Source organism: Streptomyces caeni, assembly GCF_042678285.1.
Classification (GTDB): domain Bacteria; phylum Actinomycetota; class Actinomycetes; order Streptomycetales; family Streptomycetaceae; genus Streptomyces; species Streptomyces caeni.
This window is the reverse complement of sequence record NZ_JBHUDX010000004.1, coordinates 1-57,465: the sequence shown is the minus strand read 5'-3', so window position 1 is coordinate 57,465 and position 57,465 is coordinate 1. Positions and strand designations below refer to the sequence as shown.

The 57,465-nt window shown below is 71.1% G+C and carries 44 protein-coding genes, 2 tRNA genes and 1 pseudogene; 10 read left to right on the top strand and 37 right to left on the bottom strand.

Annotated features, from left to right (window positions below):
• Positions 1 to 154 precede the first annotated feature (154 nt).
• Together ACFSL4_RS01430 and ACFSL4_RS01425 are read left to right on the top strand one after the other, a co-directional pair.
• Positions 155 to 655, top strand: coding sequence for a hypothetical protein (locus ACFSL4_RS01430; protein WP_381077260.1), 501 nt, complete (start codon positions 155 to 157; stop codon positions 653 to 655).
• 151 nt (positions 656 to 806) lie between these two features.
• Positions 807 to 1,664: a hypothetical protein gene (locus ACFSL4_RS01425; protein ID WP_381077257.1), complete on the top strand. Its 858-nt coding sequence runs from the start codon at positions 807 to 809 to the stop codon at positions 1,662 to 1,664.
• Here the strand turns inward: ACFSL4_RS01425 and ACFSL4_RS01420 are convergent.
• The 6 genes and pseudogenes from ACFSL4_RS01420 to leuS form a co-directional block, all read right to left on the bottom strand.
• On the bottom strand, positions 1,650 to 2,624 hold the full coding sequence (locus ACFSL4_RS01420) for a recombinase family protein (RefSeq protein WP_381077710.1): 975 nt from the start codon (positions 2,622 to 2,624) through the stop codon (positions 1,650 to 1,652). The two genes, ACFSL4_RS01425 and ACFSL4_RS01420, sit on opposite strands and share 15 nt — an antisense overlap.
• 114 nt (positions 2,625 to 2,738) lie before the next feature.
• A pseudogene (locus ACFSL4_RS01415) lies at positions 2,739 to 5,765 on the bottom strand (ComEC/Rec2 family competence protein); the annotation flags it as partial.
• Positions 5,762 to 6,544: a ComEA family DNA-binding protein gene (locus tag ACFSL4_RS01410; protein ID WP_381077707.1), complete on the bottom strand. Its 783-nt coding sequence runs from the start codon at positions 6,542 to 6,544 to the stop codon at positions 5,762 to 5,764. The gene ACFSL4_RS01410 and the pseudogene ACFSL4_RS01415, both read right to left, overlap by 4 nt.
• Positions 6,545 to 7,252: 708 nt before the next feature.
• Positions 7,253 to 8,098, bottom strand: a complete 846-nt coding sequence (locus tag ACFSL4_RS01405) for a DegV family protein (RefSeq protein WP_381077254.1) — start codon at positions 8,096 to 8,098, stop codon at positions 7,253 to 7,255.
• Positions 8,099 to 8,170: 72 nt separating this feature from the next.
• On the bottom strand, positions 8,171 to 8,908 hold the full coding sequence (locus ACFSL4_RS01400) for a hypothetical protein (protein WP_381077252.1): 738 nt from the start codon (positions 8,906 to 8,908) through the stop codon (positions 8,171 to 8,173).
• Positions 8,909 to 9,086: 178 nt separating this feature from the next.
• Positions 9,087 to 11,969 (bottom strand): leucine--tRNA ligase, encoded by a 2,883-nt coding sequence (gene leuS / locus ACFSL4_RS01395; RefSeq protein WP_381077250.1) that lies wholly within the window; start codon positions 11,967 to 11,969, stop codon positions 9,087 to 9,089.
• Positions 11,970 to 12,429: 460 nt separating this feature from the next.
• Here leuS and ACFSL4_RS01390 point away from each other — a divergent pair, with 460 nt between their 5' ends.
• Together ACFSL4_RS01390 and ACFSL4_RS01385 are read left to right on the top strand one after the other, a co-directional pair.
• Positions 12,430 to 13,734, top strand: coding sequence for a cytochrome b/b6 domain-containing protein (locus ACFSL4_RS01390; RefSeq protein ID WP_381077248.1), 1,305 nt, complete (start codon positions 12,430 to 12,432; stop codon positions 13,732 to 13,734).
• Positions 13,731 to 15,347 (top strand): NADH-ubiquinone oxidoreductase-F iron-sulfur binding region domain-containing protein, encoded by a 1,617-nt coding sequence (locus tag ACFSL4_RS01385; protein WP_381077246.1) that lies wholly within the window; start codon positions 13,731 to 13,733, stop codon positions 15,345 to 15,347. Before ACFSL4_RS01390 ends, ACFSL4_RS01385 begins: the two co-directional genes overlap by 4 nt.
• Positions 15,348 to 15,484: 137 nt before the next feature.
• On the opposite strand, the gene ACFSL4_RS01380 is transcribed toward ACFSL4_RS01385, so the two are convergent.
• From ACFSL4_RS01380 to ACFSL4_RS01365, 4 genes are all read right to left on the bottom strand, one after another.
• Positions 15,485 to 15,557: transfer RNA gene (locus tag ACFSL4_RS01380), tRNA-Ala, on the bottom strand.
• A gap of 140 nt (positions 15,558 to 15,697) precedes the next feature.
• Positions 15,698 to 15,931 carry a hypothetical protein gene (locus ACFSL4_RS01375; RefSeq protein WP_016643127.1) on the bottom strand — a complete coding sequence of 78 codons (234 nt, stop codon included), beginning with the start codon at positions 15,929 to 15,931 and terminating at the stop codon, positions 15,698 to 15,700.
• Between the two features lie 3 nt (positions 15,932 to 15,934).
• Entirely contained in the window at positions 15,935 to 16,108 is a 174-nt protein-coding gene (locus ACFSL4_RS01370; protein ID WP_381077242.1) for a hypothetical protein, read from the bottom strand.
• Between the two features lie 69 nt (positions 16,109 to 16,177).
• Positions 16,178 to 17,542, bottom strand: coding sequence for an MFS transporter (locus ACFSL4_RS01365; RefSeq protein ID WP_381077705.1), 1,365 nt, complete (start codon positions 17,540 to 17,542; stop codon positions 16,178 to 16,180).
• Positions 17,543 to 17,766: 224 nt separating this feature from the next.
• On the opposite strand from ACFSL4_RS01365, the gene ACFSL4_RS01360 reads away from it, so the two are divergent.
• Positions 17,767 to 18,645: a helix-turn-helix transcriptional regulator gene (locus ACFSL4_RS01360; protein ID WP_381077240.1), complete on the top strand. Its 879-nt coding sequence runs from the start codon at positions 17,767 to 17,769 to the stop codon at positions 18,643 to 18,645.
• A gap of 84 nt (positions 18,646 to 18,729) precedes the next feature.
• On the opposite strand, the gene ACFSL4_RS01355 is transcribed toward ACFSL4_RS01360, so the two are convergent.
• The 7 genes from ACFSL4_RS01355 to ACFSL4_RS01325 all read right to left on the bottom strand — a co-directional run bounded on the left by ACFSL4_RS01355 (position 18,730) and on the right by ACFSL4_RS01325 (position 23,120).
• A tRNA-Ala gene (locus ACFSL4_RS01355) sits at positions 18,730 to 18,802 on the bottom strand.
• 119 nt (positions 18,803 to 18,921) lie between these two features.
• Positions 18,922 to 19,584 (bottom strand): histidine phosphatase family protein, encoded by a 663-nt coding sequence (locus ACFSL4_RS01350; RefSeq protein ID WP_381077238.1) that lies wholly within the window; start codon positions 19,582 to 19,584, stop codon positions 18,922 to 18,924.
• Entirely contained in the window at positions 19,581 to 20,027 is a 447-nt protein-coding gene (rsfS, locus tag ACFSL4_RS01345; protein WP_381077235.1) for a ribosome silencing factor, read from the bottom strand. The genes ACFSL4_RS01350 and rsfS overlap by 4 nt, the downstream gene beginning before the upstream one ends.
• Positions 20,028 to 20,137: 110 nt before the next feature.
• On the bottom strand, positions 20,138 to 21,907 hold the full coding sequence (locus tag ACFSL4_RS01340; protein WP_381077233.1) for a LytR C-terminal domain-containing protein: 1,770 nt from the start codon (positions 21,905 to 21,907) through the stop codon (positions 20,138 to 20,140).
• Between the two features lie 17 nt (positions 21,908 to 21,924).
• A complete protein-coding gene (gene nadD, locus ACFSL4_RS01335; protein ID WP_381077230.1) occupies positions 21,925 to 22,587 on the bottom strand; it encodes a nicotinate-nucleotide adenylyltransferase in 663 nt (220 codons plus the stop codon).
• 82 nt (positions 22,588 to 22,669) lie between these two features.
• Positions 22,670 to 22,819: a hypothetical protein gene (locus ACFSL4_RS01330; RefSeq protein WP_381077228.1), complete on the bottom strand. Its 150-nt coding sequence runs from the start codon at positions 22,817 to 22,819 to the stop codon at positions 22,670 to 22,672.
• A gap of 142 nt (positions 22,820 to 22,961) precedes the next feature.
• Positions 22,962 to 23,120, bottom strand: coding sequence for a hypothetical protein (locus tag ACFSL4_RS01325; protein ID WP_381077225.1), 159 nt, complete (start codon positions 23,118 to 23,120; stop codon positions 22,962 to 22,964).
• Positions 23,121 to 23,285: 165 nt separating this feature from the next.
• On the opposite strand from ACFSL4_RS01325, the gene ACFSL4_RS01320 reads away from it, so the two are divergent.
• Positions 23,286 to 24,437, top strand: coding sequence for a M48 family metallopeptidase (locus ACFSL4_RS01320; protein WP_381077703.1), 1,152 nt, complete (start codon positions 23,286 to 23,288; stop codon positions 24,435 to 24,437).
• 121 nt (positions 24,438 to 24,558) lie between these two features.
• On the opposite strand, the gene ACFSL4_RS01315 is transcribed toward ACFSL4_RS01320, so the two are convergent.
• The 13 genes from ACFSL4_RS01315 to ACFSL4_RS01255 all read right to left on the bottom strand — a co-directional run bounded on the left by ACFSL4_RS01315 (position 24,559) and on the right by ACFSL4_RS01255 (position 38,983).
• On the bottom strand, positions 24,559 to 25,632 hold the full coding sequence (locus tag ACFSL4_RS01315) for an SCO2583 family membrane protein (protein WP_381077223.1): 1,074 nt from the start codon (positions 25,630 to 25,632) through the stop codon (positions 24,559 to 24,561).
• A 126-nt stretch (positions 25,633 to 25,758) separates the two neighbouring features.
• A complete protein-coding gene (locus tag ACFSL4_RS01310) occupies positions 25,759 to 26,388 on the bottom strand; it encodes an SCO2584 family spore wall biosynthesis protein (RefSeq protein WP_465269746.1) in 630 nt (209 codons plus the stop codon).
• 150 nt (positions 26,389 to 26,538) lie between these two features.
• Complete coding sequence (locus ACFSL4_RS01305; RefSeq protein ID WP_381077219.1) at positions 26,539 to 27,825, bottom strand: glutamate-5-semialdehyde dehydrogenase; 1,287 nt, start codon at positions 27,823 to 27,825, stop codon at positions 26,539 to 26,541.
• A gap of 82 nt (positions 27,826 to 27,907) precedes the next feature.
• Positions 27,908 to 28,384: a hypothetical protein gene (locus ACFSL4_RS01300; protein WP_381077700.1), complete on the bottom strand. Its 477-nt coding sequence runs from the start codon at positions 28,382 to 28,384 to the stop codon at positions 27,908 to 27,910.
• A 183-nt stretch (positions 28,385 to 28,567) separates the two neighbouring features.
• Positions 28,568 to 29,683 (bottom strand): glutamate 5-kinase, encoded by a 1,116-nt coding sequence (proB, locus tag ACFSL4_RS01295; RefSeq protein ID WP_381077216.1) that lies wholly within the window; start codon positions 29,681 to 29,683, stop codon positions 28,568 to 28,570.
• Between the two features lie 217 nt (positions 29,684 to 29,900).
• A complete protein-coding gene (locus ACFSL4_RS01290) occupies positions 29,901 to 31,118 on the bottom strand; it encodes a glycosyltransferase family 2 protein (protein ID WP_381077213.1) in 1,218 nt (405 codons plus the stop codon).
• 254 nt (positions 31,119 to 31,372) lie between these two features.
• Entirely contained in the window at positions 31,373 to 33,529 is a 2,157-nt protein-coding gene (locus ACFSL4_RS01285; protein WP_381077210.1) for a hypothetical protein, read from the bottom strand.
• Between the two features lie 185 nt (positions 33,530 to 33,714).
• Positions 33,715 to 35,214, bottom strand: coding sequence for a D-ribitol-5-phosphate cytidylyltransferase (locus ACFSL4_RS01280; protein WP_381077208.1), 1,500 nt, complete (start codon positions 35,212 to 35,214; stop codon positions 33,715 to 33,717).
• Between the two features lie 692 nt (positions 35,215 to 35,906).
• Positions 35,907 to 37,343, bottom strand: coding sequence for a GTPase ObgE (gene obgE, locus ACFSL4_RS01275; protein WP_381077206.1), 1,437 nt, complete (start codon positions 37,341 to 37,343; stop codon positions 35,907 to 35,909).
• A 177-nt stretch (positions 37,344 to 37,520) separates the two neighbouring features.
• Positions 37,521 to 37,775, bottom strand: a complete 255-nt coding sequence (gene rpmA / locus ACFSL4_RS01270; RefSeq protein ID WP_053761072.1) for a 50S ribosomal protein L27 — start codon at positions 37,773 to 37,775, stop codon at positions 37,521 to 37,523.
• Positions 37,776 to 37,789: 14 nt separating this feature from the next.
• The gene (gene rplU, locus ACFSL4_RS01265) at positions 37,790 to 38,110 is read right to left on the bottom strand and encodes a 50S ribosomal protein L21 (protein ID WP_055489989.1); all 321 of its coding nucleotides are present in this window, start codon (positions 38,108 to 38,110) and stop codon (positions 37,790 to 37,792) included.
• Positions 38,111 to 38,289: 179 nt separating this feature from the next.
• A complete protein-coding gene (locus ACFSL4_RS01260; protein ID WP_381077203.1) occupies positions 38,290 to 38,451 on the bottom strand; it encodes a hypothetical protein in 162 nt (53 codons plus the stop codon).
• 145 nt (positions 38,452 to 38,596) lie between these two features.
• On the bottom strand, positions 38,597 to 38,983 hold the full coding sequence (locus ACFSL4_RS01255) for a hypothetical protein (RefSeq protein ID WP_381077201.1): 387 nt from the start codon (positions 38,981 to 38,983) through the stop codon (positions 38,597 to 38,599).
• A gap of 190 nt (positions 38,984 to 39,173) precedes the next feature.
• On the opposite strand from ACFSL4_RS01255, the gene ACFSL4_RS01250 reads away from it, so the two are divergent.
• Positions 39,174 to 39,776 (top strand): acyltransferase, encoded by a 603-nt coding sequence (locus ACFSL4_RS01250; RefSeq protein WP_381077199.1) that lies wholly within the window; start codon positions 39,174 to 39,176, stop codon positions 39,774 to 39,776.
• A gap of 77 nt (positions 39,777 to 39,853) precedes the next feature.
• Here the strand turns inward: ACFSL4_RS01250 and ACFSL4_RS01245 are convergent, their stop codons facing one another.
• On the bottom strand, positions 39,854 to 41,995 hold the full coding sequence (locus tag ACFSL4_RS01245; protein WP_381077197.1) for a glycosyltransferase: 2,142 nt from the start codon (positions 41,993 to 41,995) through the stop codon (positions 39,854 to 39,856).
• 115 nt (positions 41,996 to 42,110) lie between these two features.
• Complete coding sequence (locus ACFSL4_RS01240) at positions 42,111 to 43,748, bottom strand: glycosyltransferase family 4 protein (RefSeq protein WP_381077195.1); 1,638 nt, start codon at positions 43,746 to 43,748, stop codon at positions 42,111 to 42,113.
• Positions 43,749 to 44,085: 337 nt separating this feature from the next.
• On the opposite strand from ACFSL4_RS01240, the gene wecB reads away from it, so the two are divergent.
• The 3 genes from wecB (at position 44,086) to ACFSL4_RS01225 (ending at position 47,870) form a co-directional block, all read left to right on the top strand.
• Entirely contained in the window at positions 44,086 to 45,162 is a 1,077-nt protein-coding gene (wecB, locus tag ACFSL4_RS01235; protein WP_381077193.1) for a non-hydrolyzing UDP-N-acetylglucosamine 2-epimerase, read from the top strand.
• A gap of 208 nt (positions 45,163 to 45,370) precedes the next feature.
• A complete protein-coding gene (locus tag ACFSL4_RS01230; protein WP_381077697.1) occupies positions 45,371 to 46,642 on the top strand; it encodes a glycosyltransferase in 1,272 nt (423 codons plus the stop codon).
• Positions 46,643 to 46,751: 109 nt separating this feature from the next.
• Entirely contained in the window at positions 46,752 to 47,870 is a 1,119-nt protein-coding gene (locus tag ACFSL4_RS01225; protein ID WP_381077191.1) for an acyltransferase family protein, read from the top strand.
• Positions 47,871 to 47,951: 81 nt separating this feature from the next.
• On the opposite strand, the gene ACFSL4_RS01220 is transcribed toward ACFSL4_RS01225, so the two are convergent.
• The 5 genes from ACFSL4_RS01220 to ACFSL4_RS01200 all read right to left on the bottom strand — a co-directional run.
• Positions 47,952 to 49,235 carry a nucleotide sugar dehydrogenase gene (locus tag ACFSL4_RS01220; protein WP_381077188.1) on the bottom strand — a complete coding sequence of 428 codons (1,284 nt, stop codon included), beginning with the start codon at positions 49,233 to 49,235 and terminating at the stop codon, positions 47,952 to 47,954.
• Between the two features lie 9 nt (positions 49,236 to 49,244).
• A complete protein-coding gene (locus ACFSL4_RS01215) occupies positions 49,245 to 50,945 on the bottom strand; it encodes a glycosyltransferase family 2 protein (RefSeq protein WP_381077185.1) in 1,701 nt (566 codons plus the stop codon).
• A complete protein-coding gene (locus ACFSL4_RS01210) occupies positions 50,935 to 51,960 on the bottom strand; it encodes a Gfo/Idh/MocA family protein (RefSeq protein ID WP_381077183.1) in 1,026 nt (341 codons plus the stop codon). The genes ACFSL4_RS01215 and ACFSL4_RS01210 overlap by 11 nt, the downstream gene beginning before the upstream one ends.
• A complete protein-coding gene (locus ACFSL4_RS01205; protein ID WP_381077180.1) occupies positions 51,957 to 53,072 on the bottom strand; it encodes a DegT/DnrJ/EryC1/StrS family aminotransferase in 1,116 nt (371 codons plus the stop codon). Before ACFSL4_RS01205 ends, ACFSL4_RS01210 begins: the two co-directional genes overlap by 4 nt.
• A 463-nt stretch (positions 53,073 to 53,535) precedes the next feature.
• On the bottom strand, positions 53,536 to 57,465 hold a 3,930-nt coding region (locus ACFSL4_RS01200; RefSeq protein WP_381077178.1), incomplete at its 5' end, for an Rne/Rng family ribonuclease.

Genomic DNA, 57,465 nt, shown 5'->3' with positions numbered 1-57,465 from the left:
TTCATGCGATCGACAGTACTGCCGTCCACTAGTTTCCACAAGTGGCGAGTCTCGTAATCTGCCGCAGCTTGTGAAGGACTCGTGCACGCCCTCGCGTGGCCTGCTGTCCTTCAATAAAGTTCGAGAAAGTACAAGTGACCGCGAGGGGGAAGTGATGGTGACAGCAGAGCAGGACCACGGGCCGCCCTCCTATGCGACGCTCATCCGCCGCGCCCGCGAAGCCCAGGGCATGAGCCCCGAGACGGCGGCCAGCCATATGCCCTTCAAGTTCTCCGGCTCCAGCTGGCGTCAGATCGAAGCCGGCTACCGGGGGAGCGGAACGAACCGCAAGCCGGTCAGCACCAAGCCGTCCACGCTGGCGGCCATGGCGCACACGGTCGGCATCACCGCCGACCGGCTACAGGAGCATCACGCCGAGGCGGCGGCAATCTTGCGAGAGAGGGAACTCCAGCAGGCACAGCAGGCGCCGGCCATGCAGGAGACGCTGCGCAGGCTCTCGGACAAGGAGCGGCGCATCATCCTGGCCGCGCTGGAGGACGTGGACCTCGAGGATCAGCCCGCGCTCCTGCGCGAGCTGGCCGATGACATCGAAGCGCTGCGCAAACGGCGGGCGCGGCGGGCGGGCCGATCCCAAGATCCGCGTCGCGCTGGGTAGTTGCTATGGCCAGAACTTCATAACGCTTGCGTCACGGTCTCTGCATATATGCGCACTGGTGTCTCAAAACGAGCGCACGATGCATGCCTCATGCACACGCCGACGTGCATGAGGTCCGAGACGCACGCATATGTGGGGAAGGGAAATGGCCATGGTCATTTTCGCGAGCGGTCTCGGCGTCATCATCATCACTGAGGGTCTGTTCTTGCGGCGTCTCCTCGGCGAACTGGCCGAGCTGAGACGGCAGATCACAGGGATCGAACGCACGATGCGCGCCGATCGAGCCCATGTGAAAGCTCTGAGACAACTACTGGCAGAAGACGACGAAGAAGACGAGCCGCCGCTGGTTGCCGCAGTCATCGGCAACGGCGGCAGCCCACCACCCGACATCGGACTCCCGATCAGGCACCTGCCCGGCCTGCTCGCGACCCGGAAACACCTGTCGGTCCTCAAGGGCGGCGGAATCTGCGCCGTCCTCACCATCGCGGCCGACGCCCTGCGGGCCGGCCGCGGACACATCACCGGTGCCCTGGCGGGATCGGCGGTCACAGCAACCACGGTCACCCTGCTGACCGTCACGCCATGGGCCACCGGCGCAGGCCACCAGACGCCGCCCGCCGCGCCCGCGCCGCCGCCGTCCGCACTGTCGCCCGGCTCGCACCCGCCGCAACTCGTGCGCAGCCAGACGACACCGGTGGCCGCCACATCGCCGGCCCCGCCGGAGCCCTCACCGTCCGCGAGCAGCACGCCGAGCCCGACGCCGCTGCCCGACACCGAGCCGGACGCCTCCGAGGCCATGCTCGCCGACGAGCAGCCGGCAGAGGACGGCAGCCCCCAGCCGGCGGACGATGCCACCGCCACGGCATCCAAGTCCCCACCCGGCGCGAGCCACACGACGGGACCCCCGGCAACGCGTCCCCCACGGGCACCGGGCGGGCCTGGGCGAGCCAGGGGCCGCTCTCGCGGGTGCTCCGCGGCCGGGGTGCACGGCTGCTCAGCCCGCGGGTAGCGGCCGCTGCTGGCGCAGGCTGATCCGCTCAGCCACCGGGAGGGGCTTCCTGCCGGGCGAGGGCTTGATCCGCACCTCGCCCAGCAAATCAGGCGTGAGAAGCAGCGCGGCGATCGCCCGCTGCTTCTCGACGCCTGCCGTCTTCCACCAGCGCACGACATCGGTGATCGGCTCGTCGCCGAGCAGCTGGGCGAGCGGCGCCGGGGTGAGCAACTTCGACAGCTTCGCCTCCAGTTCGGCCAGGTCCGTCTCCAGCTCCTCCATGTCCTCGGTCCGCTGGATCCTCGCCCGCGCCGTCTTCGGCTTCGGGGCGGCCCTCAACTCGTCCAGCTCGCCGTTCAGCCGCTCTATCTCGGCGCGCAGGTCCGCCTCTTCCGGGCCTGCGTCGGGCCGGTGCCGCAGCGCCGCGTGACGGTCCGGGCCGGCCAGGTAGGCGAGGACCACGCCCAGCTGCGGCTCCAGGCGCTCGCCGGTGTCCGGGTCGAACCGGTCCAGGTCCCCGATGATGATCCGGTCCGTCTCCTCCTTGTCCACCCACACGTGCCCCTTGGGGTGGCACTGGTAGCCAAGGCCGGCCTTCCGGCCGTTCTTCCTGCGGGCCATGACCGCCATGTACCCGCCGCAGACGTCGCATCTCATCGTCATGGTCAGCACATGCTTGATGTGCGCTCCGGTGTAGGTGCGCCGCGAAGGATCGGCGAGGACGGTCTGCACGCGGTCGAACAGCTCGCGGGGAACAATGGGCGTCCAGCCCTCCCACTGCTCGGGAACCAGCATCCCGTTGTGCTTGCGCAGCCCTGCAAACGCCGGGCGCAGCAGCATCGATCGGAGGTTCTGAGGCGTGAACGGCCGGCCGTCCTTGCGGGTCACGCCGCGCTTCGTCCAGTCCTTGGCGATGGAGTAGATGGGCTCCGGCAGCGTGTCCGTGCTGCCCGCGACGCGTTTGAACAGCTCCAGCACGAGCGGGCCCTCGACCGGGTCGGGATACTGCGCCACGGGCCGGGGGCGGCCGTCGATCACCTCGTAGTCCCGGCGGTAGCCGTACGGCACCTGCCCCTGGGGGCGTCCCTCGCGGGCGGCGGAGTTCAGGCCGCGCAGCGTGCGGGCGGACAGGCGGCGCGCCTCTCGCTCGGCGTCGGCGATGCCGGAGATCAGCTCGTGCCGGTCGTTGTAGTTGCGCGGGTTGTACGGGGGCCGTTCGTGACTGGTGACGTGGATCAGATAGCCGTGCTCCTCGCACAGGTCGATGATCTCCACACCTCGGCCGGTCTCGCGGGCGAGCCTGGAGATCTCCCACAGCACCAGCACATCGCCGGGCTGTCCGAATGCTCCCGTGCGCAGGTCGGTCACGAGCTTCTCGAAGTCGTCGCGGGCCTTGCGCGCGAACTTGGAGGCCGACTCGGCGTCCTTGTACGGTTCGCCCCACGTCCAAGGGCCATAGTCCTGCTCGGACTCCAGGTTGTCCTTGTGCTGGTCCCGGATACTGCGTGCAACGCGGTTCTTGCCCTTGGACACGCGCAGGTACTCGCGAGCCGTGCGGGTGACGGCCTGGCCCGGCGCGGCTTCAACTGCCGTCAGTACGGCCATGTTTCCCCTCCCTGCCGAAACTGGAGCCAGATTACCAATGATTGACGCCGACCCGTGGTGGGCGACCTTGAGGACATCCACCGGTCCCAGCCCGGCTCCGGCCGGCGACCGCAGCAGCGCCTGCTGGGACGGGGGTTCGAGATCACCGAGCAGCAACAGGGTCAGGCCCGCCGACCGCACGAGCAGGGCGACGCTCGCGTCGTTCGGACCGTCCGGGAACGGGGTCGGCAGCGTCGGGGGTACCTCCCCGCCCATCGGCGTCCCCCCGCTCGAACGAAGCCGGGCGTGGGGCAGAACCGGAGAGCTGGAGGGAGGCCACACCACCCGCCAGTCGAGCGCTCCGGTGCGGCGGTGCTCCCCGGCCGCGGCGCGCGTGACGGGGATGTGCCGGGCCGCCGCCTGAGCGTGCACAAACGCGGCCTGCTCCGGTGGTTCCTCGAACCAGGTGGTCTCGATCGCCCCCACCGAGCGCCCGCGCAGCACTCCGGGCAGCCCCGTCACATGGTCGGCGTGGAAGTGGGTCAGCACGACCAGCGGGACACGGGTGATGCCGAGCGCGGCCAGACACCGGTCGACCAGCGCGGGATCGGGTCCCGCGTCCACGACCACGCCCGTGGCGTGGCCCGCGGCGAGCACGGTGGCGTCCCCTTGGCCCACGTCGCACATCGCGAACCGCCAGCCCGGTGGCGGCCACCCGGTGATCACCCGGGTCAGGGGCGGGGGCCGCACCACCACGAGCAGCATCACCGCGGCACAGAGGACGGCCAGCCAGGGACGGCTCAGCAGCCTCCGGCCCACGAGCACCACGACCGAGGTCACCGCCGCGAGCAGCAGCGCCCCTGCCCAGCTGCCCGGCCAGTCCACTCCCCCGCCCGGCAGCGCCGCCCCGGTGCGCGCGATACCGGCGATCCACCCGGCGGGCAGGCCCGCGCACCACGCGAGCACCTTGGCTGCGGGCATGGCCATCGGCGCCGCCCCCAGCGCGGCGAAACCCAGCACCGTCGCCGGCGCCACCGCCAACTCCGCAAGCAGGTTGCACGGCACCGCGACCAGGCTCACCCGCGCCGACAGCAGCGCGACGACCGGTGCGCACAGCGCCTGTGCGGCCGCGGCGGCGGCCAGTGCCTCAGCCGCGCGCGACGGCACCCCGCGCCGTCGCAGCGCCGCACTCCAGCGGGGAGCGAGGGTGAGCAGCGCGCCGGTCGCCAGCACGGAGAGCAGGAAGCCGTAGCTGCGGGCGAGCCAGGGGTCGTAGAGCACCAGCAGCAGGACCGCCGTGGCCAGCGCGGGGATCAGGGATCTGCGGCGCCCGGTCGCGAGGGCCAGCAGCGCGATCGCCCCGCAGGCCGCGGCCCGCAGCACACTCGGATCGGGCCGGCACACGATCACGAACCCGAGGATGAGCGTGCCGCCGAGCAGCGCGGTTCCCCTCAACGGGATACCGAGCCGGGGCGCCAGCCCCCGCCGCTCCGCGCGCTGGGCCAGTCCGGCCGGGCCGATGAACAGGGCCAGCAGGAGGGTGAAGTTGCCCCCGCTGACGGCCAGCAGGTGGGCGAGGTCCGTCTTCTTGAAGGCGTCGTCCAGATCGGGGGTGACCCGTGAGGTGTCCCCCACGACCAACCCGGGCAGCAGTGCCCGCGCATCCGGATCCAGACCGTCGGTGGCCTCCCGCAGCCCGGCGCGCAACGCCCCCGCCCACCGCTGCGCACGGGACGGCTCCCCCACCACGTCGAGCGGTTCCCCGGCCCGTACGCGCAGCACGGCGGCGTGATGCCCCGCGGCCGAAGAGGGCGCCAACCGCGCGGCCACCCGTACCCGGGTGGAGGGCAGCAGGGCCTGCCAGGGCGAGCGTCCGGGTCCGTCCCCGAGGCTGGGCGAGCCGGTCGTCACTGCCACCCGGGACTTCATGTCGACAATCACCAGCACCGGTGTCCGTGTGGCCGTCACGGTCCCGTCCGCTCTCCTCAGACGCCGGACCACGGCGTCGAACAGCACGGCGGTCGGCGTCGCGTGGTCGCCCTCGATCCTGGGCCGGCTCAGCCGTGGATCAGAGGAGACCTCGACCTCAGCGGTCACCTTGGCGTAGGTGCGCGCGAGGGCGGGGACGGGGCCCCGCCGCAGGTCCGCACCGTGCAGCCCGGCGGACTGCAGCGCGGCGGCGGCACAGAGCAGCACGGCGGCGACGGACACCGCCGACCGGGAACCCGGTGCCCTGCGACGGCCCTCGGTACCGCCCGGCGCTCCGGCCCGCGCACCGCCTCGCGCGCCCGATCGCCACACGGTCAGCAACCCGCCTGCCGCCGGCAGGCAGACGGCCACCACACCGGTGACCCACACGGCCGGGGCATCCAGCGCCCAGGCGGCGGCCGCCCACGCCGCAAGCGCGGGTGCGACCAGCCGCAGGTCCGCCGGTCCTTCCGGCCGGGCGTCCTGGTCTCCGGGCCCGACACCGCTGCCGGTGATGCGTGCCGGCGTCCGCGCCCCGCCCGCGGCGTCCGCGTTCGGCGCCCTCATGGCCGTACGAGATTCCGGAGATCGGCGAAGCGGCGTTCACCGATGCCGTTGACGTCGCGGAGCTCGTCGACCGAGCGGAAGCCGCCGTGCCGGGCGCGGTAGTCGACGATGTGCCGGGCGAGGACGGGACCCACCCCCGGCAGCGCGTCGAGCTGGTCCACCGTCGCCGCGCTCAGCGAGACCGGGGTGGCGGGAACCGCGCCGGCAACGGATCCGCCGGTGACCGGGCCCACCGGGTTCCCGCCCGTCACGGGTGCCGGACCACCGACCACGATCTGCTCGCCGTCCACCAGCAGGCGGGCGCGGTTGAGGGCGTCGGTGTCCGTGCCCGGGCGCACTCCGCCCGCCGCACGCAGGGCGTCGGCCACCCGGGACCCGGCCGGAAGCCTGAGCAGGCCGGGCCTGCGCACCTTGCCGCTGACGTCCACGACGACCGCGGCACCCGTCCCCGGCCCCGCTCCGGGACCGGTGCCCGGCCCGTCCCCCGGTTGCGGTCCGGCCGGCGCGCCCGGCTCGACCGACCGCTCGCCCCGCTTCGCGCCCGGCGCCCCGTACGGCGCCGCGGCGCGCACCACCTCGGGCGCCCGCACCTGCCGGGTCCTGCCGGCCCAGAAGTGCTGTGCGGCGAGGACCGCGGCCACGACGAGCAGCACGCTCAGCGCGGCGACGCTCTTGCGCTCCAGTCCGCACCTCGACTGCAGCCACAGCGGCATCCGCTCCCGCACGGCCGGCCCCCACCGCTCCCGCCACATGCGCAGGCCGCCCGTGGCGCCGTGCACGGGTGTGCCGGCCCCACCGGCCGCCGGGGCGACCGGTGGGGCCGGGTCGGCCGCCTCGCCCGTCTCGGACTCGACCGGCTCGACCGGCTCGACCGGGTCCGCCGACACCGGTCCGGAAAGCCCGGCCGGCCGGACCGGCACGGAAAGCCCGGTCGGCACGATGGGTCCAACCGGCACGGCCCGCCCATTCGACTTGACCGACCCGGCCGGCCCGACCGGTTCAGCCGACGCGGCCGCCTCCACGGCGGTCGGCGCCCGGAAGCCACAGGTCCCCCTCCCCGTCGCCGTGCTCCCCCGTGGCTGCCGCCTGTCCCCGGCGGCTCCCGGCGGATCGTTGCCGAACTCCTGCCGCTCGCCCGTCCCTTCCGTGAAGAGCGCCTCCGCGCGCAGGCGCAGTGTGTCGGCGGCCGGCGTCCGGCGATGTCGTCGGGCATGCGGCCGGACGCGCTCGGGGGCATGTCCCGGGGAGTGCCGTGGGAGATGGCGGGTGCGGCCGTCGGAGCCCGGGCCGCGGCCCGGACCGCTCGTGGGAGTCGCTGTACGTGAACGTGATCGAAGTGCCATGCGCCGAGGATCGGGCACACCGCCGAAATCGCGATGATCTTGGTCGATTCCCGGGGATTACTGCCCAGTTGTGGATAACTCCGTCACCCATCCGAGCAGTGGTCACGCCCCGGCCGCCCTGGCGAGCGAGCGGGCACCGCCGCGTCACCGAGGCGAGACAACGGCCCCCAGCAGCCCGGGGCCGGTGTGGGCCCCGATCACCGCGCCGACCTCGCTCACATGCAGTTCGGCCAGCCCGGGCACCCTTCCGCGCAGGCGGTCGGCCAGGGCCGATGCCCGTTCCGGGGCCGCGAGGTGGTGGACCGCGATGTCGACCTGCGCGCTGCCCGCCCGCTCGACCACGATCTCCTCCAGACGGGCGATCGCTCTGGACGCCGTGCGCACCTTCTCCAGCAACTCGATACGGCCGCCGTCCAGCTGCAGCAGGGGCTTCACCGCGAGCGCCGAGCCCAGCAGTGCCTGAGCGGCGCCGATCCGGCCGCCCCGCCGCAGGTAGTCGAGGGTGTCGACGTAGAAGTACGCGGAGGTGCCGGCGGCCCGCTTCTCGGCGGCAGTGACCGCCTCGTCGAGGGTTCCGCCCGCCTCCGCGGCCTCCGCGGCGGCGAGGGCGCAGAAGCCGAGGGCCATCGCGACCATGCCGGTGTCGACGACGCGCACCGGCACGGGAGACCGGCGCCCGGCGAGCACCGCGGCGTCGTACGTGCCCGAGAACTCCGAGGAGAGATGCAGCGAGACGATGCCGCTCGCGCCCGACTCGGCGACCCTGCGGTAGGTCTCGGCGAAGAGCTCGGGGCTGGGCCGGGACGTGGTGACGGGCCGTCGCTTCTGCAACGCCTCGGCCAGGGAACGGGCTGAGATCTCGGTGCCCTCTTCGAGCGCCCGGTCGCCCAGCACCACGGTCAGCGGCACCGCGGTGATGCCGTGACGCTCCATCGTCCGCGGCGGCAGGTAGGCCGTGGAATCAGTGACGATCGCGACATGGCGGGGCATGAGCTGGAGGTTACCTGCCGCAACGCCCGGGTGGCAGCCCGGCCCCTCCGACCTGGGCGCACCTTGACGGAATCATGTGGTGCTCTCGGGGCGGGGCTTCTTCTGCCAGGAGTACGCGAACCGCTGTCCCGGCGGGGCGATGGACGGGCGGGCCGGCTCCTGCGGCGCACGGGATTCGGATGTCTGCGGCCGCATCCGGTCGGGGACGGCAGGGTCCTCGGGAGCCGACGCCTCCGGCCACGACGGGGCGGAGGGCATCGGCTCCTCCTTGGTCCAGTGGCGCAGCGCGCCCGCCTCCACGTCGATCTGTGCGCTCAGCGCGTCCAGATCGTCGTCGGCGAACCGTCGGGCCCTGTCGAGTGCCGCCCAGCGCAGCGAGTCCGCCGACCGTGTGATCCGCTCGGCGCGCTCGCGCAGTTCGGGCAGGCGGGAGGCCAGGAGGCGCCGGTCCGGCTCTGCTTCCAGCCGCTTGAGTTCGGCGTCGAGTTCGTGTCCGTGCGCGCTGAGCCGCCGGAAGAGGCCGAGTGACTCCTTCAGCGACGCGTCCTCGGCGGCTCCGGCGCTCAACGCGTCCTGAGTGGCGCGCATCGAGGTGCGCAGCTTCAGACGGAGCTGGGCGAGTTCGCCGGACGGTCCGGGCTGGGCAAGGGTTCTGGCGCGCAGGGTGGTGTCCTCGACCGTGCGCCGTGCCTGCGCGATCGTCCGGTCCACGCCGCGTTTGGCCGCGCCGATCACCTTCACCGTCGCGTATGCCCCGAATGCGACGCACAGCACGAACAGGAGCACGACGACGGTCAAGAAGGCTTCCACGACGACGCTCCTCCTCGGGCCGGCCAGAGCGGCTGGTGCACCGCTCCTCCACGGTAAACGCAGCAGGCAGGCCCGGGGTTCCGCAAGAACCCCGAACCTGCCCGTAGGGGACTACCCGGACATGGGCCGTGCGGCCCGACATCCCTGGTGCACGGGAGGGTGGGGCGCCCGGCGGCCGTCACACCGTGACGATGTTCACCAGCTTGGGCGCGCGCACGATCACCTTGCGGATGCCGGCGCCGTCCAGCGCCGCAACCACCTTCTCGTCGGCCAGCGCCGCCTTCTCCAGCTCCTCCTCGGAGATCGACGGGGAAACCTCCAGGCGCGCCTTGACCTTGCCCTTGACCTGGACGACACAGGTGACCGTCTCGTCGACGACGTACGCCGGGTCGGCCACCGGGAAGTCCTGGTGGACGACCGAGCCGGTGTGGCCCAGCCTGTGCCACAGTTCCTCGGCGATGTGCGGGGCCAGCGGCGCGGTCAGCAGCACCAGGGCCTCGGCGACCTGGCGCGGCACCGGCCGGCCCGCCTTGGTCAGGTGGTTGTTCAGCTCGGTGATCTTGGCGATGCCCGTGTTGAACCGCAGGCCCTCCAGGTCCTGGCGCACTCCGTCGATGGCCTTGTGCAGGGCGCGCAGGGTCTCCTCGTCGGGCTCGGCGTCGACGACGGTGACCTCGCCGCTCGCCTCGTCCACGACGTTGCGCCACAGGCGCTGCAGCAGCCGGAACTGGCCCACCACCGCGCGTGTGTCCCACGGCCGCGACACATCCAGCGGACCCATCGCCATCTCGTACAGGCGCAGCGTGTCCGCGCCGTACTCGGCGCAGATCTCGTCCGGAGTGACCGCGTTCTTCAGGGACTTGCCCATCTTGCCCAGCAGCCGGGTGACCTTCTCGCCCTCGTAGTGGTAGGCGCCGTCGCGCTCCTCCACCTCGGCGGCGGGCACCGCGATGCCCCGGCTGTCGCGGTAGACGTATGCCTGGATCATGCCCTGGTTGAACAGCTTGTGGAAGGGCTCCGCCGAGGAGACGTACCCCAGGTCGTACAGGACCTTGGACCAGAAGCGCGCGTACAGCAGGTGCAGCACGGCGTGCTCGGCGCCGCCGACGTACAGGTCGACGCCGCCGTGCGGCATGCCCTCGCGCGGGCCCATCCAGTAGCGCTCGATCTCCGGGTCGACCAGCTTGCGGTCGTTGTGCGGGTCCAGGTAGCGCAGCTCGTACCAGCACGAACCCGCCCAGTTGGGCATGGTGTTGGTCTCGCGGCGGTACTTCTTCGGCCCGTCGCCCAGGTCCAGGGTGACGTTGACCCACTCCTCGTTGCGGGACAGCGGGGTCTCGGGCTGGGTGTCGGAGTCGTCCGGGTCGAAGGTGCGCGGCGAGTAGTCCTCGACCTCCGGCAGTTCCAGCGGCAGCATCGACTCGGGCAGCGCGTGGGCGACTCCGTCCTCGTCGTAGACGATCGGGAAGGGCTCGCCCCAGTAGCGCTGGCGGCTGAACAGCCAGTCGCGCAGGCGGAAGTTCACGGTGCCCTCGCCGATGCCCTTGCGCTCCAGCCACTCGGTGATGCGCGCCTTGGCCTCGACGACCCTCTGGCCGTCCAGGGTCACGGTCCCGCCGGCGGAGTTCACGATCTTCGCATCGTACGAGTCGAAGGCGTCGTCCCACGTGGACGGGTCGGTGCCACGGCCGTCGGACGGCTCGACGACACAGCGCATGGGCAGCTCGAAGGCCCGCGCGAACGCGAAGTCACGGCTGTCGTGCGCAGGGACGGCCATGATGGCGCCGGTGCCGTAGCCCATCAGCACGTAGTCGGCGATGAAGACGGGGATCCGCTCGCCGCTGACCGGATTGGTGGCGTAGGCGCCCGTGAAGACGCCGGTCTTGTCCTTCGCCTCGGCCTGCCGTTCGACGTCGGACTTCGAGGCGGCCTGGGCGCGGTAGGCGGCGACCGCCTCGGCGGGCGTGGCGTGGCCGCCGGTCCACACCGCGGGCGTGCCCTCGGGCCAGGCGTCGGGGGTGAACTTCTCGACCAGCGGGTGCTCCGGCGCCAGCACCATGTAGGTGGCGCCGAACAGGGTGTCCTGGCGCGTGGTGAAGATCGTGATCGCTTCGCCGTCGATGGGGAAGTCGACGCGGGCGCCCTCGGAGCGGCCGATCCAGTTGCGCTGCTGCAGCTTGATGGCCTCGGGCCAGTCCAGCTCCTCCAGGTCGTCCAGCAGCCGGTCGGCGTAGGCCGTGATGCGCATGTTCCACTGACGCAGCTTGGCCTTGAAGACGGGGAAGTTGCCGCGCTCCGAGCGGCCGTCGGCGGTGACCTCCTCATTGGCCAGGACCGTGCCCAGGCCGGGGCACCAGTTGACGGGCGCGTCGGAGGCGTACGCCAGGCGGTACTCGCCCAGGACACCGGCGCGCTCCACGGCGCTCAGCTGGTTCCACGCGCGCGTGGTGCCCGGAATCGCTCGCTCACCGGATTCGAACTGGGCGATCAGCGCGGAGATCGGGCGGGCCTTGCGCGCCTCCTCGTCGTACCAGGAGTTGAAGATCTGCAGGAAGATCCACTGGGTCCACTTGTAGTAGTCGGGGTCGATCGTGGCGAACGACCGCCGCTTGTCGTGGCCCAGGCCCAGCCGGCGCAGCTGGGTCTTCATGTTCTCGATGTTGGCCTCGGTGGACACGCGCGGGTGCGTGCCGGTCTGCACGGCGTACTGCTCGGCGGGCAGGCCGAAGGCGTCGAAGCCCAGGGTGTGCAGGACGTTGTGGCCGGTCATGCGCTGGAACCGGGCGAACACGTCGGTGGCGATGTAGCCCAGGGGGTGGCCGACGTGCAGACCCGCACCCGAGGGGTACGGGAACATGTCCATGATGAACTTCTTGGGCTTGGCGACCAGCTCCGGGTCTCCGGCCAGGTCTCCGCTGGGGTTCGGCGCCGCATAGGTGCCCTCGGCATCCCAGAAGTCCTGCCAGCGTGCCTCGATCTCGGCCGCCATGGCGGCCGTGTAGCGGTGCGGCGCGGCCTCCGCCGACACGGCAGCGGCGGCAGCGGGGTTCGTCTCGCTCATGATCCTCAAAGCTCCATCGATCGTCTCTGCCAGCGGAAATGAAAAAGCCCCTCGCACAGGAGGGGACGCCGCGCCGATTCCGGCCATCCGATTGACCCGGTGGTCGGGACTGATCAGCGCGGCTCGCTAAGCAGAAGGCGTACGGCACGCATGGCGCCAGGGTACCGCAGCGCCCGAGCGCATCGCGACGGGCTTCCGCCTGCACGCACCGGCAGCGGAGGGAGGTGAACCCAACGCGCGGCGGAGCCGTACTGAGACCCGGACGGTCAGGTTGTGAAGGTCTCGAGGAGCTGAACAACATTCAAACGCTACTTCGCGTAACACCAGCTAATCGGACAACACCACCACCCCGTTGCCCTTTGATAACAACGCAATAACTCAAACCTCGTACCGCTCGGTTTGGAGCCACCTAAAGTGCGGCAGCGGGACCGCCTTCCCGAAACCTTTCGGAGTGACCCCCATGAACCCTCAACGTAGTAACAGCTCGCTCCCCAAGCCGGGTCGCTCGGCCTACGGTGTGGCGACGGTCGTGGTGCTGCTGCTGATACCCGTGGTCGTGCTGTACGGAGGCAACTGGCTCCAGGAATTCCTCAACTTCGGCGCGGGCGTCGTGGCGCTGGTCCTCCTCACCTGCTCGGTGATCTGGGGGCTCGTCGCCCAGGACCGGCTGCTCCTCAACATCCGCCAGCGGATCGTGGCCCAGGCCGTCCACCGGGTGACCGCCGTCGGCTCGATCGCCTTCCTCGTGGTGCACATCGGCATCAAGCTCGCGCTCGAACACACCGTGTGGATCGCCGCGGTGATCCCCTTCGGGCTCGGCTTCAGCGGTATCGGCGGGCTCGTCGGGCTCGGCACCCTGGCCGGCCTGCTCATGATCTTCGTGGGCGTCACCGGTGCGCTGCGCAACCAGTTCGCGTCCCCGGCCCCGGTCGCGGCACGCTGGCGGGCGATGCACATGCTGGCCTATCCGGCCTGGTGCGCGGCCCTCATCCACGGCCTGTACGCCGGCCGTGCGGTGAAGAGCCCACTCTTCACCTACCTGTACGAACTGTCCTTGCTCGCGGTCATGGCGGCCCTCGCGCTGCGCGCCGCGCCCCGCCCGTACAAGCGCAAGATCGCCGACCGGCTCCTCGCGATCTTCGGGAGCGAGGAGCCGCCGGGCCGCGACGACCTGGAGGAGAGCCGCGCCCGCGCCGCCGAGTCCGCCATGGCGGGCTTCGGATCGCGCTCCACGGGCCGCTCCGCCTCCCGCGAGGGACTGGTTCCCCCGCAGTCCTCCGCCCCCCTCTACGAGGCCCCCTCGGCCCGCACCATGACCCCGGAGTCCGGCAACGGCTTCGCCGCCGCCTACCGGGCCGTCTCGCCCACGCCGCGCGCACAGTCCCCGATGGCGCCCGACGCGACCCAGCGCATGGACATGCCACTGGACATGCAGTCCACGGAGGCAATGCCGCGCGTCGACGGGCAGGGCGGCACCTCGGGCAACTGGCCGATCCCGTCGCCGCCACCCGTCGGCGAGGCGCCCCAGTCCTCCTACGACCCGCTCAACGACACCGGATACAGCATCCCGGCCTACGGCAACGCGGGATACAACGGGTACGGCACGAGTGACATGTACGACACAGGCGAGACGAACGCACCCTACGGCACGTACAACCCGAACAACACGTACAACAGCGGTCCCACGGCGGAAACGCGGCCCGGCGTCTATGACACGCCGGGCGCCGGCGAACCCTGGAACGCGCCTTCCGGAGGCTTTAAGTGAACGAGGCCCTGCCCGACGTCCCAGAGGTCCGTGTGGTCGGGCTTCCGCAGCTCACGTCGGGCTTCGACCTTGTCGAGCGACTCGACCTGCCCATGCACCTCAAGGTGCACGGCCCGCTGGAGCCGGTGGGCGGCGAGCAGCTCGCCCAGCTCGCCGAACAGATCTCCCTGAAGGGGCGCGGCGGCGCGGGGTTCCCCTTCCACAAGAAGCTGCGGTCGGTCGCCGAGTCGGCGATCCGCCGCGGCATCCGGCCGGTGGTGGTCGTCAACGGAAGCGAGGACGAGCCCGCCTGCCGCAAGGACACGGTGCTGATCAACCGCGCGCCGCACCTCATCCTGGACGGCGCCCTGCTGGTCGCCGAGGCCCTGGGCGCCCGCACCCTGGTCGTCGGTGTGACCCGTGCGTCCACCGAGAGATCCATGGAGCAGGCGCTCAGCGAGCGCGGGCTGAGCAACCGCCGCGGAGCACCGATACGCGCGCGGGTGCAGCGCAATCCGGTGCGCATGGTCACCGGCGCCGCCTCCTCGCTGATCCGCTCCATCGACGGCGGCCCGGCGATCCCGCCCGGCCGCAAGGTCAGCGCCTCGCAGACCGGCGTCGGCGGCGCCCCCACGCTGCTGTCCAACGCCGAGACGTTCGCCCAGCTGGCGATCGCCGCGCGCATCGGGGCCGAGCGCTACTGCAACACGGGGCTGTACGACGAGCCCGGCACCGTCATGCTCACCGTCTCCGGGGCGGTCAACCGGCCGATGGTGATCGAGGTCCCGACGGGTGTGCCGCTGCGGTACGTGCTCCAGCTGGCCGGCGCCCCGCCGGTGCCGCAAGGCGTGCTGACCGGCGGCTACCACGGCAAGTGGATCGACGCGGCCACCGTCAACGAGGCGGTCGTCTCGCGCAACTCCCTGGATGCCGTCGGCGGCTCGCTGGGCGCCGGCGCGATCCTGCCCATCAGCCAGGAGACCTGCCCGCTGGGCGAGTCCCTGCAGGTGGCGAAGTGGCTGGCCGAGGAGAGCGCGGGCCAGTGCGGTCCCTGCTACCTGGGCCTGCCGGCCGCGGCACGCGGCATGGAGGACATCATCAACGGCGGCGGCCCCGCCGCGCTGGAGGCCCTCAAGCAGGTCGCCAAAGCCGTGAAGAAGCGCGGCGCGTGCTCGCATCCGGACGGCTCGGCGATGTTCCTGGAATCGACCATCAAGGCGTTCACGGACGATCTGGCCGCCCACGTCCTCGGCAACGGCTGCGGCAGGCCGGTGGAGGGCGTGCTGCCGCTCTTCGAGGGCGGCAGGGCGCCCACGGGCATCCCCGGCGGCGGACAGGCGGAGCCGGAGGCGGGTGCCAGCAGGCAGAAGATCTTCGTCGACTGGACGCTGTGCCGCGGCCACGGCCTGTGCGCGGACATCCTCCCGGAGGTCTTCGAACTGGGCGCCGACGGCTTCCCGACGGTCGCCCAGGCGCCGGTGCCGCTGTACGCGGAGGCGAAGGCGCTGCGGGCCGTGCGCCGCTGCCCGGCGCTCGCACTGCGGATCGAGGAGGACACACGGTCCGGTCCGTCCTCCCGCAGCAACCTGCCCGTGCTGTCGCAGGGGCGAGGGCGCCGCGCGCTCGGCCGCTGAGCGCGCGGGATGAGGGCCGCCCGCCCCTCGCGGGTGGTCCTCATCCCGCAGCGGCTCCCGGATCCCCGCCGCGCGCGAGCACACCCGCACACGACGAAGGCGGTCCATCCGATCGGATGGACCGCCTTCAAGTCCTGTGGAGCTAAGGAGAATTGAACTCCTGACCTCCTGCATGCCATGCAGGCGCTCTACCAACTGAGCTATAGCCCCGTGCGGTGCCCCGCCGGGTTTCCCCGGCGGCGACGCCAACATTACACGCTCCTCCCGGTGCACCACCAAATCGTTTCCGTCGGGTACGGGTTGGGAGGCCGCTTTGCGGGGGCGTGCCCCGGTGTCCGCGTTCGCCCGCGTCAGGCGGTGGCGAAGGAGTAGAAGCGTTTGAGGGTGCAGTGCTCGTCCAGGAGACGGCCGTAGATCGGCTCGCCCTCCAGCTCACGGTAGGTCTCGATCGGGTCGCCCTTTATGATCAGCGCCCGCGCGCACTCCTCGCACCAGTACTGGTAGTCGGGGTTGACCGGCTCCATGTCACGGACGATCGGTGTGCCGCTGCCGCACCAGTCGCACTTCCGCCTGTGTGCACCCATCGATCAGCTCCAGCTGTGGCCGCAGGCCGTGCACACGTAGGAAATGCCGCCGTTGTCGCCGAGGACCTGGGCGACATGGGACGAGCCGCAGGAAGGGCAGTCCAGGAGGGTGCCAGTTTGACGTGCCACCGCCACTGCGAGGGGGTCGCCGGTCCCCTCGCGGATGCTCCCAGGCATCGCTACTCCCTCCCGTCGGGCCGCGCACCCTTCCGGCCGTTTGATTCTGCCACGGCCGGGCCAATACGGTCAGCGACGCCTGCGTACCAGTCCGGACACGGCTCCCAGCACAGCCGTCGCGGCCAGCGCGTACATACATGCGAGGAGCGCGTCCGAAGAGGTATACGCCCCCAGGGCCCCAAGTGACTCAAGCCGGTTCAAGAACAGTGTGCCGAAGGCCGCGACACCGATCAGCTGGCCGAGCTGGGTGACCGTCGCGAGCAGTCCGCTGGCGTCCGCCGCGTCCTCGGGCCGCACGGTGGCGAGGGCCCTGGTGAGCGTGGGACTGAAGCTCAGCGCCAGGCCCACGCCGACGCCCGCGAGGGCCACGTACAGCCACGGCCCGCCGTCGCCCCCGCCGTGCAGCGCCCGGCCCACGCCGGCCACCGAGAGGGCGGCGAGCAGGAACCCGCCGGGGATCAGGGCGCGCTGCCCGGAGGCGGGCCAGCGCCGCCAGGTCAGACCGACGAGCCCGAACACCACGGCGGTGGGTGCGAAGGTGAGGCCGGCCCGCAGTGCGCTGTAGCCGAGGCCGCCCTGGATGTGCAGGGTGAGGGAGAACAGGAATCCCGCGTTGACGGCCATCACGGCCAGCAGCCGGACGACCGCGAGGCCGATGCCCGGGTGGCGCAGCACTCTCGGGGCGATCAGCGGTGCCCCTCCGCGCCGGGCGAGCCGGGACTCGTACCCGCAGAACAGCGCGAAGACCACCACGGAGACGGCGAGGCACAGCCGGGACCACAGCGGCCAGTCCTCCTCCTGGCCGAGGACGAGCGGCACGGTCAGCAGCGAGACGGCGGCGCCGAGCAGTGCCAGACCTGGCAGGTCGAGGCCGCGCGACCGTTCCAGGGCCTGGGCGTCGTCGCGCGGCAGGACGCGGCGGCCCATGGCCAGGAGCACGGCGCCGACGGGCACATTCACGAGGAACACCGGCCGCCAGCCGGTGCCGAACAGATCGGCGCTGACCAGCACGCCGCCCAGCACCTGCCCGGCGGCGGCACCGGTGGCGAGGACGGCGGAGTACACGCCGAGCGCCTTCGCCCGTGCCTCGCCGGTGAAGTGACGCTGGATCAGGCTGAGCACCTGCGGGATCATCAGGGCCGATCCGGCACCCTGCACCAGCCGGAAGGCGATGAGCTGCCCCGTGGTCCCCGCCAGTCCGCAGGCCAGCGAGGCGGCCGTGAACACCGCGAGTCCGGCGAGGTGGACCCGCCGGTGCCCGAGCAGATCGCCGAGGCGCGCCCCGGTGATCAGCAGGACGGCGTACGAGATGGAGTACCCGGCGACCACCAACTGCAGCCCGGCCCCGCTCGCATGGAGTCCGGAACCGATCGCGGGTACGGCGACGTTCACGATGAAGACGTCGAGCAGGGCCATGAACTGCGCGGCGAGCAGGACCGCGAGCAGCCGGCCCGGACGAATGTCAGTGGCGTGGGTTCTACTGGTCGCAGGACGGATCGCGGGACGGGAGCCGGGGCCCGCGGGGGTTGTCGTCGTCATGCCTCCGAGCCTGACGACGGTTGGATACGGGTAACGAGAGCCCACCGATGCTGGTACTGACAGCACCTGGCAGCGTCCGGCTCCGGTCCCGACCATGGACGACGGGGGATGTGAGGACGATGGGGACGACACAGCGCCGCAGGCCGGAGCTGGCCGCCTTCCTGCGCAACAGGCGGGCCCGGGTGACGCCCGCCGACGTGGGCATGCCACCGGGGCTGCGGCGCCGGACGCCGGGCCTGCGCCGCGAGGAGGTGGCGCAGCTGTCCGGCGTGGGCGTCACCTGGTACACGTGGCTGGAGCAGGGCCGCCCCATCAACGCCTCGCCTCAGGTCCTGGACGCGGTGGCGCGCACCCTGCGCCTGGACCAGCCGGAGCGCGAGCACCTGTACCACCTCGCGGAGGTGCCCTACGGGCACTGTCCCGCGGGGCTGCCCGGGCGGGTCGGCCCGGAGATCCAGACCGTCGTCGACGCCCTCGACCCCCATCCGGCGGTCGTCTACAACGCGCGGTACGACGTCCTCGCGACCAACCCCGCCTACAGCGACCTGTTCCAGCTCCCGCCGAGAGGGGACACCGGCAGGCCCAACGCGCTGTGGATGCTTTTCACGGTGTCTGAGCAAGCCTGCCCGGTGGTGCGCCGGGACGAGGAGCTGCCGGTGATGGTGGCGACCCTGCGCTCCGCATACGGCAGACATGTGGGCGAGCCGGCCTGGGAGGACTTCATACGCGCGCTGTCGGCGGCCAGCCCCCACTTCGCCGCGCTGTGGGCGAGCGGTGAGGTGGCCCCGCCCGGGCCGCGGGTGAAGACCTTCCGCCATGGGGCGGTGGGTGAGCTGCGGATGACCTCGGTGTCGCTGTCGATCAACGGAATGCCGGAGTGCCGGATCGTGGTGTACACACCGGAGGACGCGGACGCCCGGGAGAAGGTGGCGCTGCTGCGGGAGCGCAGGCAGCGGCTGTGGCCGCCGTCGGACAGGGAACCGGCCGATGTGATGTGAGCCACACCGCGCACGAAAAATCCCGCCCCTCGCGGGACGGGATCCTTCGGTATCGGTCTTTGACAACTCAAGAGTGTCGATCTGTGGAGCTAAGGAGAATTGAACTCCTGACCTCCTGCATGCCATGCAGGCGCTCTACCAACTGAGCTATAGCCCCTCGCCCCACGCGGCCGAGCCGCATGGTGTTCCGCCCCGCTCGGCGAGGCGAACAAGAAGAACTCTAGCCTGCGACCTGCCGGAAAGTGAAATCCGGGTCCGGCGCCTGATGAGGCCGTGTCAGTCGTCGTCGCCGAGGACCGGCTCCGGGAGGGTGCCCGCGTTGTGCTCCAGGAGACGCCAGCCGCGGACGCCCTCGCCGAGGACGGACCAGCTGCAGTTGGAGAGACCGCCGAGGCTCTCCCAGTGGCGGGCCTCCAGGCCGATCAGGCGGCCGATGGTGGTGCGGATCGTGCCGCCGTGACTGACCACCACGAGGGTGCCCCCGTCCGGCAGCTTCTCAGCGTGCCGCAGCACCACGGGGGCGGCTCGGTCGGCGACCTCGGTCTCCAGTTCGCCGCCGCCGCGGCGGACGGGCTCACCGCGCTTCCAGGCGGCGTACTCCTCGCCGTACCGGGCGATGATCTCCTCGTGGGTCAGCCCCTGCCAGACGCCCGCGTACGTCTCGCGCAGGCTCTCGTCGTGGGTGACGTGGAGGCCCGTGAGCGCGGCCAGCTCGGCGGCCGTGGCGGCGGCGCGCCGAAGGTCGGAGGCGACGATGGCGTCCGGCTCCAGGGAGGCGAGCAGACGGGCGGAGCGGCGGGCCTGGGCGAGGCCGGCCTCCGTCAGCTCGACGTCCGTGGAGCCCTGGAAGCGGCGCTCCACGTTCCACATCGTCTGGCCGTGGCGCCACAGGATGAGGCGGCGGCCCCGCTTCCCCTCCTCGGTTCCTGCGGCGGTCACCGCAGCCCCCCGCCCAGTCCGGCGGCGTCCTCGGCGGCCTGCAGCCTGGCGTGCTCCTCGGCCTTGCCGCGGGTGGCCTGGGCGTCGGCGGGCAGCTCCAGCTCGGGGCAGTCCTTCCACAGCCGCTCCAGGGCGTAGAAGACGCGCTCCTCGCTGTGCTGGACGTGCACCACGATGTCGACGTAGTCCAGCAGCACCCAGCGGGCCTCGCGGTCGCCCTCGCGGCGCACCGGCTTGGCACCGAGTTCCTTGTTCAGCCGCTCCTCGATCTCGTCGACGATGGCCTTGACCTGGCGGTCGCTGGGCGCCGAGGCCAGCAGGAAGGCGTCCGTGATCGACAGCACGTCGCTGACGTCGTAGGCGATGATGTCGTGCGCGAGCTTGTCGGCGGCCGCCTGGGCGGCGGTGTTGATGAGTTCGAGGGAACGGTCCGTTGCGGTCACTACAGGGCTTTCCGTCGGCGGTCGGTGATACCTCAAGGGTCTCACGGACCGCCGGACGCTCCCCAAGTGATTAACGGATCACGCCCCGGCGACCCGGGATGTGATCCAGGTCACGACGACGGCTTGTAGTCCTGGCCGAGGACGACCGAGACGGTGGCGTTCGATGCCGCCGTGCCCTTCTTGACGGCGCTGGTGGGCAGTCCCAGGGTCTTGGCCACCTCGATCGCGTTCTCCTTGTCGCCATCGCCGGCGTAGGTGATGCGGGACTCGGCCTGGGCGGGGCCGGTACCGGCGTCGATGACGGTGTAGCCGCCGTTGACGAGCACGACGCGGGCCTGCGCCGCGGAGGACTTGGAGCCGGTGGCGTTCTTGACACCGACCCGGACGGCGTCGCCGGCCTGAGGGCTCTTCACGGTGCCGCCGAGCAGGTTCCTGACGACGGTCTCGGTGGCCTTCTGGCCGACGGTTCCGTCGGACTGGACCGGCAGCAGCTCGGTCTTGTAGTCGCCCTGCTTGGCGTGGTCGGCGAGCTTGGCGAGGAAGGTGCCGAGGTCCTTGTCGCTCAGGGACGGGTCGAGGATCTGAGCGAGCGTCTGCACCGTGGTCGTCGCGGCCTGCGGGTCCGAGGACATTTTGCGCAGCACACCCTGCATGACCTGGCCGAACCGCTCCAGCTGGGCGTCCTCGGGCTCACCGGGGGCGCGGTAGGTGGCATAGGCGACGGCCATCTTGCCGCTGAGGGTCTGGTTTTCCCCCTTGTGCACGAGGGGGGCGCCGCTCTTCTTCTTGGGGTCGGGGTCGGGGACGTCGGTGTCGGTAGTGACCTCGATGTTGCCGACGAGTTCGACGAGGTTGTTCAGATACGGGGTGTCGAGGCGCCAGGTGCCCTCGATGCTGGTGCCCAGGACGGCGTCGATGGCGTCGCCGGTACCGGAGGAGCCGTCGTCGGCGACCGACTTGGCGAGTGTGGTCGTGGTGCCGTCGTCGGAGGTCAGGGCAAGGGAGTTGGGCAGCAGGACGGTCGCACCCTGCTTGGTGGTGGTGTTGTCGACGAGCAGTGCGGTGGAGGTGCCGCCGCCCTTGGTGTTGTGCAGGTGGACGACGATCACGTCGCGGTTCTGGGCGCCCGCGGCGGTCGTCGTCCCGCCGGACGAGGCTGCGGAGGAAGTGCCGGGCAGCTTGCCCGCGTACCAGAGGTAGCCGGCTCCGCCGAGGCCCACCAGCGCGAGGACCACGACGAGGGCGATGATCCGGCTGCGGGCACGGCGCCTGGCCTCCTCACGGCGCTCGGTGCGGTTCTCGGTGAACTTCAGCCAGTCGATGACGTCTTCGGAGTCGCCGTCGGGTTCCTCCACGAAGGCGAACTGCTCGGTGCGGTAGTCCCGGTCGCCGCGCGACTCCCGGTCGGCGGCGGTCCCCACCGGTCCGCTGGGGCCGCCGTCAGGGAAGCCGTCGGGGAAGCCGTCCGCGCGGCCGGGGCGGCTTCCGGACGGTCCCGCCTGCTGCGGGATGTACGCGGTCTGCTCGGGGACAGGCGGCTGCGGACCGCTCGTCGCGGTCTGCCCGTACGGGTCGTGGCCGCCGGTGCCGGTGCCGTAGGGGGCGTAGGGGTCGTACGGGGGGAGGGGCGGCTGCCGGCCCGTGTCCTGGGAGGGCACCGCTTGCTGCTGACCGGTGTGGTACGGCGCCACCGGCTGGTGCGGACCGGTGGCGTACGGGTCGTAGCCGTAGCCAGGTGGCTGCTGCTGGTTGCCGTAGGGGTCGTAGCCCTGCGGGGCCTGCTGCACTGGCACCTGCCGGTACACAGGCTGCCCGAACTCGTCGTAGCCGACGAGCTCGTACTGGTCGCCGCCCGCGTATCCGTCGTATCGGTCGTTCACCGGTGGCCCCTCTCGGCTCACTCGCCGCGGTACAGCTGCCGTTTGTCGATGTAGCGCACCACGCCGTCCGGCACCAGATACCAGACGGGTTCGCCCTTGGCGACCCTCGCACGGCAGTCTGTGGACGAGATGGCCAGCGCGGGAACTTCCACGAGCGAGACGCCACCCTCGGGAAGACCGGGATCGGCCAGGGTGTGACCGGGGCGGGTGACGCCGATGAAGTGCGCGAGGGAGAACAACTCGTCCGTGTAGCGCCAGGTGAGGATCTGGCCGAGGGCGTCGGCACCCGTGATGAAGAAGAGGTCGGTGTCGGGGTTGAGGGCCTTGAGGTCGCGCAGGGTGTCCGTGGTGTAGGTGGGGCCGCCGCGGTCGATGTCGATGCGGCTGACGGAGAACTGGGGGTTCTCGGCGGTCGCGATGACGGTCATCAGATAGCGGTCCTCGGCCGGGGTGACCTTCCGGTCGGTCTTCTGCCACGGCTGGCCGGTGGGCACGAACACCACCTCGTCCAGGTGGAACTGCGCGGCGACCTCGCTGGCCGCGACGAGGTGCCCGTGATGGATCGGGTCAAAGGTCCCGCCCATGACGCCAAGGCGTCGTTTGCCCGGGCTCGACGGCCCGCTTCCGGGGCCGGGACCCGTGCCCTTCGCCGGACCGGTGGGCGTGTGCTGCTCTCCCATGCATGCAGACCCTACCGGCCCGGCCGCCGGGCACCGGCCGACAGGACCCGGCGGGCGGCCGCGACCGGGCCCTGCGCCGGACTCAGCGGTCCCGGTTGAAGCGGGTGGTGATCCACAGCAGCGCGAGGAGGATGACGAGGGCGGCACCGCCCGTCATGTAGGGGCTGATGCTCTCGTGGTTGCCGCCCTCGGCGAGGGTGGCCAACTGGGCGGCGGTGCTGTGGAAGCTCATCTCGGCAGACCTATCCGGAGTCGGCGGAACAAAGACGTCGGCTCATCGTAAGCGGGCGCCTCGGCACTGATCACGCCGACTCCGCCATTGGCGGGGAAGGGCCCGCCGGAGCACGGGGCGGCTCGCCGCACACCGCCGCCCGTCATTCGTCCTTGCGCCGGTAGCCCCGCAGCAGGAACCAGCCGGCCATGACGCAGCCGACGACCATCACGATCAGCACGATGCGGAGCAGGTCGCCCGGCCCCTGCCGCTGCGCGGCCGTCGCCGCCCCGGTGAGCCAGGCGGCGGGAGTGTGATCCATCGGATCGCTCCTTACGGTGTGCTGCCCCGCCACCGTATCTCCGCCTAGGCTGGAGTCCGCTTCGGGGGCACATCGGGGCGTCGCACGGCATGCACGGTCGCTCCACCGGGTGGCCGCCCGATGATCAATCGCACAGTGAGCGACACCAGACACATGGGGGAACACATGTCCGACGACGGCCGTGACCAGAACGGGCACGAAACCGTGCCGAGCAGGCAGCGCAGGCGTTTTCCGGGGATCTCCTCGCGCGCGTACGAGCACCCGGCGGACCGTTCGGCTCTGGTGGCCCTGCGCAAGCTCACCGGCTTCGACACGGTCTTCAAGGCACTCAGCGGTCTGCTGCCCGAGCGCAGCCTGCGGCTGCTGTTCCTCTCCGACTCGGTGCGGGTCTCAAACGCGCAGTTCACGCATCTCGACGACATGCTGCGGGACGCCTGTCACATCCTGGACCTGGAGAAGGTCCCGCCGATGTACGTCACGCAGGACCCGCAGCCGAACGCGATGTGCATCGGCCTCGACGAGCCGATCGTCGTCGTGACGACGGGACTCGTGGAACTGCTGAACGAGGAGGAGATGCGGGCCGTCGTCGGCCACGAGGTGGGGCACGCGCTGTCCGGCCACGCCGTGTACCGGACGATCCTGCTGTTCCTGACCAACCTCGCGGTCCGGGTCGCGTGGATCCCGCTGGGCAACCTCGCGATCATGGCGATCGTGACCGCGCTGCGGGAGTGGTTCCGCAAGTCGGAGCTGTCGGCCGACCGGGCCGGGCTCCTGGTCGGGCAGGACCTGCAGTCCTCGATGCGCGGCCTGATGAAGATGGCAGGCGGCAACCACCTGCACGAGATGAACGTGGACGCGTTCCTGGAGCAGGCCGAGGAGTACGAGGCCGGGGGCGACCTGCGCGACTCCGTACTCAAGATCCTCAACATGCTGCCGCGCACGCACCCCTTCGCCGCGGTCCGCGCGGCGGAGCTCAAGAAGTGGGCCGCCTCTCGCGACTACCAGCGGATCATGGACGGTCACTACCTGCGGCGGACCGAGGACAAGGACACCTCGGTGGCGGACTCCTTCCGGCAGTCGGCGGCCGGCTACGCCAACGACGTGAAGCAGTCCAAGGACCCGCTGATGAAGCTGGTCAGCGATCTCGCGGGCGGCGCCGGAGACCTCGGCGGCCGGGTGCGGCGCGGCTTCGCGGGCTTCGCCGGCGGCGCCCCCAAGGACGCGCCGCGTGAGTCGCGCGAGGGGCGGACGGCAGAGGCAGAGGGCCGGCCGGGCGACGACGGCACCGGAGACGAGACCCCCGGCCACGACGCCTGACCACGGCGGTCCGGACGGCGACGCCTGATCGCGGCCCGCACGGCGACGGCGCCCGCCCGGGCCCCCTCCCTGGGCCGCGCCCGCCCGGGCCCCCTCCCGGGGCTCTCGCCTCCCAGGAACCTCAGAGCCTCGGCTGCGCGCTCTTCGCCAGGGAGCCGCACAGGGCCGTCACGGTGGTGTCACCCGTCGCGTAGGGGTCGGTGCCGGCCGGGCCGCCCGCCTTGGGCGTCTGACCCGCCAGCAGCGGGCGCAGCTCGTTCGTGGCGTCCTCGGCGCAGGCCAGCGGGCCGGCCTGGACGTACGAGGAGATCAGCTGCACCTGGTGCATGCGCAGGTCGTTGCGGTCGAAGCGGAAGGTCAGCTCGCGCCGCACGGTGAACAGCGACGCCTTGGCCTTCGCATCGGATCCGGCCGGCTTCAGCGCGTACACCAGGGTGTGGTCCGCGGTGACCTCCAGGGTGTCGGAGTTGGTCTGCGCCGCCTCCAGAGTGCCCTGGACGCGGATCTTGCGGTCGGCCAGCTGGACACGGGACGGGTCGAAGCGGATCAGCCAGCCGGTGGGCTCGTGTCGGCCGTCCGCGGCCGGATGCGCAAAGCCCTGGTCGAACTGGTCGAGCTGCTGCGGGTTCAGCAGCAGCCGCACGGGACGCACGGCGCCGCCGGTGAGGACGGCCGGGTCGAGCGAGGACTGGACGAGGTAGTCCTTCGCGGTGGTCAGGGCGGCGACGACCTGGCTCTCGGAGAAGTCCGCGGTGCGCCGCGTGGCGGGGAGGGTGATGCCCTCGGCGCCGACCCGGTACTGGGCGGCGGGGCTGTGGGCGTAGAGGGTCTCGGGATCCTGGGCGCCGGGTACGGCGGACTGCGGCGCGAGGGGTATGACCGTGGACCGCTGCGGCTCTACGGGCTGTGCCTTCGGCGTCGGGTACGGATGGCGTACGCCCATGTAGATCGCTGTGGCGAAGGCGATCGCTATCAGCGCCACGAGGATCAGGGACTGGCGGGGCAGTCCGCGGTGCAGCGCCGGGCGGCGGCGCACGGCCGGGGCGTGGTCGGACATCCGCTCCCGCGCGGAGTACTCCTGCAGGCGGGCAGCACGAACGAACGACTCGTCGAACACGACGGATCGGTATTCGTCCTCGCCACCACCGGGAGCGCCCTCGGGTGTCCCCTCAGGTGGGTCTCCAGGCCCGCCCATACCTTCAGGGTAGGTCTCCTGGAGCTCAGGTAAACGCACTGGTGCACGACAAGTTCTGACAGGTTCTCACCAGGATTTCGCGCCGGCGTCGGGCCTGGGGGCGGCCCGCGGCGCGCACGGACTGCCTCAGGGAGTCCGCGGAACCGCCGAGAACGCCGGGGGCGAGTACTCCGCAGAGGCCGAGGGGCCCGTGCCGGCGCCGGCGCCGGCCTCCTGCCCCTGCCCCTGCCCCTGCTCCAGCCCGGTCCTTGGGGGCGGAACCTGCTCCTGACGGCCCGAGGACGCGCCCCGGTACACCGCGGTGAAGGCGAGGGCGACCATGCCGATGCCCATCACGAGGGCGAGCATCCAGGCGACCGGGCGGTGCCAGCGGGCCCCCTTGCGGTAGGCCCTGCCGTAGGTGCCCGATGCGCCGTAGCGGCCTTCCAGGATCTCTGTGCCGTCCAGGTCGTCCAGATCCCGGCCGTGGCCGAATCCGCCCCCCTCGTCGGGCCCGAATCCCTCCTCGAAGCGCTCGTCGTCGCCCCGCGCGCCCCTGGCGTGCGCCCGGCGTGCCTCGGCCTCCTGCGCCTCGGCACGGGCCTGGGCGGCGGCGAGGAGTCTCTCCACGGCCGTCGGCTCGTGCACCAGGGCGGCCTGTACGAAGGCCTCGTCGAAGACCACGGAGGCGAACGCTTCGTCGCTGCCTCCGCGGTCGCGGTCGTCGTCGGGCTCCCAACCGTCCTCGAACGGTGTGCCCCCCACGTCCTCCGGCACGGATCCAGAGTAGACCTGGGGGGTCAATTTGGGCAGACGGTAAGGAAATTCATCCACCTGGCGAGACGGTTCACTGCCGAACCGCCGGGATTCGCGGTCCAGGCGGCGCCGAGCGGGCGCTCAGTGCCGCCCCGACCAGGGCCTTCGGGCTCAGTGCCGCACGTGTCCGTCACCGGTCACGATGTACTTGGTGCTCGTCAGCTCCGGCAGTCCCATCGGCCCCCGGGCGTGCAGCTTCTGTGTGGAGATGCCGATCTCCGCGCCGAAGCCGAACTGGCCGCCGTCCGTGAAGCGAGTCGACGCGTTCACGGCGACCGTCGTCGAGTCGACCAGCTGGGTGAAGCGGCGGGCGGCCTGCTGGGAGGTGGTGACGATCGCCTCGGTGTGGCCGGAGCTCCACAGCCGGATGTGCTGGACGGCCTTGTCCAGGGAATCCACGACGGCGGCGGCGATGTCGTAGGACAGGTACTCGGTGTCCCAGTCCTCCGGGGTGGCCTCCACCACGGTCGCCCGGGAGTCCTTGGCGTACGCCATCACGCGCTCGTCGGCGTGCACGGTGACCCCGGCGTCCGCCAGGGCGTCCAGGGCCCGTGGCAGGAAGCGGGGGGCGATGTCCTGGTGCACGAGGAGCGTCTCGGCCGCGTTGCACACGCTCACCCGCTGTGCCTTGGAGTTGATCAGGATCTCGACCGCCATGTCGATGTCGGTCTGGGCGTCGACATAGACGTGGCAGTTGCCTGTGCCGGTCTCGATCACCGGGACCGTGGACTCCTCCACGACGGTGCGGATCAGGGAGGCCCCGCCGCGCGGGATGAGCACGTCGACCAGGCCGCGGGCGCGCATCAGCTCGCGTACCGACTCGCGGCCCTCGCCGGGCACGAGCTGGACGGCGTCGGCGGGCAGCCCGGCGCCGCCCACGGCGTCGCGCAGCACCCGGACGAGGGCGGTGTTCGACTCGTACGCGGAGGACGAGCCGCGCAGCAGCACGGCGTTCCCCGACTTCAGGCACAGGGCGGCGGCGTCGACGGTCACGTTCGGCCGGGCCTCGTAGACGATCCCGACGACGCCGAGCGGGACGCGGACCTGGCGCAGGTCGATGCCGTTGGGGAGGGTGGAGCCGCGGACGACCTCGCCGACCGGGTCGGGCAGCGCGGCGACGTCCCGTACGTCGGCGGCGATGGCCCGGATGCGCTCGGGCGTCAGGGTGAGCCGATCGATGATCGCCTCGCTGGTGCCGGCCTCACGGGCCTTGGCGATGTCCTTGGCGTTCGCCTCGACGATCTCGCTCGACCGGACCTCCAGCGCGTCCGCGACGGCCAGCAGCGCGTCGTCCTTCTCGGCACGCGGCAGCGGCGCGAGGTCGGCGGCGGCGGCCTTGGCCCGGTAGGCGGCCTGGGTGACCGGGGACATGGAGTCGTACGGCGAGAGCGAGGTCATGCAGGAAGGGTAGTGCGCCGGGCGGAGCGGTCCTGGTTCATCCCACACCGCGAGACGGGCCCGGAGGAGTCCTGGGAATCACTCAGAAGGGATGGACGCCCACCGGGGTGGCCGGCGCCGGCCCGTACCCCTCGGCGACACGCTGCTGGTAGGTCTCGCGGTCGATGACCTCCAGGCCGACGATCTCCCAGGGCGGGAGGCCGGCGGTCTGGCGGTGCTCGCCCCACAGCCGCAGCGCGACCGCCGCGGCGTCGTGCAGGTCGCGGGCCTCCTCCCAGTAGCGGATCTCCGCGTGGTCGCTGGCATAGCGGCTGGTCAGCAGAAAGGGGTGGTCGTGAGCCAGCTGTTCGAGGGCCCGTCGCACCTCCTTCAGCGGGGCCTCGCCGCCGGAGACGCTGAGCGTGACGTGCCACAGACGGGGGGTCTGGCCGGGCGCCTCGTACGCCGTGCCGGCCGCGACGCTGGTGAGGGCGCGCTCCTTGCCGGCCGCGCGGGGCGCACCGCCGTCACGGACGGCACCGGAGGTGCCGCCACCGCGGGACGTGGCCCCAGGGCGCACTCGTCTCACGACGGCCTCCTTATGCAGTGCTCGTGCGGAATGTGTCCCCGGGACAAAGTTGAGCAGGCCGCAGGGCGCTGTGGGGCGGTTTTACGGAACGTCCCCCACCGGACCGCCACGGCGGGTGGACGTTTCGGTTGATTACGGGTGCGGGACTAATCCTTGCGAATGCGGGACGAATCCTTACGAGTGCGGCGGGTGCAGGACGACCAGATCGTCCCGGTGGACGACCTCACGTTCGTAGGCGGGACCCAGTTCCCGGGCCAGCTCCCTGGTCGAGCGGCCGATCAGCCGGGGGATCTCCTTGGAGTCGAAGTTCACGAGCCCGCGAGCCACCGCCCGCCCCTCGCTGTCGCGCAGTTCCACCGGGTCGCCCGCGGTGAAGTCGCCCTCGACCCCCGCGATGCCGGCGGGCAGCAGCGACGTACGGCGTTCGACGACCGCGCGCACGGCCCCGTCGTCGAGGACGAGTGCGCCCTGCGGGGTGGAGGCGTGCTGCAGCCACAGCAACCGGTGGGCGGAGCGCTTGCCGGTGGGGTGGAAGTACGTGCCGGTGTCCCGGCCCGCGAGGGCGTCGGCGGCGTGCACGGCGGAGGTGAGCACCACGGGGATGCCCGCGGCGGCCGCGATCCGGGCCGCCTCCACCTTGGTGACCATGCCACCGGTCCCGACACCGGCCTTGCCCGCGGTGCCGATGTCCACGTGCGCCAGGTCCTGCGGCCCCCGCACCTCCGCTATCCGCGAGGTGCCCGGCCTGCTGGGGTCGCCGTCGTACACGCCGTCCACGTCCGACAGCAGGACCAGCAGGTCGGCCCGTACGAGATGGGCGACGAGCGCGGCGAGGCGGTCGTTGTCACCGAAGCGGATCTCATCCGTGGCAACGGTGTCGTTCTCGTTGACGACGGGCAGCGCCCCCATCGCGAGGAGCTTGTCGAGGGTCCGCGCGGCGTTGCGGTGGTGGGCGCGGCGGCTGGTGTCGTCGGAGGTGAGCAGCACCTGGCCGACGCGGACGCCGTGGCGGGCGCAGGACGCGGTGTAACGGGCCACCAGTAGGCCCTGTCCGACGCTGGCGGCGGCCTGCTGCCGGGCCAGGTCCCGGGGGCGGCGGCGCAGGCCGAGGGGTGCGAGGCCGGCGGCGATGGCACCGGAGGAGACGAGGACGATCTCCTTCTCGCCCCCGCTGCGGTGTTTGGCGAGGACGTCCACCAGGGCGTCGACGCGGTCGGCGTCGAGCCCGCCCGCTGCCGTGGTCAGCGAGGAGGAGCCCACCTTGACGACGATCCTGTGGGCCTGTGCCACGGCCTGCCTTGCCCCTGCCACCTGCTGTGCTTCCCCTCACGCGTCGGTCCGGCTCCCGCCCGGCAATCTACGCGAAGGGACACGGTTGCCGCGCACCGGTCCAGTACGCGGACGAGCGCCCGCGGGGACCGAGGCCACGAAGACCGCGGCCGCGCTCTGCCGCCCCGTCCGCCCGTCAAGCCGCCCCGTCCGCCCGTCAGGCCGCCCCATCCGCCCGTCAGGCCGCCCGGCGCACCTTCAGCACCCGCCGGGCCGCCTTCCGCAGCCGCCGGGCCGCCTTCCGCAGCCGCCGGAAGTGGACCGTCGTCGTCGGCTTGAACGCCTCGACGGCGACCGTCTCGCGGACCGTCGGCACGAACCACTCGTCCGGGAGGCCCGCGGCGCGGTCGCGGAAGTGCGGGTAGGCGAGGTAGGCGCGGCCACCGCGCGGGTCGATGAAGACCGTGGGCGCCTTGTTCGCCTTGACGAACCCGACGACGTCGGCGAGGAGGTCGGCGCGGCCCCGTGCGACCAGGTGGAGCCGGAGCCGCTCGTTGACCTTGAGCTGCCGGGCGAGGCCCTCGTGCCAGTACGCGTCCATCAGCGGCTTGGCCAGCTCCAGCTTGTGGGCGCGGATCTCCTCGCTGTTGGTGAGGAAGACGGGTCCGAACTGCGGCAGCAGGGTGATCAGGAAAGGCCGGACCATCAGCAGGTCCCGGCGGGGTCCGGCGGGCACGAGCTCGGCGATGAGCCGCATCAGGGCGCGTGCCGAGTCGAAGCGCAGGGAGTAGCTGCCGCTCTTGGTGACGTGCTTGCCGTCGTCGCGGCCGACCAGGTAGTAGCAGGTGTAGTCGGAGATCACGGAGACGCCGTCCGCGCGGAGGTACGCCTCCATCGTGAACAGGGCGTCCTCGCCGGTCTTGAGGGACTCGTCGAAGTGCATGCCGTGGCGCGTCAGCAGCTCGCGCCGGAAGAGCTTCTGCGCGCTCAGCGTGAACTTGATCTTCGAGGAGAAGACGTCGGTCCGGGGCAGGGTCTTGCCCCACATGGACTTCGGGGCGTTGCGGTTGACGCCGACCACCTTGCCGAGCACCACGTCGGTCCTGTGCTCGTCGGCCATCGCCACCATGCGCTCCAGCGCCTCGGTGCCGAGCCGGTCGTCCGCGTCGAGGAAGAAGACATAGCGTCCGCGGGCCTGGTCCAGGCCGACGTTGCGCGGGCCGCTGGGGCCGCCCGAGTTCTCCTGGCGGATGACCGTCACGGTCATCGGCGCGCGCTTGGCGAACTCCTCGAGGTACTCCCCCGTCCCGTCCGTCGAACCGTCGTCGACCGCGATCACCTCGATCCGCGCCGGGTCCAGGGTCTGGCCCTCCACGGACTGCAGGCATTCGACCAGGTACGGCATCGCCTCGTACGCCCCGATGATCACACTGACATCAGGCTGCGCAGCGGTCACGCTTCCCCCTTGTCACGGGATGTCCCCGTATCACTCCACAGAATCACCGGCTAGACGGCTGACGGCGTGCGGGGGTTGCTTCCATTCCGGGTTTCATGGCGTGGATCACAGGGTGAACCGACAGGAAACCCCAAGGAACTGACGAGGGTTCAGCTTAGGCGGCTCCGGTAAGAGACAGGAAAAAACCGGGGCGCCGAGGAGTCGTCCTCGGCGCCCCGGTCCGCTGCGGTGCGGCCACGGGCGGGCCCCGGGTTCTAACCCTTGACCACGTCGTTCCTCTCGTCGGCCGGCGGAGTGCGCTGGCCGGGCACCGCGCCCGTCGGCTCGGCGGCGGCCGCCGCGCGCGCGCCGTTGTCCTGGCCGCGGTCGCGTACCTCGGCCTGCTGGCCGCGGTTGCGGGCCTCGGACTTCTGCGCCAGGAGGCGCACCGCGGCGTTGAACCGTTCGATCGAGGCGGGCTCGTCCGGGCCCAGCAGATAGCGCTTCAGCTCCCGGCGGCCGGCGGCCAGCGGGTCGGACCCGGGGTCGCGGACGGCGGCCAGCAGCGCGTCCAGCTCGCGCGCCGAGTTCGACAGGATCACGGCCGCGCGTACCGCCGTGTTCTGCCGCTTGAACTCCTCGGCGCCCACCCCCGCCGAGTCGGTGACGGCGTACGGCTTGCCGCTCGCGATGAAGTCGGAGACCACGCTGGAGATGTCGGACACCATCGCGTCGGAGACGTTGAAGCAGTCGTACAGGCGCGGCTCGGCGCCCGTGATGACGCGGTGCTGCCAGGGGCCGGACGAGCGCCAGTACGTCTCGTTCCACTCGGCCCGCAGCCGGGCGATCTCCTCGTGCATGACCACGTCGATCGCGCCGTCGCGGGTCGCCTCGGCCTCGTCGCCCTTCTCGCTGGTGGGCGCGGTCAGCTCGGCGAGCCGGGCCTCGATGCGGGCCAGCTCGGCCTTGGCCCGCGCCTGGGCGGCGGTGTCGGCCCGGAAGCGGGGGTCGGCGGCACGCTCGGCGGCGGCCTTCTCGACCAGCGCGGTGATCCGCCGGTGCGCGGCGCCCGCCTTCGCGCTGCGGGTGCCGGTGAAGGGGTGCGGCTTGTAGAGCACGCGGACCGGCGGGTCGGCGGCGAGCAGCTTCTTCACGATGTTCTCGCCGGCCAGCAGGATCGAGGTGTTGCCCGGGTTGTCGTCCCAGCCCTCCCAGGTGGGGGCGTACAGGATCGTCGGGCAGCGTTCCCCGGGGTCCTCGCCGCGGAGGTCTTCGGACGGGACCCGCCCGGGCTGGATGGGCGCGAGCTGCGGGCGGCCGACCTCGACGATGTCCTCGTCGCGGATGCCGACGTCGGCGATGGCGTAGCGGTCGCGGCCGGCACGGCCGGCGGTCCACACCTCGTCGTACACCTTGCTGAACGGGTTGACACTGGCGACCTTGTCGCTGTCGCCGTGGCCGATGAAGACGTGCTTCATGGTGGGCACGCGCAGCATGTGGATGTTCTTGCCGACGTTCGCCGCGTACAGCGTGACGCGCACGGTCGACAGGTCCATGTTCATCAGGTGCACCCCTCCGGGCACGCAGACGACGGGGACCGTGGTGGGCGCCAGGTTCTGCAGGATGACACGTTCACGGAGGATGATCAGCGGCCGGGTCTCCAGTTGCTCCATCGCCTCCAGCCACATGTTGACCTGGTACGCCGAGTCCTTGGAGCCGGAGAAGTACAGCACTGTCTCCGGGCGGTACTCGCGCAGCCAGGCGCTGAGGGCCGCGAGGACCGTCCCCGCCTTCGGCGGGATCCTCCTGCCGCGCACGTACGGGGCGAGGGCGACCACGTAGAGGAAGGCCAGTGCCAGGGTGGCCGCGACGCCCGCGAGGCCGTAGACGGCGTCGTCGGCGGCCGCCGTGACGAGCAGGCCGGCGACCGCGGGCAGGTCGAGGTGGAGCATCTTCTCCGCCGCTCGGTTCACCAGGCCGCGGGGCGGGGCGTCCGGGATGCGGATCCGGGAGCCGAGGTCCACGTTGCGGGTGGAGACCGGCATCGCGCGGCGCTTGTGGATCAGGGTGACCAGGGCGCTGTGGGGGGCCTGGAGGGCGAAGAAGGCCAGGAAGCAGGCGACGGCCGCGTAGAAGACCGGCTCGCCGGACAGGCCGGCTCGCGCCAGGAGCAGGACCAGCAGCAGCTGGCGGAGCAGGAACCGGATGGAGAGGCCTGCCCGCAGCTTGCCGAGAAGGCTGATCAGATAACTGCCGCGCCGGTGCAGATAGTGGTCCGCCAGGTACGTCACTGCGGCCGCGGCCGCGAAGGCACCGACGCTCGGGAGGAGCGCGGCCAGCATCAGCGCGGGGAAGCCCAGCATCACGAGGGCCGCCGCGGCCAGCTCGGCCGGACTGCCCACCCGGGCCACGCGTATAGCGGTGGAAATCACGGAGGAACCTGCTCTTGGAGGGGAGTGCCGGTGGTGGTTCGGGAAAACGCCTCGGGCGGCGCTTGGAAAGAATTCGAAAAGAACTTGCAAACGATCCGGAACCTTACGGATTCAGGCCCCTGTGCACACGCATTCGTCATGCGATCACAGAGGCCTGAATTCCGGGACGTCACTTTGACCGCCGATTATGCCACGCCGTCCTGTCGGTCCAGGACCGCGGCCAGGGCCGCCTCGAAACCGGTCGCCAGACCCGCCCCCGCCGTCGGATCCTGCTGGCGTACGTCGATGACGTGGCCGGTGAGTCCGGAGACGAGGACGTCGAGCGAGGCGCGCGCCACGGCCTCGGAGGACAGCAGCGTGCCCGCGGGTTCCCGGCCGAACGCCTTGGTGCGCATCGGGGTCGCGGTGCGCTCCGGGTTGATGCAGTTGACGCGGACGCCGTCGGCGGCCCACTCGTCGGACAGGGCCTGGGTGAGATTGACCATGGCCGCCTTGGTCGAGGAGTAGAGGCTGTACTCGGCGCGGCCGCGGGTGTAGCTGCTGGACGTGTAGAGCAGCAACTGGCCCTTGGTCTCGGCGAGGTACTTGTACGCCGAGCGGGCGATCTGCACCGGGGCCAGATAGTTGACCTTGAGCGCTTCCTCGATGGTCGCGTTGTCGGTCTCCGCCAGCTTGCCGATGCGCAGCACGCCGGCGGTGTTGACGACGTAGTCGATGCGCCCGGTCTCGGCGTACGCCCGGGACAGCGCGTCGTCGACCTCCTCCGGGTTCTCGACGTGCGTGCCGGTGGTGGAGCGGCCCAGCGCGTAGACCACGGCGCCGTAGGACTCGGCGAGTTCGGCGATGTCCTTGCCGATGCCGTACGAGCCGCCGAAGACGACGACGGTCCTGCCGTTGAGGAGTTCGCGGTACGCCTCCGCGCCGTTCTGCTCCGGCGCTGCGGTGGAGGCGAGCTGGAACAGCTTGTCGGCGATGAACACGTCGACGGGCTGGGTGACCTTCATGTTGTACTCGTCGCCCGCGACGACGTGGATCGGCACGTCCGGCAGGTACTTGAGCACGACGGAACAGTCGTCGGTGGCCTGGAAGTTGGGATCGCCCGCGGCGACCTCGTAGGCGCGGCGGATCGTGGACAGCTTGAACGCCTGGGGGGTCTGGCCGCGGCGCAGCCGGGAGCGGTCCGGGATCTCGGTGATGAACTCGCCGTCCTCACCGTGCGTGCGGGTCACGATGATGGTGTCCGCGGACGGGATGGCGACGTCCACGGCCTGGTAGCGCTCCAGGGCCGCGACGCAGTCGTCTATGACGCGCTGCGACAGCAGGGGGCGTACAGCGTCGTGGAACAGGACGTTGCGGTCCTCGTGCTCGGCCAGGCCCTCGCCGAGCAGGGCGATGGCGCGCTCGGTGGTCTCGTTGCGCGTGGCGCCGCCCTCGACGACATGGGTCACCTTCGCGAAGCCCGCCTTGGCGACGATCTTCTCTACGTCCTCCACATAGCCCGGCGCCATCAGCACGATGATGTCGTCGATGGAGTCGGCCTTCTCGAAGGTGGTCAGCGTGTGTTCGATCACCGCCTTGCCGGCGATCTTCAGCAGCTGCTTCGGAATCGACAGACCCACGCGCTGACCGGTCCCACCAGCCAGAATCACTGCGGTGGTACGGGGCTTGGCTATGCGCTCTGACACGGGTGACCTACCTCGGGGCTTCAGGGAACCTTCGGATGGTCCCACTTTCGGTAAGCGAAGTGCAAGGTGAGCGCCCTCTTCTGCATATGTGAGCGCAACCTGGCATTCATCTTGCACCCTCGTGCGATTACCAAAGACACCCGGTCGAATTGTCCTGATTTGCCGTGAGCAACTCCACACGCGTCTCAGCCCGCCTTTTCCCGGCGCTTTCCCTCGTGTTGCATTCCGGTCACGCGGTCCGGCGCGCCTTGGCGCCCGCGCGGGCGGGGTGCCCGCACGGTCGCCCGCATCACCCGCGTCATGAGGTGAGCCGAGCCCCGCGGACGGCGCCTTCCGCCCGCGGGGCTCGCATACAACGCGCCCCGTGACGTCCGGCGGCTCGTGAAGCGGGCCGGCTCTCGCCGTACCGTCCGTGTCCATGGTCAACGGACCGTAGGGGAACTTTCTGAAGCGGGGCTGAGAGAAGCCTGCGACACGGATGAGCCCCGGGGGCCGGGCCCCGGACGGTGCTGGGGGCCGCCGCACCCGGGGTGTGGCAAGGCGTCCGGGCACGGCGCCGTCTCCGGGACGCGCCCGGACGCCGACGCCGTGGATGACACAGCCGGCCACGGGGTGCCCACAGCGGGCCGGAGCCGCCCCGGCCCCTCCCGGATCCGCAGTCAGCCACCGGGCGCCCACCGACCCGGCCTGCGTCAGAACGGCTCGAAGTCGTCGAACTCCCGCAGGGCCTCGTCCCGTTCCGCCTGGCGTTCCCGGCGGCGCTGGACGGCGGGCCGCGCCGCCTCGAAGCGGTGGTCCTCACCCCGCCGGCCGAGCATCTCCGCGCCCGCCGTCACCGTCGGCTCCCAGTCGAAGACGACCGCGTTGTCCTCGGGCCCGATGGCGACGCCGTCGCCGGCCCGGGCACCCGCCTTCACCAGTTCCTCCTCGACTCCGAGGCGGGCCAGCCGGTCGGCCAGATAGCCGACGGCCTCGTCGTTGTTGAAGTCGGTCTGGCGCACCCACCGCTCCGGCTTCTCGCCGCGCACACGGAACAGCCCCTCGTCCTCGCGGGTGACCGTGAACCCCGCGTCGTCGACCGCCCTCGGCCGGATGACGATCCGGGTCGCCTCCTCCTGCGGCCTGGCGGCGCGCGCCTTGGCGACCAGGTCGGCGACGGCGTACGACAGCTCCTTCAGGCCGAGGTGGGCCACGGCGGACACCTCGAAGACGCGGTATCCGCGGGCCTCCAGGTCCGGCCGCACCATGTCGGCCAGGTCCTTGCCGTCCGGTACGTCGATCTTGTTGAGGACCACGATCCGCGGACGGTCGCCGAGACCGCCGTACTGCCGCAGCTCCTCCTCGATCACATCGAGGTCGGAGAGGGGGTCGCGGTCGGACTCCAGTGTGGCGGTGTCCAGCACGTGCACGAGCACGCTGCACCGCTCGACGTGCCGCAGGAACTCCAGGCCGAGCCCCTTGCCCTGGCTGGCGCCCGGGATGAGCCCCGGCACGTCGGCGATGGTGTAGACGGTGGCGCCCGCGGTGACCACGCCCAGGTTCGGGACGAGGGTGGTGAACGGGTAATCGGCGATCTTCGGCTTGGCGGCGGACAGCACGGAGATCAGCGAGGACTTGCCGGCGCTCGGGTAGCCCACGAGGGCCACGTCCGCGACCGTCTTGAGCTCCAGCACGATGTCCCGCAGGTCCCCGGGCTCGCCGAGGAGTGCGAAGCCGGGAGCCTTGCGGCGGGCGGAGGCCAGCGCCGCGTTGCCGAGCCCGCCGCGTCCGCCCTGGGCGGCGATGTAGGACGTGCCGTGTCCGACGAGGTCGGCGAGCACGTTGCCCGCCCCGTCGAGCACGACCGTGCCGTCCGGCACCGGCAGGACCAGGTCCTGGCCGTCCTTGCCGGACCGGAAGCCGCCCTCGCCGGGCTTGCCGTTGGTGGCCTTGCGGTGCGGGGAGTGGTGGTAGTCGAGCAGCGTCGTGACGGACTGGTCGACGGTGAGGATCACATCGCCGCCGCGGCCGCCGTTGCCGCCGTCGGGGCCGCCGAGCGGCTTGAACTTCTCGCGGTGCACGGAGGCGCAGCCGTGGCCTCCGTTACCCGCGGCGACGTGCAGTTCGACGCGGTCCACGAAGGTGGTCATGGTGCAGTGCCTCCAGAAAAGGTGCGGAAAGTGTCTCTTGCGGTCTCTTACGATCTCTTGCGGTCTCTCGCGCAACAAGCGAAAGGCGGACCCGCCTTCCCGACCGGGAAGTGAGGTCCGCCTCGCGAGATGTTCGGTCGAAAACCGTGAATCGGGTGATTCAGATGATTCAGGTGATCAGGCGACCGGAACGATGTTCACGACCTTGCGGCCACGGTGGGTGCCGAACTGCACCGCGCCGGCCTCCAGCGCGAACAGCGTGTCGTCGCCGCCACGGCCGACGCCCGCGCCCGGGTGGAAGTGCGTGCCGCGCTGGCGGACCAGGATCTCACCCGCGTTCACGACCTGACCGCCGAAGCGCTTCACGCCGAGCCGCTGGGCGTTGGAGTCGCGACCGTTCCGGGTGGACGATGCGCCCTTCTTGTGTGCCATCTCTCCTCAGTCCCTTACTTCGCAGCCGTGGGGATCGCGGTGACCTTGATCGCCGTGTACTGCTGGCGGTGGCCCTGGCGACGGCGGTAACCGGTCTTGTTCTTGTAGCGCAGAATGTCGATCTTCTGGCCCTTGTGGTGGTCCACGACCTCGGCCTGGACCTTGATCCCGGCCAGCACCCACGGGTCGCTGGTCACGGAGTCGCCGTCGACCACGAGCAGGGTCGAGAGCTCGACCGTGTCGCCAACCTTGGCGGTGGAAATCTTGTCAACCTCAACGATGTCGCCGACAGCAACCTTGTGCTGGCGACCACCGCTGCGCACGATGGCGTACACGCGGATCTCACTCTCTCGCTCGGGAACGGCACCCCCGCAGTCCAGCCGCCCTGCGACACACGCGGACGACCTCTCCCGAACGGCCCTTGCGGCCCGCGCCCGGGAGGAAGAGGTTTACGGGGATGTGGCGGGTCTGTGGACACGCCGACGGTCAAGGTTACGGGGCCCGGCTTGAGGGGTCAAACCGGGCCCTGGATGTATTCCATGCGGAACAGCCGTCGCTCAAGCACGACGGAGCTCGCCCCGGCGACGAGGTCGTCCAGGTCGCCGCCGCCCCACCGGAAGCCCTGATCGAGCAGGAACCGTCCGGCCCTGAACCGCACGGCCGGGTCGGGGTGCACGAGAGCGGACTCGGCCCAGGTGACCGCAGTCCCCTCCCCCCTCCGTCCCGCCGCGGGGCAGCCCCTCTGGCATCCAGGAAGGAACCGTTCTCCTCTTTCCTGGCGAACGGCACAGCGCGCAGGACTTCCTCACGCACGCGGCCCTTCAGGGGAGTGGCCGAGGCGTGGACGCCGTCGCGGACCGACCGCGTCCACGAGGGCTTCGGGAAGGTCCGACACGTCCCGGCTCTCGTTGTGCCCGCTTGCCGTTGGCGTCGGTGTACTCGGAGGCGTACCGGACGGACTTCTTTCCGGCCTTCGGCTGGAGGGAGTCCGCATAATCCGCCAGCGGGTCGCAATTGTGCACCAGGAGGGGCGACTGCCCCGCGAGAACGTAGTACGCGTGGACGCCCGTCACCGTGAGGTCGTGTGTCCGCTGACGCTTGTCGAAGTGGCGGTTGGCCGTGGCCTCGGCCGTGTCGCTCGATGGGGTGTGCAGCGTCATGCCCGGTCGCAGGTCGCCGGCCTTGATCCCCGCCCGCTCGGACTCCACCTAGAAGGGATGAGCGGTCGGGGCGACCAGGGCCTCAGGTCCTGGCCAGGCCGGTCACCCGTTTGACGAGCTTGAGGCCCTTGGCCCACTTCCAGGGCGCCCCGCACTTGGCGAGGATCAGGGCGCCCCTCGGTGGGCGGGGCACCGCCCCGTATGCTCGCCGCCGAGGCCAACAGCGGAAGGCAGAGAATTGAACTACAGGGTCCAGCCCAGCGCCCAGGTCGACGAGAGCGCCGAGATCGGTCCCGGCAGCAGCGTGTGGGATCTCGCGCAGATCCGCGAGGGCGCCCGCCTGGGCGAGGGCTGCGTGATCGGCCGCGGCGTGTACGTCGGGTCGGGCGTACGCATGGGGGACAACTGCAAGTTGCAGAACTATGCACTCGTGTACGAACCGGCCGAGCTCGGTGATGGCGTCTTCATCGGTCCTGCCGTGGTCCTCACCAACGACCACAACCCCCGTTCCGTGGACCCTGCGGGAAAGCAGAAGCGCGGCAGCGACTGGGAGGCCGTCGGCGTGAAGATCGCCGACGGGGCCTCGATCGGTGCGCGCTCGGTATGCGTGGCGCCGATCAGCATCGGCCGCTGGGCGATGGTTGCCGCCGGTGCCGTCGTCACCAAGGACGTCCCGAACTTCGCCCTGGTCATGGGAGTGCCCGCCCGGCAGGTCGGCTGGGTCGGACGGGTCGGCGTCCGGCTGGTCGTCCGCGAGGACGAGCCCGGCGTATGGGAGTGCCCGGAGACCGGCTCGCTGTACGACGAGAGGGAGGGTGTGCTGACGGAGCGCGCAGGCTGATGAGCCGGAAAAGCGGAGTGGGTGGGGCGGTGTACCTCAGGTACACCGCCCCACCCACTCCGCTGTCGGCCCTTCGGCTACTCCTTGTCGCCTAGCAGCAGCCGGTCGAACTCCAGACCCACCACGGACCAGTCCCACTCCGCCAGCGCGTGCTTGGCGGCAGGCTCCGTCGCAGCGCGCCAGGTCTCCTCCGAGGCCGTCAGCTTCAGGATCCGCTCGGCGGCCTCCTGCGGTCCCCCGACGACCCAATCGGCCGGGAAGAGCGTGCGCGCCCCGTTCTCCAGCGCCGCGAAGAACGGCCAGTCGCGCACCACCGGGAGCGCCCCGCTGACCACCCCCTCGACCAGACCGCAGTGGAAGCTCTCTCGCACCGAACTGCTGAGGATGACTCCGACATCGGTGAGTGCCGTAGGCACGTCGTCCGTCTGCCCCACACGGTGGACGGCGCCGATCGCCTCGAGTTCCCGCACTTCCGCCTCGAGAAGGTCGTCGTAGGCGCGGGCGGCAGCGCCCGTCTTGCGGTTGAGGCCCCCGCCGATGATCACCAGTCTGTAGCGCTCGTCCCGCCTGCGCAGGAGCCGCAGCACCTCCAGTGCCCAGCGCGGATCCTTGGCCACCGAGTTCACCCCGACCAGGCCAAGGGTGAAGCGCGCGTCGCCGCCGGTCTTCTCGCGCTGGAACCGTGCCAGGTCCATCGCATTGGCGATGGCGTGCGTCTGCGCGGTGTCGGACCGGGTCAGTTGGGGCAGCACCTTCTCCGCCATCTCACGCAGATGTTCGCTCACCAGGACCAGGTCGTCCACACGCGTGAAGTCCACCATGTGCGGCCATGCAGTGAACACCTCATAGCTGTGCAGCCGGACGACGACACGCGTGGTGCCGGGGTCGATGCAGGTGAAGAGTGCCGCAGGCCCCGCACACCAGTCGACGAAGACGGTGTCCGCCCAGTCCAGGTGCGGTCGCAGAGCCTCCTCGACCTTGGCCCGCAACGACGGCCGACCGCCCAGAGCGTGTTCCGCGACCTTGGTCAGGTCACGCGCGAGCGGGGCCAGCGTCTCGTCCTTGCTGAAGTCGAGATAACGGAATTCGACCTCGGAGTGGTTCTCGTAGCGGTCCCGGATCTCCCCGAGGAAGCGGGCGTTGGCGTACGTCGTGACCAGGAGTCTGAGTGGACGTCCGCCCGTCGCCGGGGCGGCCGGCAGCGCCCGTCCGCGCGGCGCGGAGAGCTCTCGGAAGGCGGCGCTCCGGCGAAAGACGGCGAGGTATCCCTCGGGGTCCTCAGCCATCGGCGACGACACGCCGTCGAAGTGGAGGACACGGTCGAACGCCAGGGAGAAGGCGGTGGAGAGCTGCGCGGCCGCAGCCGCGAAGTCCTTTCTCTTGAACCGCTGGTCCGCGAGGTGCAGGGCCGCCTCGACGGCCTTCATGCGCAGTTCGGGATCGTCTTTACCCCGAGCCAGTTCGGCACGTGCGGCATCGGCCAGCAGCGCCGCGCTGAGCTTGCGGTTGGCGATCCGGTCGGCGGCCTGGTGCAGCACTGTCGTGGCCCCGGCCTTGCGGCCTCCCTTGGCCATGCTCAGGCTCACCCGGCGGGCCAACTTCTCACGCATTCTGTCCGGCACACGTGGCGCGACGACCGCTGTCCGCCAAGCCTTGGCTCCGATCCCGGTGCGCAGGACGGCGGGCGACGAAGCCCGGCGCAGCACCGCGCCCGCGCCACGTCGCACCGTGCGCTTCGCCGAGCGCGCGGCGACGGACGGAGACGGAACTGTACGGACCACGTCACGCACCGCGTACTGCACCGGATGTCGGCCGCGCGACTGGAGGGCTCGGAGCGCCGGGGCGACGCCGAAGACCGCGTCCGCCCGCCGGTTGTGTTCGGCGAGCCGCCAGACCGTGTACACCGCGCCGGCGTCCAGAGCGACCAAGAGTTGCGCATTGCGCGCATGGCGGCGTACCCACGGACTGTGTTCGGCGCTCGCCCAGGTCCGGCGGGGCAGCGGTAGCTTCGCGATGGCCCTGGCAGACGCCGTGCCCCGTTCGGCCACCGCCTCGGGGAGTGGGTGCACCTCGACCACGTCGAGTACCCCGGCCGCTGCTTCCCGATCGAACAGGCCGGTCAGTCGCACCGTCGCCCCAGTTGCCCGGAACTGCTCGACAGCGGCTTTCAGCATCGAGAGCGTCGGCGCTGCGCCCGCGATCAGGAGTACTTGGGTCATGCGAGGAGGTCCTCCAGTCATGTGTGTCGGGGACATGCTGCGGGCGCCGTTCCAGCGGAGGGAATCCCCGAAGGAGTCCTGCGCCGGAACGGCGTGGCCGCCCGCAGTCGTCCCGTCACATGGTGCTCTCGGGCGCGGGGCTTCCCACCGCGGCCGGTTGCTGCCGGGCCTTCGACATGGCCGGTGCCTCGGTACCGGGCAGCAACCGACTGTAGATCTTGTCAAGAACGACGGCCTGGGCCTCCCAGGTCCACTTCTGCAGCAGCCCCGGATCGTCGTAGGCCGCCCGGTAGCGCTCCGGGTTCGCCAGGACGGCGCGGACCGCGCGGACGTAGTCCTCGATGTCCTGCGCCTTGAAAACCTCGCCCTGGCCTGTCTTCTCCACCATCTCGGCCATGGTGCGGATATCGCTGACCACCAGGGGCAGCTTGGCCTGGGAGTACTCGAAGAACTTGTTACTCAGGGCCAGTTCGTGATTGGCCAGATGATGCAGCGGGCTGACCGCGGCATCGGCTGTGGACAGGAACTCGGGCACCTGCCAGTGCGGCACGAACGGGAGGACGTGGACGCGGTCGCCGACACCCAGTTCCTCGACGAGTTCCACGATCGTGGCCGTGGCGGGGAACGGCTTGCCCGGTGGAGTGGAGACCAGGGCGACATGCACGTCGGGCATCCGCGTGAGGCCTTCGATCATGGTCTCGACACCGCGCACCGGGTTGATGCCACCGCAGTAGGCGAGCAGCGGAGTGTCCTTGTCGACGCCGCACAGCTCGCGCAGGTCGGGCACGGGCCCCGCGCCGGCCACCTCATCAGGGGCCGGCCGTGTCACCGGAGCATTGAGGACCACATAGGGCGTTTCTTTGAGGCTGTGGCCCTCGACCAGCAGTTCGGCGAGCGAGGGCGAGACGGTGATCACCGCGTCGGCGAACACCGCGTGCTCCTTCTCCCACGCCACGTGGCCCGGTAGCCAGCGCCCGTGGTGTGAGTGCAGGCCGGGTACGAACTCGTGCGCGTCCCAGACCAGCTTCACCGGGTGTCCCGCGGCCCGTAGACGGACGGCGGCCCGGGCGCCCACGCCCAGCATGCGGAAGTCGTGCGCGTGGATCAGGTCGGGCTTGAGCTCGTCGATGTGTCGGGCGAAGGCCAGCTCGTAATCCCACAGGTAGGGCAGGAGCCGGCGCCAGGCCCGCTCCCCCATGGTCATCTGCCAGAAGCGGATGAGCGACTTGTCGAACGGCGTGTCGAAGCTTGCTCTCTTACGCGCAGCGCGACGCGTCGCACGCGCGCGCAGTGAGACCCACTTGCTGGTGACCTTAGCCGCGGCCTTGGGCACGGCAAGCCGGACAGACGATCCGCTGGCGCTCGGCCGACCCGGCCCGCCGGCCTTGGCCGCTTCCGCACGGAACCGCAGGTCCGCGCGCCACGCCTTCACCTTCTGCTTCCGGTATGCGGCCACCTGGGGCGTGCGGTAGGCGAGCGGGCTCCGGTAGCGCAACCCCTTCATGTCCTGCTTGCGCGCCCCGAGCCGATTCGGCTTGTGCACAAGCCGGACCTCAGCGCCGCCGAGGTTCCAGGTCTCGGGCTCACGGGTGGGCGAGAGACCGAAGAGAATGACCTCCCAGCCCGCTTCGGCTGCGGACCGCGCCGCCTTCTGGACACGTGAGTCGTTCCGTACCCCGTTGTCGACGAGCATCACCACCCGGCCTCGGGAGGCCGTCGGCCTTCTCTGCCCCACGGCGCTGTCGAGCTCCATATGTGTGTGCCTTTCGTGATCTGAAGCTTCTGGCACGTTGCGGGAGCCCACACGGAAGATCGAGCTCGCACGCCACTTCCGTTCAAAGCGGGCGTCTCGTGCACGCAAAGCGGGCGTCCCCCGCATGGCACCTGGGCGCAAACGGCGCGGCCACATGACCCGGTCGCAGCAAAGCATACCGTCCGATTGCCCGCCCCCACCGCCCCGGTCCTGAGCGGCTGGCAGGCTCTGGGCCTCGAACGCCAGCACGCCAGTATGATCGGGGTTCATCTGCCCAACCGCCCACGTTCATTCGGCACGGCATCCGTCCACGGTCATCCGATCAGGAGCAGCACACGTGAAGGTCATCAGCGTCGTAGGGGCACGCCCCCAGCTTGTCAAGCTTGCCCCCATAGCCGCGGCCTTCGACCAGACGCCTCATCAGCACGTCATCGTGCACACCGGACAGCACTACGACGCCAACCTCTCCGACGTGTTCTTCTCCGGTCTCGGCATCCCGGATCCGGACGTGCACCTCGGCGTCGGCTCCGGCAGCCACGGCGCGCAGACCGGGGCGGTCCTCATGGCCATGGACAAGGTCCTGGAGTCGGAGAAGCCCGACTGGGTGCTGGTGTACGGCGACACGAACTCGACCGTGGCCGGCGCGCTCTCCGCGGTGAAGCTGCACTACCGCGTCGCCCACCTGGAGGCGGGCCTGCGCTCCTTCAACCGGCGCATGCCCGAGGAGCACAACCGCGTCCTCACCGACCACGCCGCCGACCTGCTGCTCGCTCCGACCGAGGAGGCCATGCGTCACCTCGCGAACGAAGGTCTGGCGCACCGCGCCACGCTCGTCGGCGACGTCATGGTGGACGTCTGCCTGCGCATCCGCGACGCCGTGCTCGCCGGTGAGCACCAGCGCCCGACGCTGCCCGAAGGCATCGACGCGGACGGCCCGTACCTGGTGGCGACGCTGCACCGCCCGGACAACACCGACGACCCCGAGCGCCTCGCCGCTGTCATCGGCTCGCTGGCTGCGCTGCCCATCCCCGTGGCGCTGCTGGCGCACCCGCGCCTGGTCGCCCGTGCCGACCAGCACGGCATCAAGTTGGAGCAGGGCGCGGTTAAGGTCGGCCTTCCCCTTCCCTACGCCGGTCTCGTGGGCGCCGTCCTCGGCTCCGCCGGTGTCGTCACCGACTCGGGCGGCCTGCAGAAGGAGGCCTTCCTGCTGGGCCGCGCCTGCACCACGATCCGCCCGGAGACCGAGTGGGTCGAGACCCTGGAGGACGGCTGGAACCACCTCGTGCCGGACCCGCACGAGGCATCGAACTTCACCGAGCTCGCCACGCGCCCTGCGCCCGAAGCCGAGCGGGGCACGCCGTACGGTGACGGGAACGCCGCGGTGCGGGCCGTCCAGGCGATCGTCGGAAGCTGATCCGGACCGCTCGCTCCCGTCACCGTTCCATCAGCCTTCGGAGCACCTCTTGCGCAACGTGATCAAGCGACTCAGGACCCCCGGTCCGGGTACGGTCCTGAAGTCCGGCACCACCCGGACGACAGGCCCGCGGCCCGACGGCACCCGTCCGCACCTGATCTACCTCGCCATCGGCTTCCCACCGGCGGCCAAGAGCTGTGCGTACCGGATGCGCGAGACGGCGAACAAGTTCATCGAACTCGGCTGGGACGTGACCGTGCTCACCATCGCAGAGGAGTCCTGGGAGCGGGAGTACGGTCTTGACCACACCCTCTCCGACCCGGTGGATTCGCGGGTACGCATCGTCGAACTACCCCTCGCCCGTGAGGACCTGGAGACCGACATCCGTCTGTTCACGAAGGACAGGGCGCTCAACCCGACCGGCTGGATGAAGCGGGAGCGCGAGCGCCATCTGGAGCACTTCCCCGAGCTGGTGTTCGGCGGCTGGCGCGAGGCTCTGGAGCAGGGCGTCCTGGACATCCACCGCGAGTTCCCTGCCAAGCTGCTGCTGGCGAGCTGCGCGCCGTACGTCAACCTGGCGGCGGCCTGGAAGTTGTGGCAGGCACACAAGATCCCGTATGCGATCGACTTCCGGGACGGTTGGTCGATCGATGTCATCGGCGGTGGCGAGGCCTTCACCCGTGACTCCGAGGCGGGGCAATGGGAGGACCGGGTCCTGAAGGAGGCCGTCGCGGTCTGGTGCGTGAACGACCCGATCGCGGATTTCTACCGGGAGCGCTACCCGGAGATCGCCGAACGGGTGCACGTCGTGCGCAACGGCTTCGACCCGGACAGTGTGCCTGCCGTGCACGGCAAGCCGGACGCGGAGCACGGCCTGACTTTCGGCTACCTGGGCTCGGTGAACTTCAAGCCGGACTTCCTGGCCACCGTGCTGGACGGCTGGCGGGCGGCAAGGGAGCGCGATCCGCTGCTTGCACGCTCCCGGTTCGAGATCCGCGGGCACATTGGCGCGGGCGCCAGCCGTGAGGCCAACGCCCACATGGCTCTCATCCGGCAGGCCGAGACTGACGGGGTGCTCTTCGGCGGTCCCGTGCCCAAGGCTGAGGTCGCCTCCACCTACGGGCGTTGGGACGCCTTGGTGCTGATGCTGGTCGGCGGGCGCTTCGTCACCTCCGGCAAGGTGTACGAGTTCATGGCCTCCGGGCTGCCCGTGGTGTCCTGCCACGAGGTGGACCACGACGCGTCCAATGTGCTGGCGGGGCACCCGCTGTGGACTGGAGCGTGCGGCCTCGAGGCTGGGGGCATCGCCGAATCGTTCGTCAGGGCGGCCCGGATGGCCGTGGAGGCGACGGACGAGCAGCGCGCCGAGGCGCGGGCCCACGCGAACCGGTTCACCCGCGGTCTGCTGATGGCCCCTGCGGTCCAGAAGCTGACCGAGACCGTGGGCCCGGCGCTCCTTGCGAAGAGCACGCAGGCATGAGCAGGACCGAACAGGGAGTCTTGAAGGGGCCAAGGCGATGGCCCTCCAGCCGAGGGTGCTGTGCACCCGGGTCGGCGCTGCCTTCGCCCCGACCGTGAAGGATCACTCGTTGACCGCCATACCCGGCATCGGTCGTGACCGGCTGCCGTCACTGACCGGACTCCGCTTCTGGGCGGCCCTGTTGGTCGTCCTGTACCACCTGTCCCGCCAGGTCGGCGGCGTACCAGGCCTGAGCGAGGCAGTGTGGTACGGCCGCAGCGGCGTTACGTTCTTCTTCGTCCTGTCCGGTGTCGTCCTCGCCTGGACTTACGATGGCGCGCGCGTCCCCACCAAAGTCTTCCTGTGGCGCCGCCTCGCCCGTATCTGGCCAATGCTCGCCGTCAGCGTCGCGTTCTCGGTCGCCGTATGGGCCGTCATGGACCACCCCGTGTCCCTCAAGGCGGTAACCGCGACCCTGCTGCTCGTGCACGCCTGGTCCCCGGAACCGGTCATCTTCACCGGCGGCAACCCGGCAGCCTGGTCCCTCAGCGACGAGGCCTTCTTCTACCTGTGCTTCCCGTCCCTGCTGGCCGTGTTCGCCGGCCGCCGTGCCCGGATCTGGGCCTGGACCACGATCACCGTCACGTGCACCGCCCTGCTGCTGTGGCCCGCCCTGTCCGGCCTGGAGACCACCACTCGCAGCTGGGTCCTGGACTACCTGCCGCTCACCCGCTCGCTGCAGTTCCTCCTGGGGGTGGTCGCCGGGCTCGCTCTCAAGCGCGGTTGGAGACCCCCGGTACCCCTGGGTGCGGCGATCGGACTCGTGATCGCCTGGCACCTGATCCTGATCCCCTGGCACCACACCGTGCCCGATGCCCTCTGGTACAGCCCCTACACCGCCTCACAGTGGCTGTCCGCCCCGATCTTTGCCGCACTGATCTGCGCGGCCGCCCGCGCAGACCTCGACGGCCGACGCACCGGACTGGGCGGCCCCTGGATGATCCGGCTCGGACACTGGTCCTTCGCCTGGTACCTCATCCACGAGATCGTCATCCGAGCCGCCGTCTACCACTGGGGCAAGCCCACTTCCGCCAGCGGGACCCTCGTCTTCTGGGCAGGCGTCCTGGCCACGAGTCTGACCCTCGCAGCCCTGGCATACCACAATGTGGAACGCCCCGCCGAGCGCCGACTGCGCCGTATCGGACCGTCCGCCCGTCCCATCCCGGCGTCCGTCACCACCGGGATGTGACAGCCGCCTTCGGACACAAAGACTTCGGCCCTGCCCCATGCGTTACCCGGGACAGGGCCGAAGTCGTAGTGCCTACGTGGTTCAGCCGCCGATGACGACCCGGCGGACGCCCTTCCATGCCTCCGAATCCGTCGTACGACGCCCGTCGACCAGTACCTTGACGTCCGGCAGGTCCGCCGGGGTCAACGCCCGGTACTCGGCGTGGTCAGCCTGCAGGATCGCCGCAGTGACCTTCTCACCGGCGTGCGGGGTGAGGCCCAGCTCGGCGAGTTCCTCGTCGGTGTACATCGGGTCGGAGACGAACGGGACCGCGCCGCGCGCCTTCAGCGCCTCGACGGTGGGAAAGACGCCCGAGAAGGCCGTCTCCTTCACACCACCGCGGTAGGCGGCGCCCAGCACCAGCACGTTCACGCCCGCCAGGTCGCCGTATGCCGCCGCCAGCAGGTCGACCGCGTACTGCGGCATCGCGGCGTTCGCCTCGCGCGCGGAGCGCACCACGGTCGCCTGCGGATCGTTCCACAGGTACATCCGCGGGTAGATCGGGATGCAGTGGCCGCCGACGGCGATGCCCGGCTGGTGGATGTGGCTGTAGGGCTGTGAGTTGCAGGCCTCGATGACCTTCTTGACGTCGATGCCGTTCTGGTCGGCGAAGCGCGCGAACTGGTTGGCCAGACCGATGTTGACGTCGCGGTAGGTGGTCTCGGCGAGCTTGGCGAGCTCCGACGCCTCTGCCGTGCCCAGGTCCCAGACGCCGTTCGGCCGCGGCAGGTCCTCGCGGGCGTCGAAGTCGAGGACTGCCTCGTAGAACTCCACGCCGCGGCGGGTCGACGCCTCGTCGATGCCTCCGACCAGCTTCGGGTAGCGGCGCAGGTCGGAGAAGACGCGGCCGGTGAGCACCCGCTCCGGTGAGAACACCAGGTGGAAGTCCTCGCCCGGGGTCAGGCCCGATCCCTCGGCCAGCATCGGCGCCCATCGGGTCCGGGTGGTGCCGACGGGCAGTGTGGTCTCGTAGGAGACGAGCGTGCCGGGCCTGAGGCCCTGGGCGATCGCCCGGGTGGCGGCGTCCATCCAGCCGAAGTCCGGGACGCCCTCCGCGTCGACGAACAGCGGGACGACCACAACGACGGCCTCGGACCGGGCGACCGCGGCCGCGGTGTCCGTGGTCGCGCTCAGCAGCCCCGCGCTGACGGTCTCCTTGAGCTTGACGTCAAGGTCGTGCTCACCGGGGAACGGCTCGATGCCGACACTGACCAGCTCGACGACCTTCTCGTTGACGTCCGCGCCGATGACCTGGTGGCCCTTGGAAGCGAACTGCACGGCCAGCGGAAGCCCTATCTTGCCGAGCGCTACTACACAGATGTTCATGGAGGGTCGCTACTTCCTTTTGGAACCGTTCGACTTCTTGGCACCGCTCGGCTTCGAACCGACGAGCCCGGCCTTCAGACGCCGGGCGAGGGCCTTCATCGCCCGGAGGACGAGTGTTCTCTTCGGGGGGAACATCTGGGCGGTGGCAATCACCACGCGCCCCTTGTCGTTCACCATGGCTGAGGCCCTGTAAGGGTCCTCGCGCCTGCCCCACCGGCGGGCCAGTGGCATGGGCTTGTCCTTGCCGCGCACGGGGATCTCGTACGTCGAACCGGCAACGTCCAGGTACACCCGCAGGCCCCGCTTGACGGTGCGCAGTTCGAGCGGGAGGCGGACGTGCAGCACCGTGGCGGCACCCTCCGGTGCGGGCTCCAACCTGATGTCTCCCTCCAGTGCCGGAAGGGTGCGGTCGGCCGGCAGCCTCCTGGCCCCGGGCTTGTCCGCGGACTTGGGCATGGCTCCCTGCGCCAGCCGCACCGTGGCACCGCCGGCGTCGCCGGCGACGGGCACCCTGACGGACGCCGTGTAGGCGAGCCGGCCGTCCTCCTGCTCCCAGGCGGAGGCGAGGAGTTCGGTGCCCTGGGCGAGCGGACCGGGGACCGCCTCCCCGAGGACCTCGTAGCAGCGGTCGGGCACGCCGACCAGGGAGTCGCGGAAGCCCGGGTAACGGGCGTGGGCACGGTCGCCCTCCAGGAGGAACGGAGGCGCTCCGTTCTGCTTCTCGGAGGTGATCGCCTCGCACAGCTCGTCGACCGCACCGGCCCGGGCCAGGCAGATGCGCACCCGGCGCTTCACGTCCATGGCGTCGCGGATACCGTCGGTGAAATAGGTGTCGGCGAGCCGTGCGATGCCCGCGCAGATCTCTCGCCGCAGGTCGCGGTCCAGGGCGGGGAAGTCGTCCTGGATGAGCTTGGCCAGCTCCCAGGTGAAGTGCCGGCGCAGCACGGCGTCACGCTTCGGGCCCGCCTCGATGAGGCCGGCCGTGAAGTCCATGATCTCGGCCGTGCACCGCAGCCGTGCCAGGTGGTCGGCGCGGTAGGTGATGTTGCTGGCATCGCCCCGCTTCACCGCGTAGTAGCAGGTGTAGTCGGCCACCACCGAGATCTTCCGTGCGCGCACGCACGCCTCGATGGTGAACGGCTGGTCGCTGCCCACCGGCAGATGCTCGGGGAAGCGCAGTTTGTGCTGTTCGACCAGTTCACGGCGGAACAGCTTGGTGTTGGCAAGAGTGAAGGGCAGCGCGGAGTCGTAGAGGCTGACGTCCGGGGCGCTCTCCTTGTACAGCGCCTGGTGGACGTACCTCCCGTTGGTGCCGACCATCTTGCCGACGACGACGTCCGAGCGGTGTTCGTCGGCGCAGGTGACCATGCGCTCCAGCGCCTGGTCGCCGAGGTGGTCGTCCGAGCCGATGAAGTAGACGTACCGGCCCGTGGCGACGTCCAGCGCCCGGTTGCTGGGGGCGGCGGGGCCCCCGGAGTTAGCCTGGTGGATCACCTTGACGGTGCCCGGGTACAGCTCCGCGAAGCGGTCGAGTTCACGGCCGCTGTCGTCGGTGGAGCCGTCGTCGACCGCGACGATCTCCAGTCTGTCCCGTCCGATGCTCTGCCCGACCAGGGAGTCCAGGCACTCCGTGAGGTACGGCATGGTGTTGTAGACGGCGACGACCACGCTGACATCAGGTGGGGTACCCACCTGGCTCTCAGGCGCCATGGATAGCCAGGTCCTCCGACTGAAGTGACACGCTGCGGCTGTCCCTCGCCGACTCGAGCACCGCCGCCGCGACCTCCACCGTCCGCATGCCCTGGCGCAGGGTGCAGATGTCGGCGGGCTTGCCGAGTACGGCGTCCCGGAACAGTTCGTGTTCGACGAGGAGCGGCTCTCGCTTCTGGATGGCGTACCGGATCATGTCGCCTTCGGAGACGCCCCGGAATGCCTGCAGCACCTCCCACTCGGTCGCCACCGCGGCGTTGGAGTGGAAGGTCAGGTCCGCGGTGAGGGTGTCGGCGATGAAGCAGCCGCGCTCGCCGGTGACGGAGGTGAAGCGCTCCTTGAACGGGCTCAGCCAGTTGACCAGATGGTTGACCATGGTGCCGTCGTCGAGGCGGCCGACCGCGGAGACCATGTCCTCGTGTTCGCGGCCGCTCTTGTGGACGGTGTGCGCGGCGATGGACACGTACTCGTGCCCCGTCACAAAGCCGGTGAGGTCGATGTCGTGGGTGGCGAGGTCCTTGACCACACCGACGTCCGCTATGCGATGCGGGAAGGGGCCCTGGCGGCGGGTGACGACCTGGTAGACGTCGCCGAGTTCGCCGGCCTCCAGACGGGCCCGCAGCGAGCGCAGCGCCGGGTTGCACCGCTCGATGTGCCCCACACCGGCGACCAGACCGCGCGACTCGAACGCCTCGACGAGGCGGCGTGCCCCTTCGACCGTGTCCGCGACCGGCTTCTCCACCAGCGCACAGACGCCGGCCCCGGCGAGCTGCAGGCCGACCTCCTCGTGCAGCCCCGTGGGGCAGGCCACGACGGCGTAGTCGACGCCCAGGTCGATGAGTTCGTCGACGGTGTTCACAATGGGCGCGCCCTGGGAGGCCCCGTACTTGTCGCCCATCGGGTCGACGATGCCGACGAAGTCGACGCCCTCCAGGCCGGCGAGGACACGGGCGTGGTGGCGCCCCATGGAACCGAGGCCGATGAGTCCGGCCCGAAGGGGGCTGACGGTGGTCACAGGTGCTCCCCCAGCGCGTTCACGGCGGTCACGATGCGCTCCAGGTCTCGCGCCGACAGCGCGGGGTGGACGGGCAGCGACACGACCTCGGCGGCCGCGCGCTCCGTCTCCGGCAGTTCCCAGACGCGGCCGGCCTTCTGGTCCGGTTCCCAGTACGGCTTCAGCCGGTGGATCGGGGTCGGGTAGTACACGGCGTTGCCGACACCGGCCTCGGCGAGGCGCGCCATGGCGGCGTCGCGGTCACCGCGGACCCGCACGGTGTACTGGTGGTACACGTGCCGGGCGCCCTCGGCGACCTTCGGCGTGACCACGTTCGGCGCGGTGATGTGCTCCGTCAGGTACGCGGCGTTGGCGATGCGCTGCTCGGTCCAGCCCTCCAGCTTGGCGCGCTGGACCCGGCCGATCGCCGCGGAGACGTCCGTCATGCGCATGTTGGCGCCGACGATCTCGTTGGCGTAGCGCTGCTCCATGCCCTGGTTGCGCAGCAGCCGCAGGGTGCGGGCGACCTCCGCGTCGGCGGTGGTCACCATGCCGCCTTCGAGGCTGTGCATGTTCTTGGTCGGGTAGAAGCTGAACGTTCCGGCGGTGCCGAACGCGCCCACCGGGGTTCCGTCGAGCGAGGCGGCGTGCGCCTGGCAGGCGTCCTCCACCACGGCCAGGCCGTGCCGTTCGGCGATGGCCGTGATCTGGCCCATGGCGGCCGGGTGGCCGTAGAGGTGGACGGGCATGATCGCGGCGGTACGCGGTGTGATGGCCGCCTCGACGGCGGCGGGGTCCACACAGAAGGTGTCGGGCTCGATGTCGGCGAAGACCACGTCGGCGCCCACGAGCCGCACGGCGTTGGCGGAGGCGGCGAAGGAGAACGACGGCACGATGACCTCGTCACCCGGACCGAGGCCCAGCGCCAGCAGTGTCAGGTGAAGCGCGGAAGTACCGGAATTGACCGCGACGCAGTGCCGCATGTTCACCAGCTCGGAGAACTCCGCCTCGAAGGCGGCCACCTCGGGGCCCTGTACGACCCTGCCGCTGCGCAGGACGCGTACGGCGGCCTCGATCTCCTCCTCCCCGATCACGGGCTTGGCTGCTGGTATCGGCTCGTGGGTGTCGGTCATCGACATCCCCCCTCCTCTTCGGCGACCACGAGGGCGCACCACTTCGTGACGGGTCGGGAAAGGACGGTGCCGAGCGCGCGTGTCCGCTCCCTGAAACGTTCGCCTGCAGGCGTGGCGGCGAACGGTGTTCGCTGAAGACCCTCCCCCCAGAAGGCTCTTGCGAGAGGGACCAGCCGTGCTGTGGAAGGGGCCACCGCACACGCGCTTCGGCTGTGGTCCGGCGCGCCTGCCAGCAGCGGCCGGAACCGCAGTCACGTTACCAGCACAGAAGCAAAATTTTTCCTCAGGGTTACGACAGAGAGACCTTGGCTTGACGGCTGATCGGTCACATCCGGCACGCAGAGTGACCAGGTCGTCAAGGACGGGCGACGGACCTTGGACACGCCGCGGCCGGCCCGGGCGCGGGACACCGAGTCGGTGTCCCGCGCCGTTCGCTCGGGCACCCCGAGGGGCGAGGGCCCGGTCAGTCCTCCGTGGCGGCGGAGACGGACGGGGCCGCCTGCTGCGCCGCCGCCGTCTTCTTCGAAGCCGTCTTCGCCGCCTTCTTGGCCGTCGTCTTCTTCGCGGCCGTCTTCTTGGCCGTCGTCTTCTTGGCGACGGCCTTCTTGGTGGCGGTCTTCTTGGTGGCGGTCTTCTTGGTGGCGGTCTTCTTGGTGGCGGCCTTCTTCGCCGTGGCCTTCTTGGCCGCCTTGCGCGCCGTCTTCTTGGCGAGCGCCGGCGCCTCGGCCTCTGCCTCGGTCGCGGCCTGTGCCTCCGCGGCCGCCCCGGTCTCCGCGGGGGCCTCCGCCTCCGCAGGGGCCTCCGCCTCTCCCGCCGACGGGACGACCACGACGGCCGCCTCCTCGGACGAGGTGGGCGCGGTGGCCTTGCGCACGGCACGGCGGCGCGGACGGGCCGGAGCGACACTCTCGGCGGGCGCCTTGGCCGGCTCGACGGCCTCCTCGGCGCCGGCCTGCGGCCCGGCCCCGGCCGGTGCCTCCTCAGCGGCCCGCGGCTCGGGTTCGGCGACCGTCACCACGACCTCCTCGGGCGTGCCAGGGGCACCGGACGGCGCCGACACCTTGCGGGTGGCACGGCGGCGCGTACGGCCCTTGGGTGCGGCCTCCTCCTCGGCCGGAGCGGGCGCCTCGGCGACCGGCGCCTCGACGGCGGGCTTCGCGACGGCCGGCTCCTCGGCCGCCACCGGCTCGGCCACCGCCTCCGCCTCCGCGGCCTGGACCCGCTTCGGCGCACGCTCGCCGGTACGGGACTTCGGGGCCCGCTCCTCGGTCCGCGGCGCACCCGCCGGGGCCGACGCCCGCCGGGTCGCCCGGCGCCGCGCACGGCCCCGGGACGCGGCGGCCTCCGCCTCGGCGATGCTGCTGTACAGCTCCTCGTCCGGCGCGAAAGCCTCCGCGGCGGCGGGCTCGGGCAGCGCGACGGCCGCGGGGACCGCCTCGGGCTCCTCGGCGGGCGCCTCGGCCTCCGTGACCGCCGTCTCACGCACCTCGGGCTCCTGCTCGGCACCGCCCCGGCCGCGCTTCTTGCGCTTGCCACCGGCGGGCGGGGCCGCCTGGTCCATGTGCACGATCAGGCCGCGGCCGTTGCAGTGGACACAGGTCTCGGAGAAGGACTCCAGCAGACCCTGTCCGACGCGCTTGCGCGTCATCTGCACCAGACCCAGCGAAGTCACCTCGGCCACCTGGTGCTTGGTGCGGTCCCGGCCCAGGCACTCCAGCAGGCGCCGCAGCACCAGGTCCCGGTTGGACTCCAGCACCATGTCGATGAAGTCGATGACGATGATGCCGCCGAGGTCGCGCAGCCGCAGCTGGCGCACGATCTCCTCGGCCGCCTCCAGGTTGTTCCTGGTGACGGTCTCCTCCAGGTTGCCGCCCTGGCCGGTGAACTTGCCGGTGTTGACATCGATGACGACCATCGCCTCGGTCCGGTCGATCACCAGCGAACCGCCGCTGGGCAGCCAGACCTTGCGATCCAGCGCCTTGGCGAGCTGCTCGTCGATCCGGTAGGTGGCGAAGACGTCGACCTCGCTGGTCCACCTCTGCAGGCGTTCGGCCAGGTCGGGCGCGACGTGCGAGACGTATCCGTGAATGGTCTCCCACGCCTCGTCACCGCTGACGACGACCTTGGAGAAGTCCTCGTTGAAGATGTCGCGCACGACCCGGACCGTCATGTCCGGCTCGCCGTACAGCAGCGTCGGCGCGCCGCCGTTCTTCGCCTTCTTCTGGATCTCCTCCCACTGCGCCTGCAGCCGCTCGACGTCCCGGCGCAGCTCCTCCTCGCTCGCGCCCTCGGCGGCGGTGCGCACGATGACGCCCGCGTCCTCGGGGACGATCTTCTTGAGGATGGTCTTCAGCCGGGCCCGCTCGGTGTCGGGCAGCTTGCGGCTGATGCCGGTCATCGAGCCCTCGGGCACGTACACCAGGTAGCGGCCGGGCAGGGAGACCTGGCTGGTCAGGCGGGCGCCCTTGTGTCCGATCGGGTCCTTGGTGACCTGGACGAGGACCGACTGCCCGGACTTCAGCGCGGACTCGATGCGCCGCGGTCCGCTCGCGAGGCCCAGCGCCTCGAAGTTGACCTCGCCGGCGTACAGGACGGCGTTGCGGCCCTTTCCGATGTCGATGAAGGCGGCCTCCATCGACGGCAGGACGTTCTGCACCTTGCCCAGGTAGACGTTGCCGACGTACGAGGTCGACTGCTCCTTGTTGACGTAGTGCTCCACGAGCACACCGTCCTCGAGCACGCCGATCTGCGTACGGTCGCCGTTCTGCCGGACCGCCATGACGCGCTCGACGGCCTCGCGGCGGGCGAGGAACTCGGCCTCGGTGATGATCGGCACCCGGCGGCGGCCCTGCTCGCGGCCCTCGCGGCGGCGCTGCTTCTTGGCCTCCAGGCGTGTCGAGCCCTTGATGGACTGCACCTCGTCGCTGGGGTGCTCCTCCTTCTTGCGGGGCTCACGGATCTTGACGACCGTACGCTCGGGCTCGTCGACGGCCGGCTCGGCGCCGGCCTCCTCACCGGCCCGGCGGCGGCGACGGCGGCGGCGACGGCTGCCGACCGTGGCGGCGGAGGCCCCCGCCTCCTCGCCGCGCTCCTCCTCGGCCGCCTCCTCGGCGTCCTCCGCCACCTGCTCGGCGGTGTCCTCGGTGTCCTGCGCGGCCTGTTCGGCGGCGAGTTCCTCGCCCTCCGCACCCTCGGGGGCCTCACCACGGCGACGGCGACGGCCACCGCGGCGGCGGCGGCGCCGCGCACCGGGCTCCTCGGCCTCCTCACCCTCGGCGGCCTCCTCGGCCTCCTCAGGCTCCTCGGGCTCCTCCACCTCTTCGGCGGTCTCCGGCACCGGCGCCCCGGCCTCCTCCTCGCCACCCCGGCGACGGCGACGGCGACGCGGGCCGGCGGCCTCCTCCGGCTCCTCGGCCTCCTCGTGCTCCGCGGCCTCGGCGGCAGCGGCAGCGGCGGCCCGCTCCGGGGTCTGGAACATGGGCTGGGTGAACACGGGCGCCTGGAACACGGCGACGGTGGGCCGCACGGGCCGCTGCACGGCCTCGGGCGTCTCCTCGCCGGCGGGCTGCGCGGGCTCGGCGAAACCGGCGGCTGCCTTGCGGACGACGCGACGGCGCGTGCGGCGCGGGGCGGTCTCCTCGGCGGCGGGGGTCTGAGCGGCCGGGGTCTCCACCTCGGCGGCGGGGGTCTGAGCAGCCGGGGTCTCCGCCTCGGTGACGGTGGCCTCCTCGGCCTCGGTCTCCTCCACGGCGGCGGGCGCGGACACCCGGCGGGCGGCCCGGCGACGGGTGCGGCGGGGGGCCTCCTCGGTCCCGGGTGCCTCCTCCGTCCCGCGGGTCTCCTCGGCGGCGGGCACCGGTGCGGCCGGCTCGCTCACCGGCGCCTCCTCGACATCCGCGGTCACGGGCTGAGCCTCGGTGGCCCCGACGGTCTCGACGGCCCCAGGAACCTCCGTGGCCACGGGAGTCTCGGCTGCCCCGGCAGCCGCCGGAGCTCCGGCGGGCGAGGTGGCACGGCGCGTGGTCCGACGACGGGTGCGCCGCGGGGCCTCCTCCTCGGCCTCCTCGGCAGCCGGCTCCGCCACCTCGGCAGCGGCGTCACCGCCCGCGGGCACCACGACCTCCGCGGCCTCCGCCGCCGGCGCACCGGCAGGCGTCGACACGCGCCGCGTCGCACGACGACGCGCACGAGGCGCAACGGGCTCGGCCGGCTCGTCGGCTGTGGCCGCGGCAGCCGCCCCGGCCCCCCCGGAAACGGCGGCCTCGGCCTCCGCCTCCGTCTGCTGGATCTCTTCCGCCCCGGTGACCTCGTCGGTCTCGATGTCCTCCGCGGCCGGTATGGCCGGCGCCGCAGGGGTCACCACCTCGCCCGCCGCGGTGTCGGCGGTCGCGGC

Bases quoted from the DNA above. Each gene is read 5' to 3' on its own strand.
- ACFSL4_RS01430 (WP_381077260.1), top strand. From the start codon at position 155: ATGGTGACAGCAGAGCAGGACCACGGGCCGCCCTCCTATGCGACGCTC.
- ACFSL4_RS01425 (WP_381077257.1), top strand. From the start codon at position 807: ATGGTCATTTTCGCGAGCGGTCTCGGCGTCATCATCATCACTGAGGGT.
- ACFSL4_RS01405 (WP_381077254.1), bottom strand. From the start codon at position 8,098: ATGCCCCGCCATGTCGCGATCGTCACTGATTCCACGGCCTACCTGCCG.
- leuS (WP_381077250.1), bottom strand. From the start codon at position 11,969: ATGAGCGAGACGAACCCCGCTGCCGCCGCTGCCGTGTCGGCGGAGGCC.
- ACFSL4_RS01390 (WP_381077248.1), top strand. From the start codon at position 12,430: ATGAACCCTCAACGTAGTAACAGCTCGCTCCCCAAGCCGGGTCGCTCG.
- ACFSL4_RS01375 (WP_016643127.1), bottom strand. From the start codon at position 15,931: ATGGGTGCACACAGGCGGAAGTGCGACTGGTGCGGCAGCGGCACACCG.
- ACFSL4_RS01370 (WP_381077242.1), bottom strand. From the start codon at position 16,108: ATGCCTGGGAGCATCCGCGAGGGGACCGGCGACCCCCTCGCAGTGGCG.
- ACFSL4_RS01360 (WP_381077240.1), top strand. From the start codon at position 17,767: ATGGGGACGACACAGCGCCGCAGGCCGGAGCTGGCCGCCTTCCTGCGC.
- nadD (WP_381077230.1), bottom strand. From the start codon at position 22,587: ATGGGAGAGCAGCACACGCCCACCGGTCCGGCGAAGGGCACGGGTCCC.
- ACFSL4_RS01330 (WP_381077228.1), bottom strand. From the start codon at position 22,819: ATGAGCTTCCACAGCACCGCCGCCCAGTTGGCCACCCTCGCCGAGGGC.
- ACFSL4_RS01325 (WP_381077225.1), bottom strand. From the start codon at position 23,120: ATGGATCACACTCCCGCCGCCTGGCTCACCGGGGCGGCGACGGCCGCG.
- ACFSL4_RS01320 (WP_381077703.1), top strand. From the start codon at position 23,286: ATGTCCGACGACGGCCGTGACCAGAACGGGCACGAAACCGTGCCGAGC.
- ACFSL4_RS01315 (WP_381077223.1), bottom strand. From the start codon at position 25,632: ATGGGCGGGCCTGGAGACCCACCTGAGGGGACACCCGAGGGCGCTCCC.
- ACFSL4_RS01305 (WP_381077219.1), bottom strand. From the start codon at position 27,825: ATGACCTCGCTCTCGCCGTACGACTCCATGTCCCCGGTCACCCAGGCC.
- obgE (WP_381077206.1), bottom strand. From the start codon at position 37,343: ATGACCACCTTCGTGGACCGCGTCGAACTGCACGTCGCCGCGGGTAAC.
- rpmA (WP_053761072.1), bottom strand. From the start codon at position 37,775: ATGGCACACAAGAAGGGCGCATCGTCCACCCGGAACGGTCGCGACTCC.
- ACFSL4_RS01245 (WP_381077197.1), bottom strand. From the start codon at position 41,995: ATGACCCAAGTACTCCTGATCGCGGGCGCAGCGCCGACGCTCTCGATG.
- ACFSL4_RS01240 (WP_381077195.1), bottom strand. From the start codon at position 43,748: ATGGAGCTCGACAGCGCCGTGGGGCAGAGAAGGCCGACGGCCTCCCGA.
- ACFSL4_RS01230 (WP_381077697.1), top strand. From the start codon at position 45,371: ATGCGCGAGACGGCGAACAAGTTCATCGAACTCGGCTGGGACGTGACC.
- ACFSL4_RS01220 (WP_381077188.1), bottom strand. From the start codon at position 49,235: ATGAACATCTGTGTAGTAGCGCTCGGCAAGATAGGGCTTCCGCTGGCC.
- ACFSL4_RS01215 (WP_381077185.1), bottom strand. From the start codon at position 50,945: ATGGCGCCTGAGAGCCAGGTGGGTACCCCACCTGATGTCAGCGTGGTC.
- ACFSL4_RS01205 (WP_381077180.1), bottom strand. From the start codon at position 53,072: ATGACCGACACCCACGAGCCGATACCAGCAGCCAAGCCCGTGATCGGG.